This is a genomic window from Leisingera aquaemixtae, assembly GCF_019801145.1.
Taxonomy (GTDB): domain Bacteria; phylum Pseudomonadota; class Alphaproteobacteria; order Rhodobacterales; family Rhodobacteraceae; genus Leisingera; species Leisingera aquaemixtae_A.
In genome coordinates, this window is the sequence record NZ_JAHVJQ010000008.1 from 1 (window position 1) to 57,111 (window position 57,111).

Here is a 57,111-nt window from a genome sequence, read left to right on the forward strand (position 1 = left end):
CCCGCTGGCGACGGTGGTGAAACTTCGGATCCGGCGGATGAACCCGATGGCGATGGAGGCACTTCGGATCCAGAGGACGAGCTAGCTGGTGACGGTGACACCTTGGACCCGGAGGATGAACCCGCTGGCGGTGACGGTGGCACCTCGGACCCGGAAGACGAGCCCGCTGGCGACGGCGGTGAAACTTCGGAGCCGGAGGATGAGCCCGCTGCCGACGGTGACGGTACCTCGGAGCCGGAGAATGAGCCCGCTGGCGATGGAAACAATGGCCATGGCAACGACGCCGACGGCCATGACGACAGCAACCCAGGGAAGGGGGCCGGAAAGGGCGGAAAATCCGGAAAGGATGATACCGGCGACGGCAACAATGGCCATGGCAACAATGCCGACGGCTATGACGACAGCAACCCTGGGAAGGGGGGCGGAAAGGGTGGAAAATCCGGAAAGGATGATACCGGCGACGGCAACAATGGCCATGGCAACGATGCCGACGGCCATGACGGCAGCAATCCCGGGAAAGGGGCCGGAAAGGGTGGAAAGTCCGGAAAGGATGAAGCTGGCGACGGCAACAACGGCCATGGCAACGACGCTGACGGCCATGACGGCAGCAACCCAGGGAAGGGGGAGAAACCGGAAGAAGATCAAAATTCGGCAAGTTTTCAGTCAGCAGATGAAGAAGCGTTCGAATCCAATGAGAATGAAGACTGGATGGATGCTATCGAAGAAAAAAACTCCGAGAATGTGTCTGAAGATGCAGTAAATTTGTCTGAGGATGCAGAAGGAGCAGTAACATTCGATGATGATTTGGACATCGATATGGATAGTTCGGATGTAATAAATTGGTGATTCTGCTCTGAGCCCAAACCGCGGACCGCCAGAAACTGGATTTCTCCGGCTCTGTTACGATGACGGGCTGGTGACGCCATCGGGATAATGCATGGCAATCGGGACGTTGTTTCCGATTGCGCTGTGGGGGCTGTTCTCATTTTAGTGCCGACGCCAATCCTCCGGCTTTTCCGCATCTTTTGTCTCCTCGTTTGGAGAACAGGCTAACTTCAAAACGCGGACTTTTCAGGGGAGCACGTCAATTCCGCCCGGAGCTTCCTGTTAAACGCCTCAATGAAGCCATTGTCCGTGAGTTTTCCGGGCAGTGAGAAGTCGAGGGTAACGTTCTTGGCGTAGGCCCAGAGGTCGAGATATCGCGAGATGAACTCGCTGCCGGTCCTTACCTCTAAGCCCTTCCCTCAATCTTTCCTTTATGTTTCACCGTTAGGAAAAAATACTAATTGGAAGCAGCAACTTAACCCCGCCAGTTCTGCTCGTGATTCGAGTTCTTCAAGTGCCCTGCGGCTTCTGAATGCCAATAACCCTCTGATCTCAGATGGATAAGAAAGACAAGCCATGCTCAAGCAGTTCGAAGAAACAGAATCTCGTTTACGCATGAAAATCCCTTGCACACTGAACTTTCCAAGCTTCTGCAGCCGGGGCATAACTCTGAACATTAGCTACAGTGGCATGGGTGTTGAACTCGTGGAAGAGAGCCTTCAATTTAATCGCAGAGACCTTCAATCGGTGACAGTTGAGGGAGTTGGGACGTTGGAAGTTCACGTTATTTGGAGGCAAGGTTCTCGGATCGGACTGAAATTCGTTTCCAAACGAATTGCCCGCCCCATTCTGGACGCCTTCTTTACGAAGATCGGCGACTTCCCATTCTAAATAACCTGCTTCAGAGGCAGTCTCTGCTGTCGCATTCAGAGGATCTCCAAATTTCGCAATTGCAGAAATCGCCGCGCGTTCTCCGGGCAGCTCATTTTTTGTCCGATAGGCCGACCTCATAAACAGGCGCTTGGCGGGTCGGAGGATCTGCTTGCCGTTACACCGCAAGGCCGCTTTGGGTGCCGCCCGCATCAGGCACTTAACATGCGCCCGCCAGCCCCCGAGACTCTACTTCGAATTGGCACATAGAAATGGGGCTGGACAGGGTTTTGCTCTGAATGATCGAGGCGCGTTCTTTGACCTAACCAGAGACAAACACATCTGCGACCTTCAGTTTCACTAGGTCGCAACCACGCAATTTGCTGTCTATAGCCAGATTGAAGAGAGCCAGCTCGCGATGGTTCTCCGCGATTTCCAATCGTACACGGATGGCCCAAACATGTTTCGGCATCAATGGACGCTTCTGTCCAACAACCCGCCCCTTGTTCCAGACAGGGCGGCAGGCGCGTATGGCTGGTAGGTTTGCGATAGTCATGGCGGCTCCTCCAATCCGCCACGTTCCGCCGCATCGCCAATCCGTCATTGGCAGTCCAGAGTAACACGATGAAGGCTGGTCTTTTAACGGTTGTAGACGAGCCCTTTGCTGCCCTTGGCCGCTCAGTAGCTCCTCGCATTTGCAGCGCGTCGCGAACGGCGCTAATCAGCCGTTCATTTTGAGCTTGAGATACGTCAAAGGCGCGGCACAAACTTATGAATGGTAGTCACTCAAATCCTCGGGTGCATGAAGCAATGTCCCGTTGTACTTTGTGAGATCATCGTTCATCTGAAGCCAAGACAGCTTGCTCTGGTAATTCACGTGAAAGGTTGGCTTGAAGTCCTCTGGATTTTCCAAGGACGCTGCATATAGGTGCATCCCTCCGGCATAGTGGTCAGCTTCAAAACCAATCGGCGATCCGCAGTCTTTGCAAAAATGCCTAAAAACGCCTTTGGAACTTTCAAGCGTCTTTGGCTCCTTACCTGTCCACTTGAAATTCTTGATCGGTACACCAAGCCAGGCGACAACCGGCGCAGCACAATTTCTGCGGCAATCGTCGCAATGACAGTAGCAGGCCCAAGTCACTTCGCCCTCAAATTCCCACCGCGTTTCTTTGCACAAGCAGTAGCCACGTGTTGCCATTTGTTCCTCCAGCTATCGAACCAAGTAGCAGAAACACCTGACCGGAGTATCGGCTTCCCATTGTCAGGATCTATCGCAAGCTCCCCTACTTCTGCCGGGCAGAATTTGGACTGATTGCATTCTGGATGCGACACGGGCCCAATACCCAAGTTGGGCTCATCATTGCCGCACTTTTCTCCAAGCTGGGGCAGTGTTGAGCCCATTGCGGACCTTCCTGGTGGTATCGAACTTCGCCGATGCAGCAAGACGCAACCAGCGAAAAGCAGACGTTTAGTGGCCGGTTGCCGAAACCTAATGGCGCGGTTCTGGAAGCTCAGGGCGCAGCTCAACCCGTATACATTGGTTGGGCACGCCAAGGTGCGCAAGAAAGGTGACGCGATCAGCCTTCTGCGGCCGCCATTCGCCTGCCTAGAGGCTCTCTGCCAGGCGGTGTGCGCTTTTGACAGCTTCATCGCCGTGAAGCGGCCAGCTTTGGGTTAACCCTTCAAAAATGAGCGAGAGGTCCATCTCACACTCCTCAATGCCGGCAGCCTTGGCTGCCCGGGATGCCACTTCGGTCTTGTGACGCTTCAGCAATTCCTGAAGACGCTCATTTTGCGGGGCGGCTGCAACGGCAGCATGAAACAGGCACCCGCGGGGCGCCTCCTGCGCCATCCATTGCGCAATCCGGCCGATGATCTCAGAGCGCACGCTGGGGCCGGTGCCTGGCAGGTCCCTGAAGATGTGCTCCAAATAGCGGTGGTGGCGGTGCTCCAGCGCGCGCAGGACCATCTCTTCGCGCGACGGCGTGTATTTGTAGAGCGTGCGCATGCTGACCCCGGCTGCCTCCCGCAGGGTTTCAACGGCCGGTTCGGCAAATCCGAATTCGACAAAGGCCCGTTCCAGGCCGGCAGCAATTTTGGTGGCGGTATCCGTCATGCTTGACCGTGTAGAATGTTTATTCTACCAAGGCAAGTAGAATGATGATTCTACATGAAGGCGGATGTGTATGCTGAGCAAAAGAATGAGCGGTGTCGTGCTGACCGGCCATGGCGGGCCGGAGATGCTGGAATGGCGGGATGACCTGCCAGTGCCCCGCCCGGGATCGCGGGATGTGCTTGTGCGGGTGCGTGCGGCGGCAGTGAACAACACCGATATCAACACGCGGATCGCCTGGTATTCGAAGGGGGATGGTGAGGCAGACGACGCAAGCTGGTCAGGAAAGCCTTTGGAGTTTCCCCGCATTCAGGGTGCGGACGTCTGCGGGGAGATTACTGCCGTCGGCGCGGAGGTTGATCGCGCCAGGATCGGAGAGCGGGTTCTGATCGAGCCATGCATCCGCGAGGCGGATGGAGGCGTACTGAAAACACCCTGGTACTTCGGTTCGGAGTGCGACGGCGGCTTTGCGCAGTATGCTCGTGTCGCCAGCCACCATGCCCACCGTATCAACAGCAGTCTTACAGATTCTGAGCTTGCCTCCTTCCCCTGCTCCTATTCGACGGCAGAAAACATGCTGACCCGGGCAAATGTCCGGTCCGGCGAAACTGTTCTGGTTACCGGCGCTTCAGGGGGCGTAGGCTCGGCCGCCGTGCAGTTGGCCCGCGCGCGCGGTGCGACCGTTATTGCTGTGACCAGCCCTGCAAAGGCCGAAGCTCTGCGTGAGCTTGGCGCCGCAAGAACGCTCGGCCGGAACGACGATCTGCTTGCGGAACTCGGAGCCGGTAGCGTCGACGTGGTGATTGACCTGGTGGCAGGGCCGCAGTGGCCGGCCTTGCTGGATGTGATGCGCCCGGGCGGGCGCTATTCCGTGGCGGGCGCTATCGGCGGCCACATGGTCGATTTGGATGTGCGTACACTCTATCTGAAGGATCTTAGCTTCTTCGGCTGCACGGTGCTGGAACCCGATGTCTTCAGCAATCTGGTCGGCCGTATCGAACGCGGCGAAATCAAGCCGCTTGTTGCGGAAACCTACGCTCTGCAAGACATTGGCAAGGCGCAGGAAAGTTTTGGCCAAAAGGGCCACACCGGCAAAATCGTCCTTAAGGTGTCATGATGGAGAAAGACATTTCCGCCCCGGGTTTCATCCACGGGCTGCGTGCGGCTTCCGTTCCCGCGGATGTGCTGCAGATGGCCAGGCGGTGCTTTGTGGACACTTTAGCGGTCTGGGCGGCGGGAATGCAGACTGAAGCCAGCCGGATAGCACGCAACCACGCGGCAAAGCGCTATCCGGGCACATTGCCGTTGCCGTTCGACGGCCGCCGGGTGAATCCGGTCGGCCTGGCCTTTTCCGGGGCGGCAAGCATTGACGCACTTGATGCCCATGATGGCCATCAAGTGTGCAAGGGCCATGCCAGTGTTGCTCTGGTGCCTGCGCTGATGGCCGAACTGGGCACCGGCAGCTGCACGCTTGAGGAGTTTCTGTGCCATCTGATCGTGGGCGAGGAAATCGCTTTACGGGCTGCGCTGTCGCTCCATGCAACTGCGCCCGATTATCACTCGTCAGGGGCCTGGAACGCCTTGGGTTGCGCTGCCATCGCCTGCCGTTTGCGGGGGCTGACACGGGAACAAACAGGTGAAGCGCTTGGTATCGCCGAATACTATGGCCCGCGTGCGCCGATGATGCGCTGCATCGACCATCCGGCCATGGTGAAGGACAGCAGCAGCTGGGGGGCGTTGACCGGCATCTCTGCCGCTGATTTGGCTGAAGACGGCTTCACCGGCGCACCTGCCCTGACTGTTGAAGCCCCGGAAGTGGCAGATATCTGGAGCGACCTCGGCAGCCGCTGGCGTATCCTTGAGAACAACTTCAAGGCTTTTCCCGTCTGCCGTTGGGCCCATCCGCCAATTGAAGCTGCCCTGTCACTGGTGCGCGCCAGAGAGATCCCACTGGACGAGATCGCCGGCATCACCGTATCCACTTTTCACGAGGCAACCAGGCTGACCGCAAACCGCCCCGCCGACAGCGACACGGCTCAGTACAGCTTGCCTCTTGCCGTCGCTTTGGCCCTGCGTTTTGGCACGATCCTGCCAGAACATCTATCGCCGGACCTCTACGATAGTCCGGACATCTGGCGCCTTGCAGATCTGGTCAGTTTCGAAGAGTGCGAGGCTTTCAATGAGGCCTTCCCGGCTGAGCGTTATGCCAAGGTGACTTTGGAATTGAAGAATGGCGGGCAGTTCACTTCTGAAACCAAAGCCGCGCGCGGCAACCATGACGCGCCGCTGACGGATCAGGAACTGATCGAAAAACTTGAGCTTTACACCTCACCCGTTTGCAGCCCTGAAACGCGGGCAAGCTTGGCAAGCATCTTGACGGATCCTGCCAACGCGCCTTCTCCTGAAGAAATAGTCGTTCTCTTGCAGACGTCGCAATCAGGCGGGACAAACCTCATCGGGCCATCATTATAGGGCACAACCGGAACCGCGCCGCAAAAAGGGAAAAAATCATGCTGCAGAAAGCCTTGGAAGACCTGGTCCGGCGGATCCGGCGGGCCGCGGCATCCGAGGATCACGTATCGGCCATTCGTGCTGTGCTGCAAGACAGCCAGGCGCAAAGAGAGAAACTGGCTGATGCTATCGCAGCTCTTGAAGACGACGAGGTGATGGTCTTCGAGGATAAGTCCTGCTCGATCTGGACCTGCCGCTAATCTGCGGATGTTGTCTTTGCTCCGCACGAACATCGCATGGGCGTGCATATCGCTGTTTACCGCGGCACAGAAGTCGAAGTGCTCTATAAGCGTGAGCCCGGCAAGATGCGCCACGGCGGCAACTGTCTGGTAAAGGCCGGCGATGTGGTGCGGCTTGGAACGGAAGCCATCCATGCCATCACGGCGGACGGCAGCGGGCAGAGCCATGCTATCCATGTCTACGAAGGTCCGCTGACCCAAATTGATCGTTCGCTGTTTGACTGGACCACTGGTGCAAAAGTCGAATTCAGCATGGAAAACTTCCACGCCATGGCGCGCCGCAAGACCAGCATGACTGAATTCAGCTGATTCAGCGCCGGGAAGAGCCCATTTTACCGATCTAGCAGTTACAGCAATTTGCAGTTGCAGCGGAATTGCGCGAGTTATGCCGACCCAAAGCTGATTTTGAGGGAGGCCAGCAACTGTTGCACGGCGGCCTGCAAAACCCGACCTTGCTCCACTACGGGGCACGATTAAAACTGAGGTCAGGCGACTAGGAATAGACAGCCTATAACCGAATTTCAGCGTGGGACTTCTAAGAAATCGGGCATGTACACAGTTTATGCATCGGCCAGAGGAGTTTCGCTGAGCAAGTCGATGAATGTGGGCAGCACCCTTCAGGCTGGCGCGCCGCCTGTAGGTCCGCAGGCTCAATTCTTCGGAAACCGAGAAAAACATGTCGGCAAGATCAAAGCTAAAGAAGCGTTCTCAGATCCGTGCAGCTAAATCTCGGCACTCAGAATACACAGCCCGCTGGTGAACTGCCTCTCTGTGAAGCGATGCCAGGAGACAAACACAGCGATTTCCAACAGTCGGAAAAATATCTTTCGTAGTTATGAGCGTGCCCCAGCCCGCGGGGGCGCGGCGGTGCTGCAAAAAGCTCCTCTAGTGCGCTCTGCCAGGGTTTAAATCCTGCGCCGTCAACCAGTGCGGCTCCATGGGACAAGTGATCCGTAAGTCCATCGACGTTGCTGACAAGCAGCCTGCGTCCCGCTGCCAGGGTTTCAATCGCAACCAGCCCGTAGGCCTCCCATCGCGAGGGCATCATTACCGCGTCAAGACCAGCCATGGCCGCCACCGGGTTGGAAGAAAAGCCTTTGAAATGTATGCGGGGATCACCGGCGGCAAGGTCGCGGAGCAACCTCTCCTCCGACCCCTGACCATAGATATGAAGGGCAATGCCGGGGTCGCTGAGTTCGCGGAAAGCCTTGATCAGGATATCAAACCCCTTCTGCGGTTCCAGCCGTCCAATGGCACCGATTGTCTTCACCGCGCCCTCTGACGGTGCCAGTTCTCGGAAAGCAGACAGATCAACGCAGGAGGGAATGACATGCATAGCGTCCGGCCGAACGAAACCCTCATCCCTCAGCCACTGCCCCTGTGCGGCACTCACGGCAACGACATTGTGGAACAGGGCATATGAAAGCTTGAGGAGAGCGCTGAACCGCCGTTTCCGTCTTACATTCAGAACTGTAAAGCATTTGGTGTAACTGTGCTCGACATGAATAAGGCGTGCTGCGGGGTTCAAGACACGCAAGGCGGCCAGCAAGGGTAGAAGGCGCCAGCTGATCGCAAGATGCGAAATGATCACATCCGCTTCCAGCCGCCCCACGGAATGCCTGTTCCGTTTCACCTCCAGCAAGCTGTGATCAGCCTCGCGCGTAAGATCAGGCGTTGTCATCATGTGACTGATGACGCGCATCACTCCGCCTGCAGTGGTGTCATCAACCAAGTGGGTTACGCGGATAACGGTCATGACATGGCCTCGGTTCGGTGTGCCCGTGCGGTCAGGTCCATTGTTTTTCGCAGAACCTTCGGCCCGGTCACGGCAAGCAGCGCAGTCGCCGCCAGGGTTGCCCCGGACTTCAACGGCTCCTCCCAAAGCGGCTGAAGGGAACAGGCAAGCCATCCCTTGACAAGATGCACAGCGCGGCGGCTGTCCAGATCGCTGATGGCGCGCCGGTTGAGGTAGCGGAGCTGATATGCCCGCGCCACTCCTGTTTCTTCCGCAAAAAACTTGGGGTTGATCTGTGACAGCTTGCGAACCATCCGCTCCCAGGCGGCAAGCTGGTGGTCTGTCGCCGCCGAAAGCCCGCCTGAATTGATCCGGTAGCGTGTGAGCAGGCCCGGGATCCCTTCGAATGCCCAGTTGGTCGTCAAGGCAATCCGCAGCCAGCATTCGATGTCCTCGGATTGGCGGAAAGTTTCGTCGAAATACCAGTCGCGCTCAGACTCGGACCGGGGCCGGAAGGCGATTTCGTCAAGCACTGCCCGCCGGATCACGGCCGCAGATCCGTTTCCGACCGGGTTGCGCTTGAAAATGTGTTTGGCATCGATGTTTTGCAGCCGCGGCCGCTGCGCCTGGCCCGTAAGGGTGCCATCTTCCGAGATGAACGCAGATCCGGCATAGCTTATGCCTACATGGGGCTTGGCCTCCAGATGGCTGATATGGCGGGCCAGCTTTTCCGGCTCCCACAGGTCATCTGCGTCGCAAAACGCCACAACATCGCTCTGTGCGCCAGCAATACCCGAGTTGCGCGCTCCAGCAAGGCCGCGGTTTTTCTGGTGAACCACGCGAAAGCGCGGGTCGCTGCAGAAGCCCGCAGCAATTGCGGCTGTTGAGTCTGTGGAGCCGTCATTGACCACAATGACCTCAAACTCCGTACAGGTTTGCCTCTGCAAGGAAAGAAGAGTGTCAGCGAGCGTTGTCTCGGCGTTGAAAGCAGGAACGACAATTGATGTGAAGGCCATGGTTGTGAACCTCGAGAAAGTTAACGGGAAAACAGGTTCCGGCGCAGCGGCCGGGGCAGGAACGGTGCCAGCAGTGAGCCGGCCAATGTCAGGCCGCCCCTGCGGAACGGGGAGAAAAATCCGCGCGGGCTTTTGAGAATGCCGGACGCAGCTTGTTTCAGCGCATAAGCCGGAGCCCCATTCAGACGAAGCGCCCGACGGGCAAGGTAGCGGTGGTGAATCGCATGAGAGGCGGCGCTTGGAACCACGCCAAAACCGGCGGCGGTTGCAATTGCCTGTTCACGGCCTGCCCGCATTGCCTCAAGATCCGCCGACAATCCTTCAACGGAAGTGCGGTAGTAGGTATGCAGGCTGTCAATTCCGCTCACCCGCGCGCAACCGCCAACCAGGCGGATCAGCCACTCCAGGTCTTCGTTGTGGACCATTGCCTCGTCAAAGCCGCCGGTCGCCGCAAAGACCCTGCGCCGCACGGCAAAGTTCGACATGGTGCAGACCGGGTTTTCCCCCAGCAGCATGGCGATAGTCAGATCCTGCACGGGAACTGTTGAAAACACGCGTGCATTGGCCGGGTTGGCGCGGAAGAAACCGATCCGTCCATAGGCACCATCGACGGCCCCCTGCCGGAAGCTCGCTCGGAGCTGCGACAGCTTATCCCGGTGCCAGATGTCGTCCGCATCGCAAAACGCAATCACATCACCGCAGGCGTGTTCCATTGCGCCGAAATTGCGGGCCGCACTGGGGCCTTTCCCGGGGTTGCGGACCAGCCGGATCCGGGCATCGGCAGCGGCAGCGGCCCGCACCAGGGTGCGGGTCTCATCCATTGAACCGTCATCAACCACAACCGCCTCCCAATCGGCGCAGGTTTGCGCCTGGAGCCCGGCCAGGGTTTCCCGGATCGTGGCGGCAGCGTTGAAGCTGGGAATGACTGCGGAGAAATACGGCATGTCTCAAACCTCTGCGGTGCGGTGGCGGAAGGCCATGGAAAGGGTTGGCAGCGATGCGCCCGTCATCATCAGCGCTGCGACTGCGGCATAGCCGGCGGCAACGACTGTCAGGCCGTAGGGCGCAAGCAGGCAGGTGTTCAGTATCAGCGCCCCGGTGGTGGCGAGCGTGACCCGGAATTCCTGCCCTGGCCGGCCGTTTGCCCGCAGCCAGCCCGCGGTTGCGGACCACAGCGTGGTCGGGATCGCAACCAGGCACAGGATCGACACAACACCTTCGATGCCTGCCCAGCCCGCCCCGAAAAGGACCGGGACATAGAGCGGGGCCAGCAGCGACTGCGCGATGACAGCCGGTGCGATGATCCCGATTGCCAGCAGCACGCTTTGGCGCAGCGCCTGCAGCTTGTCCGCGCTGGCACAGAGATGCGGGAACAGAACGGTGGAGAAAGCCACGGTGAAGGAGTTGGAAAGGCTGAGACCGGCATTGAAGGCCATGAAATAGAGGCCAAGCGTCTCTGCCCCCATCAGGGCGCCCACGATAACCTTGTCGGCCTGCAGGCGCAGCGCCTTGACCAGTTCGACGCCCAGCACCGCCCATCCATAGGTTAGGAACGGGCGCAGCGGTGCAAAGCCTTGGGACGGGTCGGGGCTCCAGGGATGCAGGCGGCGCATTGCGACCAGCCAGAACGGCGCTGTCAGCAGGCGCGGCAGCACCAGCACGAGAGCGGACGGCCAAAGCAGCGCCAGCACCACCGACATCAGGTTTGACGCCACGATCTGCGTGCCCGAAATGGCGGCAGTCTGGCGCAGCTTTCCTGCCCGCATGGCGAGGCCTGCCTGCACCAGCCCGGCGGGCATGAACAGGTATTCACCCGCCAGAATGAGGATCAGCGCCAGCAGCATACCGCTGCCGCCGCTGGCATAAAGCACAAGCCCCGCCAGCGACTGGAACAGGAACAATCCGATGCACCAGACCCAGAAAATACGTTGCGCGGTGGCACAGGTCTGCTGCAGCTGAGCCTGCGGGGCCGCGATGATCTTTTGAATGACGCCGTTTTCCGTCAGCGATTTGACGATATCGGCCGCCGCCAGGGCTGCCGCTGCAATGCCGATCTGATCCAGGTCGAGCGTGCGCGCCACCGCGACAACCACCAGAAGCCGCGAAACCTTTGCAGCCGCCTCAGACGCACCGTAGGCAAAGAGGTTCTTTGCGAAGGAGGGAATTTGCAAGGTGCGGGGCATCGGGACCTGTCCATAGAGCTGTTGGATCAAGTCATAGCGGGCTGGAGAACCTGCTGTCCCTTGCCCCCAGGGACAGGGCAATGGTGCAACAGAACTGTTCCATATCCGAAAGGATAGCGCTGCGATATCAACGGGCTCTCGACCGCTGTGGCCGAATTCCGTATCACCAGTACAACCCGCAGTGATCCCGCGAGCAGTTCAATGAAGAAACCCCTCAGAAATGGAACGGCAATTCTGGCGATCTTGTCTTTGAGCGGCTGCGCGCAGATCGACCCGCCTGACAACCTGGAGCCGGTTGCCTCTGGTGACGGGTATCAGGCGCAATACCGTGAACCGGAGGTGTCCCGTAGCGAAGCCGGTTTTCTGCAGTCTCAGACAATGAACGAGTCCAGGTGCCGCCCCGCCGCCGGCGGAACCGGCGGCAAGGGCGCTGGAACAGCGCAGGCTGCGTTGGCAGGCGAGCGGTTCACCCGTAATGACCTGGTGAACGTGCGTGTCGGCGATGATGAGACCTTCAATGGCGACTACGTCATCTCGCGGGATGGCACGCTGAAGCTTCCCTTCCTTTCACCGATCCGTGCGCAGGGCCGAACGGCCATCCAGATCGAGGAGGACATTGCCGCGAAACTGATCGCCGAAGACTTCTACTCTGACCGGCCGCGGCTGTCGGTCCGGGCAGCTGATTTTGCCTCGGTCACGGTCGGTGTTTCAGGAGCCGTCTTTGAGCCTAAAGCCGTAGAAATCGGCGGTGTTCCAGGTGACGAAGTGGATTCCCGCAGGCAGGGCGCACTGGGGGCCTCGACCGAAGCGCGCAACCTGTCTGCCGCATTGCGTGCGGCCGGCGGTGTACGCCCGGATGCGGACATTTCGGCAGTCGAGGTGCGGCGCGGCAGCAGCCTCTACCTGCTGGACATGCGCGGAGTGTTCGACGGCCAGAATGCGGTCGATATCATGCTGCTGACAGGCGATCAGGTGCATGTACCCAGCCGCGGGTGCTTCCAGGAAGACCTGATGCGGCCCAGCCCCATCAGTCCGCCGGGGGTGACACTGTTCTTGTCGAACCTCACCCAGCCGGCAGCCGGCAATGCGCTCGCTGCCATTGGCCGCGAGGTGCGCGAGTTTCCCTATGGCACACGGTACCTGCAGGCGGTGGTGGACACCAACTGCGTGGGCGGCGCCCGCGCCACCAGCGCCAACCGCTCTTCCGTCCTGTTCTCCCGCAATCCGGTCACACAGGTGTCTGTCGTCATCGAGCGGAGGATCGAAGATCTGCTGCGGCGCGCTGACAGGGACGACTATGACCCCTTCCTCCTGCCAGGGGATTCCATTGCCTGCTATGACAGCACAATCACCAACCTGGGTGAGGTCGGCAGGCTCATTGGCGCCTTCAACTACTAAAACAGATTGAGCACCGGCTTGGTGGAGGTCCAGGCATTTCTTAACGGGCTCAGCGCGTCTTCTGCCGCTTGACGTTCCTGGCTGAGCGCCGCTTTCTCGAGACGGATCAGCGCACTGCGAAGCTCCGGAAGCCCGAAGGTTGCGGCGCTGCCGGCAATCCAGTGGGCTTCGACTGCGGTTTCGTTCGCAGCCAAATCCTGCCCGTTCTCAAGGCTTTTGAGGAAGGCTTCCATTTCAGCTGCAAAGCGGTTCAGGAGGGGTTTCAACGCCTCGGCACCAACCGTTTCTTCCAGTTCGATTAGCTGCTGCGACCGCAGCGCAGCACCTTCCGGTGCTGGCGGAGCCGGGGAAGGGTGGTCTGCAATCAATTGCAACAGGCCTTCACGCGTCAAAGGTTTGGTCAGCACATCATTCATACCGTCCTTCAGAAAGGCTTCCTGCTCCTCTGCCATTGCGTTTGCGGTCACGGCAATTATCGGCGCGCGCGCTGACGCGCCACCGCCTTTCCGGATCGCCCGCGCGGCGCTGCGCCCGTCCATGACCGGCATGCTGATGTCCATTAGGATCAGGTCAAAACCTGTTTCTTCTGCCATCTCGACCGCTTCCCGGCCGTTGTGCGCTTCGGTCACAAAATGCCCCTGTGCTGTCAGCATCTCCCGGGCGACATGGCGGTTGATCTCGTTGTCTTCCACCAGCAGGACATTTGCCCGCTTCCTGGCGGGCGCAGTAAACTGGGCCTCCCCCTTCGGCTCAGGCGCCGCAATGGCCTGAACAGGGAAGCTGATAGTGAAGACACTACCTTCTCCTGGAGTGCTTTCGACAGTGATGCGTCCACCCAGCGCTTTCACAAACCGCTGGGCAATCCCCAGACCCAGCCCGGTTCCCCCGACTTCCCGGTCATAGGAGCTGTCTCCGGTCGCGAAATCATCGAAGATATGCGGCAGCAGGCCCGGATCGATACCTATACCTGTATCCCGCACCGAAATGCGCAGGATGGTCTTTCCCTCTTCAGCGGCACTGGCCTGAGCGGTGATGGAGATCCGCCCGTCTTTCGTGAACTTGACTGCATTGCCGACGATGTTCATCAGAATATGCTGAATGCGGTCCCGATCCGCGTGAACCCAGTTGAGCGGTGCCCCTGTCCAGCCCCACTCCAAAGTGCTGCCGTTGCCCGCCGCAGCACCGCTTAGACTGTCCACGATGTCCTTCAGCAAAGTGCTGATATTCATGTCTACCGTGTGCAGCCGCAGTTTGCCCGCGTCGAATTTGGTAATGTCCAGAACATCCGAAATATGGCTCATCAGCAGTTTGCCGGACGTCTGCATGTTTCGGATGTAGCGCGATTGCCGCGTGCTGAGCCGTGTTTCCTCCAGCAGTGTCAGATTGCCCAGCAGCCCATTCAGCGGCGTACGGATCTCATGGCTCATGGTGGCCAGGAAATCGGTTTTGGCTTTCTCGCCGGCCATGGCACGGTCGCGGGCCAGAACAAGTTCGGCCTCTGCCTGCACCTGATGGGAGATGTCGCGCAGGAAAGCGATGAAGACCTCCCCGTCTTTGGTGTCCGCTGACTGGATGGCAAGCTCCACGGGGAAAACTTCGCCGTTCGCCCGCTTTGCCTCAAGCTTGAAACGCCCGCTTCCCACGACACGCTTTTCGCCGGTTTTGCGCAGGCGGGCCATGCCGGCCTCATGCGCAGCCCTGTGGTGATCGGGCACAATCAGCTCGCCCAGATCACAACCCACTGCGTCTTTGGCAGAATGACCGAAAATCTGTTCGGCGGCAGCGTTGAAATCCACGATACGCCCCGACGTATCGGCTACGACCACCGCATCAAGGGCCGTACTTGTCACGATGTTCATGCGCTCACTGGCTTCTAGGGCTTGGGTGCGGCGCCGCACGTTCTGCACATTCAAAAATGCAAGATAGCAAGCCAGTATAGCCAAGGCGGCAACCAGCACAGCAATCGCAGCAGCCAGCTGCATCAAGGTTCCAGACAGGGCGTTGCGCCGACTATCGGACTCCTCGGCAAAATAATTGAGACCGGAAACGGAGAGGCTGCGGACATCCGGGCGGATTGCCTCCGATTGCGCCTTGAGGGCGGGCAAGGCTTCCTGCAACGCGCTTGTTCCACTGTCAATGTCAGGCACTACCGCTTCCAGGTAGGCACCTACTGTTGCCAGATTGTCCGCAAACTCCGGCACTTCACGCAAATCGCTGTAAATAGACGCCTGCCGCAGCGTCCGGATGCGGCTGAAGAAAACATCAAACCGCCTCCGGAGGCTGCGAACGTCCGGTGCCTCCTCCAGCTGCGCCTGCGACAGCGCCAGGTCAAACTGAAGAAACTCCACTTCCGTCTGGGACAAAGTCCATTGAATGTTGTCGGAACTGGCGGAATTCAGCCGCGTGATGTCGCGGGAAACGTTGAACGCGAGCAAGGCAATGGCTGCAAAACCCATCATCGCAGGAAAACCAAATGCGGCCAGCCGCAACCAGATCTTGCTCCGTTTTCTGCCGGCCATTGCCATTACCCTCATAAGCGGGCAGCCAGGCGAACGAGTGCTCTTTCGGGCGGTTCGCTACTCGATCACTTCGATGCGGTCGAGCTGCCAGATGCTGCGGGAATAAACCACCTCTGATTGATATTCCGTTTTGCTGTCATAAGGGTAAACAATCCAGAGCGGCCCCTTGTCACGCACCGACATTTCCTCGCCGTTGAGCTTGTAGGCAATGATCGGTCCCCCTTCGACAGCATCTGACAGAGGGATGTCCACTGCATAGTCGTTGATGGCGGTAGCCCGCAACGTGGTTCCGGTGATGTCCAAACGGTCAACCAGCTGATCCAGCGGCACCCCCTCAAAGTGCTGCACGCCCTGCGTCCAGATTGTCGAGGTTTCAAATTCCACGGCACCCAGCCCTTCGAGCATGGCCAAATCGAATTGCGCTGCTCCCCCGGCGTTGTCCGTTTTGGGGGCACCGGACACAGTCAGAACCACCTCTCCGCTTGGCTGGCCCAAGTTTTCCGCTGCCAGCGGCTGTGCTGCAAGCAGGCAAATGGCAATTGTCTTGAGCGCTATATGAAGCATCACGCGGCCTCCGTTGATAATTGATCAAGATATGACACGACGCGGCTCAGGCGCCAAAAGGTTAGACGGATACCGGCCTATCCTTTCGAATAGGTCCCGCAATCACGCCGCCTGCGGAACCGGGGCAACACGCCCGGCAAGAAAGCCGGACAATTCGCGGGCCAGTTCCGGCCGGTCCAGCGCAAAGGCGGCCGTTGCCTGCACAAATCCTTGCACATTGCCGCAGTCAAACCGTTCGCCGTCAAACCGGAACCCGGTCACACCTGTTGTTGGAAGGTCCGCGTTGATGGCGTCCGTCAGTTGCAGCTCTCCGCCTGCGCCTGGGCAAATGGTGCCTAGAGCCCCAAAAATCGAAGGCTCCAGAATATAGCGGCCAACTACGGCATGTGTTGACGCTGCCTGTGCAGGATCCGGCTTTTCAACCATCCCGCGGGCGTGTGCGAGTTTTCCGGCCTCCCGCGCAACATCCAGAATACCATAGGAGGAGGTCTGCTCGCGCGCAACTTTCATGGTTGCCACCATGTGGCCGCGGTTCACGGCATGCGCTTCCACCATCTGGCGCAGCGCCCCGCGCGGCGCGCGGATCACGTCATCCGGCAGCAGCACCGCAAAGGGTTCGTTTCCAACCTGACGTGCGGCCAATCCCACAGCGTGGCCAAGGCCCAGCGGCTTGCTTTGGCGCACAAAAGACAAAGCCCCCTCTGGCATCCGGGTCCGTGCGATGGCCGCCAAAGCCGCTGTTTTGCCACGCATTTCCAATGTGTCTTCCAGCGCGGCGGCAGTGTCGAAGTAGTCCTCCAATGCTCCCTTGCCTGCGGCAGTGACAAAGATGAACTCTTCAATCCCCGCCTCCCGCGCCTCGTCCACCGCGTATTGGATCAGCGGGCGGTCCACCAGCGGCAGCATTTCCTTGGGGATGGATTTGGTGGCAGGCAGAAAACGGGTTCCCATGCCGGCAACCGGGAAAACGGCTTTGCGGATATGTGTCATTGCTTGTCTCCTGGATTGAAGGGTCAATAGGCGCCGCGGCCGGAAACAACCGCGCCAAATGTTCTGAGAATGAGCTGGAGGTTCAGCTTGAGCGAGCGGGCTTTGATGTAGCCGAGATCCATCTCAATCATTTCCTTGAAGCCGACAGAGGCCCGGCCTGACACCTGCCAGACGCCGGTGATGCCCGGTTTGACCTGCAGGCGGCCAAGCGCCCGGGGCGGGTAATCTGCGACCTCGCACGGCAGCGCCGGGCGGGGGCCGACGATAGACATATCCCCGCGCAGCACGTTGAACAATTGCGGCAGCTCGTCGATGGAGGTCCGGCGCAGCCAGCGGCCGACACGGGTGATCCGCGGATCCTGGCGCGACTTGAAGCAGAGTCCGTCCCGGTCTGAGTCGTTCAGGATCTCCGCCCGCCGGGTTTCGGCATCAGCAGTCATCGAGCGGAACTTGTAAATGGTAAAGGTCTTGCCGTTCAGCCCGACCCGCGTCTGTTTGAAAATCGCCGCCCCCTTGCTGTCTGCCCTGACTGCAAGCGCTGCCAGCAGCAGCAAGGGTGACAGCAGCAGCAGCGCCGAAAGTGCAACTGTGATATCAAGCGCGCGCTGCTGGACGTCGGCGAGGCGCTTCCGCCGCAGCGCAGCCAGTCCGGCATGAGCCAGGAAGCTGACGTTACCGGTCAGGTAGCGGCGTGCCATCCGGCGCGGCTCCATAGCCAGCCGCCAGACCCACTCCATCCTTGCCGCCCTGACCGGTTCCGGCGCCCGTGCAACCGAGCCCGACAGAAAGTCGAACAGCGCGCCCACTCCAAGGGTAAGATCGGCCTTCAGGTCATCAGCATGGCGGTGCAGCCACAGCTCCTGCATCGGCACGCCAAGCGCGACCAGCACGACGTCGGCGCCGCTTTCGTTGATGTCCGCGATAACGGCCTGGGTGTCCCGTGCTCCCTGATACCCGTCGCGGGTGCCAGCAATGCGCAGACCGGGGATGTCATAGACCAGCCGCGCCGCGGCTGCATCCGCAACTCCCGGCCGCCCGCCGAACAGGTAGACCGATTTGCCCATGCTGGCCGCACGCTGCAACAGCTGCGGCACAAAGTCGGTGCCGTTCAAATTGGCCGTCAGAGAATGACCGGTGAACTTTGCCGCCAGTTCAACTCCGATACCATCAGGCAGAAGGATATCCGCCCCGGCGACAGCCTCGGCATAGTGCGGGTCGCGGCGGCGGATATTGCAGCAATGCGCGTTCATGAAGAAAGCGCGCCGGCGGCCAGGCGACAGCAGCTTGGCAACAGCCTGATCAGCGCTGCTGTCAACCAGATGGAGGTCCAGAGCAGGCAGGTAAGCCGTGTTCAGGCGGTCGGTTTTGACTGCTGGGGCAGCACCGAAACTGGAAGAGGAATATGCAAGTGTCATCTGCTAAGTCCTTGAGCTGTCATTGGTTGCTCTCAGGCTGTTGTAGGCGGCCGCTCCTCTCAACGGAGCGGGAGGACAGGTCGCGGGTCCGTTGGCATCCCCGGCTTGCCTTGCGGCGTGCGAACCTATCCGCCCGGATCAGAAACTATCCAAATGCTTTCCAAGCTGCGGCGAATACGCACGACTTTTGCCGTGCAAGCGCCGCATTCACGCGGTACGTGTAGAGGAAGGGATCAAGGAGCATGTTATGAGAGTACTGATTGCCGATGACCACGACCTGCTGCGTGACACGCTTGTTCTGTTCCTGGAGGGGCAAGGGGCCATCAAGACCAGTACTGCGGCGGATCTGGATCAGGCATGCAAGCTGATCGAGACCGAAGATCCCTTTGATCTGATCCTGTTGGATCTGAATATGCCCGGCATGAACGGGCTGGCTGGCCTCAAGCGGGCGATGGCCATGAGAAACGGACAGCGGGTTGCTCTGATGTCCGGTGCGGCAACCCGCCAGATCGCTGAACAGGCGCTGGAGGCCGGCGCCGCCGGGTTTGTCCCAAAGACCCTGCCGGCAAAATCAATGATCAATGCAGTCAAGTTCATGGCGATGGGGGAGCAATATGCACCCATTGATTTCATGACCGCCACGGACCCGGAAACGGACCACCCGCTGGCCGAAAAACTTTCACCTCGCGAGCTTCAGGTTCTGAAAGGCCTGACCGAGGGCAAGTCCAACAAGGAAATCGCCCGCGATCTGGACATTACCGAACCGACAGTGAAACTGCACATGAAAACGCTGTACCGAAAGCTGGAAGTGGCAAACCGCACCCAGGCAGCACTGGCCGCACGCGAGGTCGGACTGTTCTGACTGCCTGCGGGGGCGCAGTCCTAAAACCTACTCCAACGGATAGCCGCGAATACGGATGCGCACCGGGATAGCCTTGCGCGCAGGCGCGGCGGGCAAAGCGCCGGGATAGTCTCTGGTTGAAGGAGACTGACATGCTGCAGAAACTTGCCGGAAAATTTGATGCTCCGCGGCGGCTTTGGCACCGGATATCCCTCCGCCGCATCATCGTCGGCGGGCGTTTGGGCGACACCAGCCGCATCCGCCGCTACCTGGCATTCTTGCTGCTTGGGCTGGCACTGGTCTGGGCGCCGATCAACGGCTACCTGCAAACCGCACCGCTTGCCTTCAAATCGCATGCGTCGCTCATCCTGCCAGGGTCCGGGGCGTCGGCCTCAATGAACCTCAATGGTATCGGGCAGGCGTCCTCCTATGCCAATTCCGCATTTGCCAGCAACTCCGTCAGCCCGACCGAAACATACAAGCGCCTGATCGGTGCTGACCGTATCCTCGCCGCGGCTGCTGGCGCGATGGGACTGAGCCGCCGTGAATTCGGCAAACCGCGGATCCGGCTGGTGGACCAGACCAGCCTCATTCACATCGAAATGACGGGGCCCAGTGCAGAAAACGCCCAGCAGCGCGGCAATGCCCTGCTGCAGGCCTTCTTCGAAGAACTGGACGCGCTGCGCAAGGATGAGCAAGCCACCCGCGAGGACAGCGGTCTGGCCGCCATTGGTGATTACCAGAGTTCGGTAGCGGTCACACGCTCTGACATCGGCAAACTTCAGAAATCCTCCGGGCTGCTGTCTGGCGAGGAGTTCGATGCAATGGTCGAAGACACCCGCGAACTGGAAGGCCGGGTTGAGGACATTGCCGGTATTCTTGAGGAAAAGACACAAAGCGTTGCCGCGCTTGAGCAAACCTTGGGCATCCAGGCCTCCGCCGCGGCCGCAACCCTGAAACTCTTTGCCGATGCAGACTTTCTCGCTCTGGAAGACGAAAGCGCCATCCATGCTGCAAAACTGGCCGAAGCCCGTGCGTCTTACGGTGAAGGGCACCCGAAGGTGCAAGCCGCACGTGCAGCCCAGGCTGCGGCGGAACACAGTGCAAGCCAACAGGCAGCGGCAGTGACAGGTATCCAAATTGATGAGCTGAAAAGGCTTGATCTGGCCCCGGACGGAGCGCGGGCAGAGTTGTTGGCTCAGCTTGTGCGGATGGATGCAGAGCGCATGGGCACAACCCGGCAGTATGAAGCTTTGGCTCAGCGTCTGGTTTTCGAGCAGACCCGGCTGCAACAACTGGCGGCTAGCGCAGCACGGCTGAAGGATTTGCAGCGAGATTTCTCTGTGGCTGAAGCAGTGTTTGCTTCTGCCATCGCCCGAACCCAGTCGACGAAATCGGATGTTTATGCCTCATACCCGCTGGTTCAGATACTCGAAAACCCGTCCCTTCCCGAACGCCCCTCTTCGCCTGACCGTAAGCTCGCCTTTGCCGCCGGGGTGGCGGCCACCTTCATGCTGCTGATCGCTCTGTTGCTGGGCTGGATCAGATCCGCGGTCATCGGCCGTCTTTTGGCCGCGCCCAAGGCAGCCGAAGCATGACCCCGCAAAACCCGGCAGAGCGGATGATCTACCGCTCCATGGTTCTGACTTGGCCCTTCTACGCCGTTGGTGCGCTATACGTCGTGGGTCCGGTGCTGGCCTGGGTTCTCGGCGCGTTAGCGGTGCTGGCTCTCTACCTTGGCCCGGCGTTCCGGCCGGATCTGCGTGCAACCGGTCCGGTTCCGGTGCTGATCTGGGCCTGGATCATCGGTATGGCCGTTATGCTGGTTGCGCTGTGGATCGGGCACCTCGACTGGGGCCTCGGCTTTAAAAAGACAATCAAGTCCTCAATCGGCTGGGCCAAGGGCTGGGCGCTGCTGGCCCTGTTCCCGCTGGTTGGCGCGGTGCTGCCGATCCGCCGCGAGGTTCTGATCCGCGGGCAATGCGTGATCGGGGCCTGGACGCTGGCGCTGGCACCGGTTCTGCTGGCAGCGCCCTACCTTGGCCTTCCCGAACGTGTCTTCACCTCACCGCTGAAGGCAGTTGGCGGGCCGGGGCCGGAGTATTTCAGTCTTTACCTGTTCACCTACGATCCGGCCAGCTGGACACCGCGCTGGCAATTCTATGCCCCCTGGTCGCCCTTCGCGGCGCTGCTGGGGGTCATCATGGTGCTGTTTGCGCTGGAGGAGAAAAACCGAAAGTGGATGCTGGCCGGTGTGGCCGCCGGGGTCCTGATGATTTTGGCATCAAAATCGCGGATGGGGCTGGTGGGGCTGATGGCCTGTACCGTTGCACCGCGCATGATGCCCCTGATCCTGCGCGGCTGGGCCTGGCATGTAACGGCTGGGCTGACAGCGTCTCTGGCGGTGACCGGCAGCACATTGGCGGCGCTGGCTGGCGATGCGGTGGCCGCATTCAAGGGGGCGAGGGCCGACAGCACCCGGGTCCGTGAAACACTGCAACGGATCGCCAGCGAGCGCTGGCAGAACGAAGCCTTCTGGTTTGGCCACGGCACAGTTCAACCCGGGTCCCATGCCGTGGAATACATGCCCATCGGCAGCCATCACACTTGGTACGGGCTGCTGTTCGTCAAAGGTGCTGCCGGTTTTGCCGCACTGCTCATTCCGCTGGTTTGGCACATCGGTTTTGTCATGGCGGATGCAGCAAAACACGCGCGCGGCCGCCTGCCGCTGGGAATACTGATGACAATGGTGCTGCTCTCTTTCGGGGAGAATATTGAAATCGAAGCCTATATGCTTTGGCCGGGCCTGATCCTGCTTGGTGTGCATCTTCGCGAAGCCGGGGCGGCTTAGGCCAGTTGCGGTTTCCTGCCGGAAGAATTCGCCCGGCCCGCTGATGTCGCCGCAACTGCAGCACCGATCACGCGTCTGCGGCGAAAGACCGGTTTGTCCCGTCAACGTCAGTTCGTGCCTACCCGCCGTGAAGCCTGAGTAGTTGCAGGTTTGTGTCCAATAAAGGAGGCGCCTCATGCGTCCTGGCTCTCAAAGGCTCTGCAAAAAGGAAAATCAAATTTGAAGCGCGTTGCTGGATATGGTAGCTGCACCTAAAGTTGCACGCTAGGGAATGTGTCTATGCCTCATCCAGTTGACGTTCATGTCGGTAAGCGAATTCGCCATCGGCGCTGGCTTGTTGGGAAAACCCAGCAGGAATTAGCTTCAGAGGTTGGCGTAAAATTCCAGCAAGTCCAGAAGTACGAAACAGGAGCGAACCGTGTCAGTGCTTCGCGTCTATGGGAGATTGCTGCCGCACTTGACGTGGATGTCACGCACTTCTTCGAAGGCTTGAACAGTGCCGAAAGCACGTCGGGTGAAAAGCACCTTTCCGCGGATGTAGTGCAGGCAAAGGAAGCTGTAGATCTTGTCAGGACGTTTTTTAGCATTCCAGAAGAGCAGCGTGCTCAGCTTTCAAGCCTGGCCAAAGTGCTTGCGGTTTAAGTAGAGCGAAGCCCAGTCAAAGAGCCGCGGGCGCCGTTCTAGCGCCCGCGGCAATTGAAAGAGTCCAGTAAGGGAGAAGGGCTGCCCGCTGTACTCGTTACCGGATCAACGATTGACCGCGGGCACCACCCCATCGGGCACTAGGGTATAAGGGTGATGTGCGCCCTTGGTTGAAGGCGACCACCGTGGTTTTGCCTAGGTGTTTGATCCCAGGGTTTGATGGTGCGATCCATTCGATTGAATGGAAGGATGCTTTATGGGACAGATACGTCACGGCTGCGCCACGACAACGCACGCCATCCGAGCAACAATACAGCGATCGCAAGCTTCGAACGCGGAGCTGAGCCGCGAGCTTGGCATCAACGTCAAGACCGTAGCCAAGTGGCGAAAGCGTCAAACGGTCGAGGACAGAAAGACAGGCCCAAAGGAGCCGAACTCGACTGTTCTAAGCAAAGATGAAGAGGCAATGATCGTTGCCTTCCGGCGGCATACTTTCCCTGCCGATGGTGGAGACGTGATTTCCAATGACGGTGAGGTCATTAGAACATATACCTGTGATGACAATGACTACTGTGAGTTCAGCCCGAATGGATCGGAGGTCTCGATAATCTCGGGATACCAAGTCGGGCCATTTTGTAGCGACATTGACGAATGGCACCAAAAGCAAGAGTCCATGCAAGGAGAGCGGGGGGCGTTTGATCGTCGAGCGGCCTGCAGCGGTAATTTAACTAAAAGTGGTGCAGGCCGCTCTGCCCCGTCCTTCCTTCCCCCAAATGAAGATCGGGATGCAAGGCGACATAGCGCAGAAACGGAATGTGTCCAGAAGCGGAGTGTGCAACCCGCAGGACCAATTAGTCCACCAACTGGTTAACTCGTGGGTTGCAGCCCCATGTCTCCATGAGGCTTATTGTAAGTAGCGCTGGCTAAAAGTTGATCAACTAAGGCTGGTTGGAGTTCAGTAAGGGGGAGGAAGGGTGTTCCATTTATTCAGCAACGCCAGTGAAGCTTGGGCCGAGTTCGAGTGTCCTGTGTGCTCTATTGATATGGATTTCGAGCTGAGCGAAGTGCCGGCCGAGGGTGAGGTGTTCGAATGCCCGAACTGCGCGGCCCACCTGGTTGTGCAGCATCTAAAGAGTGAAGCCAGCTAGGGAGAAAAGCTCAATGCAGGACCTGCCCAACTTACAGCAGATGGTTTTTTCCACAGTTTTGGGGGTGGCATTGCTTGTCCTCGTTAACCTCCTGCGGAAATTATTGTTTGAAGGTTTCATCGCCCGCGCAATTCCAGAGACCCCAGAGCAGCGTTGGGAAAGGTTGAAGAAGGCAGCCTGGGCTCGGGGGCGGGAGCTAGTTTATTTTCTCGCCGGGGCAGCTTCTTCAGTGTTTTCGCCTGAGATCCGCGCCATCTTGGGCTTGGAAGGGTAGTCAAATTTGTGTCCAGATAAGGAGAGTTGCAGCCCGCGGCACTCGTTACCAGGTCAATGTTTGACTGCGGGAGCCACCCCATCGGGCGCTGGGGCAAAAGGGTGGTGAGCGCCCCTTTGTTGAAGGCGCCCACCGCGGTATTGCCTAGATACTTAGGGAGAGCGGAAAATCTCCTAATACCCTTATGCGGTAGTTGGGTTAACGAAGCGTTGTCGCTTCGTCGGAGATCCAGAAAAGGAGAATTGACGTGCCGGTATTTACGAGCGAGGCGCGCAAGATCGCTGCCCAGTTTCCAAGCCTGAGTGGCGAAGAACGGCGCCACCTCATGGGAGAGATCGACCGCCTTGTGTCCGACAAGGTTGAGGCTGCCGCCGATATAGTAATGGCAGATGAACGCCTTGGCTGTGGCCGACATGGCTGAGCGCTGCGCATAGCGGACTAGTGGGAGCACCCAGGCTGCACGTGCGGCGAAAGCCCGGTTTGTCCCGCTTCTGCTCTTGAAATGCTGCACTATGCACCAACGGCCGGTTTGGGGAAGCTGCACTGCCGCATGCGGAAGTCCGATGGATGACTGCAAAGGGCCGGTCGTGCCTATTGCCCTGCCCGAGGAGCCACGACTGTGCAAAGGTCGCTGTCTGCGCTTCGCTGCCAACGGTGCAGGAGGCAGCATTAGCCAGGACCGCCGCCGCCTGGCGGATGGCTGCTTTGGTTCAAGCACCTCACCTCGGTCATCGGCGTAGGCGAAACGGCGGCGGCGCATTTTCCTGCAGAGCTGTTCTTACCCGAATGGTTCAACAGACCGGAGGAGGTCACATCCTATCTCGGTCTTGCCCCCGTCGTCAGGTCGAGCGGCAGAAGCCCTACAAGAGCAAAGCCGCGCCCGGTCAGGCAGAAACGCTTGCGCGGCATATTGGTCGAAGCGGCATGACAATGGACCTGGCACGATCCAGAGGCAAAGGCCATCTACAATCACTATTTTGCGAAGCATGGGATCGGGTAAAATGCCATTGTCGCCGTTGCTCGCAAGCTCGCGATCCAGCTCTGGCGCACGGCGATGGAAACACCACCATTTCCAGTCGAGGGCGCCGCGTGCGGGGCTCGGTCGGGATAGCCGACAACAAAAAGGGCGGCACCCTCATCAACCGGTGCGCGCCGAAAACGGTACTTGGTGATCCTGCATCCAGACAGGCACGAAAAAGAAAAGACTTACGCAAGGTCGGTATACAGTATTGGTTTAGCTTACAAACCGGCGATGCAAGACCTTCGTCAGTATAGGTCGGAGTTGACCAAAGCCGACTAAGCATGTCGCGGCCGGTGAAAGTGTTAAGATCCAAATAATGTAGCCTCGTTAGGAAGCAAACATAAGGGGCACAGATGATCAGATACACCGGAAGTTGCCACTGTGGTGCAGTGAAGTTCACGTTCTCTGCACCCGAGATAGAGCAGGCCATGCGATGCGACTGCTCCATCTGCGCCCGTAAAGGCATATCCATGTCGATGACGGCGATAGCGCCGGAAAACATTGAAATCTCAGCGAAGGGGGATGCCCTATCAACATACCAATTTGGCTCGATGACAGCCCGCCATCACTTTTGCAGCCAATGTGGCATTCAGACATTCGTCGAAACTCGCCTAAATCCGGGCCACTACCGAATTAACCTTGGCTGCGTCGATGGTATCAATGCGCTGCGCCTTCCCGAGATCATTTACGATGGACAATCCCTCGACTGAGGACAGTCAAATCTAACTCCTCGGCCATTGACAGAATTTCACATATGAAAGTCCTTCCCAGCCCCCGGCAGCGCGGGTCCAGCAGGCTGTTGGCCGCAGGAAACTTATGAAAGCAAAATCCGATATTGATCTGTTGCGGAGACCGCTCTAATCGCGGCTTTCCCTCCGCGTCGGCTGCAGCCTAAAAGCAGCTTCCAATCCTCCGGCTAGCGTCCGATCACTCGAGCGACGGGCCGCTGTACTCCTCCGGGACTGGGATCCCAAGGGAAGGCGCAAGCAAGGGGGCATAGGACCAGCAGAATTGCTCAGCCTCACCTCCTGGGCCGCGCACGAGAGCCCTGCGGGGTCCGGCGGCGGCAAAGCTGCCATCGCCGAACATGATGCGCAGCGGAAATTCCCCGTCCTGGTGGGCAATCTGCCAAGAACCGCGACCTGCGCCGATGCAGGCGACGACATGCCGCAAGAGGATGCCAAACGTCACTCCAGGGGCAGGTTCAGGATGGTCAGCACGCTGTCGAGCTTTCTTTCGAGGGCGGCCATCTGCTGCTGGTTGGCTTCCTGCTGCTGACGGCCAAGGCGCAGGTCCTCGGAGATCTGGAGAAGCGCTGACAGAAGCCCTTGCGCCAGGGTCTTGGAGTCCCGCTCGGGCGTTTCCAGAAGCGCGAGTAGTGGGTGCAACACTCTGATGTGTTCCTCGTTCCGGATCAATTGGTCGAGAAGCACCTGATGGTCCTGGGGCAGGTGAAGCGTTTTCGGTACGGATGTGGTCATGTATGAACTCCGTGAATTCGGGTCTGTATTGGTTAAGGGCATTGAAAAAACTAGCGGCTTCCAGAAACCTTCGTGCTTCGTCCAATTTGCGGGCGAATTCGAGGCGGCTGCGCAGGTGCCGTGGTTCCCAAGCCGGACCGAGATTTCCGCCTAGCACGCTGCCTGCACCATTCACCCAGAGATCGCTTTTGGTCCTGTGCGTGTTTAGGATCCGGGTGCGCCGAAACTCACCGGGGGCAAGACCCATGGCGGCGTCGAGCTCGGGGAGGGACCGTGGCTGCTGGTGCCGGAACACTGAGCCGAGGTCGGTATGTAACTGGCGGCGGAGGTCGGTGGTCAGGTTGCGCTGCGGCACTGGTGGGGTCAGGTCGGGGATCTTCGGGTCGAAATACACAGGCTTTTCGAGGCCCAGATGCCGTGCCAGCATCCCATGCACCCGGTCGGTGTTTTTTCGGGACACCCGGGGCCTGACCACCCAACCCGAAAAGGTCCGGGATACGATGGCCGAATGGACATGGTCGCAACTCTTGCCGGGGTGACGCGCGGCCAGCCATGGGGTTGCGAATTCCGGGAAACCTGTTTCGCGCAGCGCCGTCAGGAAAATCCGGGTCCATTGGCCGCTGCTTGCGCGCAAGCCTTCGGGCAAGGACAGCGTCATATGGATGATGGCATGACCCGCAGCGAGATGTTCGAGATACTGACTAAGCCGACGCCGGGGCAGCACCGGGATCGTGCCGCCAATAATCTCCGCGCCATCGTCGAAAATATAAGCGACGGCGGCTTGGGCGGTTTTGTGGAAGGTCACGTATGGGCGCATCAGCGTGCCGCCCCGCGCATGGCCAAAGCCTCGGCCAGCCGGCAGACTGCTTCGGCGAGACGGCCGATCCGGGAGGCGGGAACGCGGCCATGCAGCGCGTTGACCGCCAGGCCGAGTTTTCCGATCTCCTCTGCAAGGGCCGCATCACCACCGCCTGTCTCCAGCGCTGCATGGCGCAGATAACCTGCTTTTGTTGCAAAGCCGCTCTGCCTGGCAAGCTGTTCCAGCTGCTGATTCTCAGTCTCGCTTAAGCGGAACTTGACCATGTGGGTCCTGCGTTCGGTCATGACCTATCCTTCTGTTCCTGGGGCAAGCCTTTCCCGTTCGCGCAAACGCGTGTTCAGGCCCTGTCCTGCTGATCTCCGATATCTGGACAAATATAGGCCAGGAAGGCGAAAATCGGGATGGCCGGAGACAACGGGAATGTGGAAAACCCCATTCAAATGTTTCCGCGCCGTGCTCCTTGCCGATGCGGCCAGCTGGCATTCAACGCGGAGAAATAGGGCCCTGATGCTTAGGTCCTAACGCACGGGAGAAATCCTGAGCTCGATAATACGCCTGACGCAACCGGGACAATTATGCGCTTCCGCATCTGGTCACGGCACACCCTCGAAACCGGCTGCGGCCCGAAGTTTGCATCCCAGGCAACCCGGAGCTGGCTCGAGAAGGTCGGTGTGACCCCAATTCGGATCTTTCCGGGATCACCCTAGGACAACGAGTACAGCGAACGTTTCAATGGAACGCTTCGCCGTGAGATGCCCAATGCCGAACGGTTGAAGACCACAAAACAGGCGCAGATCGTCATTGATTGATGCGTCAGGCAATACAACCACACACGTCCGCATCAAGCGCTCAACATGTGCCCGCAGATGGCGCAGCGGCATCGTCCAAGGGGCCGGGAAAACCAGGGCCGACTAGTTGCTGAAATGACCGAGCTGGTCCGGCAAGATGGCAGCTGCCGATATCGGGGGGGCGCCGTGCTGCTGCGAGATCCAGTCTGGCAGGTCAGTTTCAGTTGGATCGAGCGGCTGTGGCGGCGGCGCTTCTTGCCGGGATCACCGATCAGAACTTCGTGGCGGTGTTTGGAAATGTCGATGGCGACCAGTAAGGTCGGCGCAGTAGAAAAGGTGGCGGTCATACCCGGCCTCCTCAGCGGTGTGGTTTACACAAAACCACTGTTGAGACCTGAGACCCGGTTATGGCCACCCGCTGCGCGATTTGAGGGCTGCGCGCGTGGCCATAGCCTCTCAGCGGCTAATCTTCCCGACGTGCTATGGGCCGGAGTTTGTTGCCAATGCGTGCGGACCTGGTGTGCGGCTGTCGGGGCAAAAATCCGCCTTCATCGAGCAGAGAACCTGACAAAGCCCTCCCCAGATTGATTGCAGAAAGAGCGCCCACAACAGGTCATGCGGGCGCTCCGGGAGTATTGTGTGCCGTTACTCGGCTGGCAACGGCTCCTCATCGTCCACTGTCGATGCCACTCCGGCCGCGTTCCGGCGGCTATCGTTGATGATCGCCTTGATCAGGGCAAAGCCCATCAGCACCATTGCAAAGCTGAACGGTAACGCGGCGATGACCATCGCGGTTTGAATGGCTTTCAGGCCGCCGACAACGAGCAGGGCGCCAACGACCAAGGCCAGCGCAATACCCCAAAAGATGATATGGGGGCGCGCCTTGGGGCCATCATCACCGGCGGCGTTGATGGTGTTGATGATCAACACGGCCGAGTCCGCGGATGTCACCAGATAGGTCAGCAGCAAAACGACGACGATGACCGAGAACACCCAGGTCAGCCCGTCGCTGAGCAGGACCGAAAGCGTGGCATAGAGCTGATCGGAAATCCCTGCGCCAAGGATCGCGTTTCCGGCGGCGCCGCTCAGTTCCAGATCAATGGCTGTGCCGCCGATAAAGGCAAACCAGATAAAGCACATGATCGACGGAATGATCATCGCGCCCAGAATGAATTCACGGACGGTTCTGCCGCGTGAAATCCGTGCCAGAAACAGGCCGACAAACGGCGTCACGGCAATCCACCAGGCCCAGTAGAACACGGTCCAGCCGCCTTGCCAGCCAGCCAGGGCCGCACCCTGTTCGGTGCCATCATCGGACCACACGGTAAAGCTGATGCCGGGCAGCGCGCGCAGGTAATCCCAGATGCCGACGAAGAACACTTCGAGAGCGAACATCGTGGATCCAAAGATCAGGAAGAACGCCAGCAGGAAGAAGCTCAGTCCCATGTTCAGGTTCGACAGCCATTTGATCCCGCGCCCGACGCCGGACAGGGCCGACAGCGTAGAAGCGCCGACAATGACCAGAAGGGCGAACAGGATTGCAGCGAAAGAGGCTTTCTGGCCGCCGTTTCCGTCGTCCACCAGCAGCCAGTCACCGACGCCGATACGGGCCAGGCCGGCAACGAATTGCTCCACACCAAACCCAAGCGTCTGCGCAATGCCCAGAACAATGGCGACCACCGACACGATGTCGACCAGATGCCCCAGCGGCCCCGACAGCGACTTGCCAAACAGCGGGATCAGCGCGGTGCGCACCGTCAGCGGCAGGTTGCGGCGGTAGGAGAAATAGGCAAAGGCCAGCCCGGCAATTGCATATGCGCCCCAGGCCGACAGCCCCCAATGCGCGAAGGACCAGATATAGGCCGAGCGCACAGCTTCTGCCGAGGTGCCGGCAACTTCGCCCATGATCACGTTGGGGTTGTTCTGGAAATGGTAAATCGGTTCAGCGGTCGCAAAAGTCAGCATCCCGATCCCGATACCCGCACTGAACATCATGGAAAACCATGAGAAATTCGAGAATTCCGGCTTTTCACCGTCCAGTCCCAACCGCAAGCGGCCGGAGACCGGCAGGAGCGCCAGCACCAGGCAAAGGATGAGGAAGAAGGCTACTGCATAGATGTACCAGTAGTTAAACACTCCGAGAATGAGCGTGTTGAGGGATCCCAGCGCCGATGAAGCGCTCTCGGGAAAGGCTACGGCCCATACGATCAGCGCCGTGACGAGCAGCTTGGCGCCAACGGCCACGTTTTTCGAAAACCCAGCGTAAAAGCCGCTCTCCGAAACTGGAATGTCCAATTCTCCTAAAGGTGGTTTCATACTTTCCTCCCTGGTTTGTGAAAACTGTTCCGCCAGCAGACTGTGTTTGGGGTTTGCTGGCGGGATTTGCGCATTGCAAATTCTGACTGGGTTGCTCAGCCCATCAGGCGCGCGTCGAGCGGATAGGTTGAGATCGTCTCGAACCCGCTGCCGGTCACCACGCCCTGATCCTCCAGCTTGACCATGTGATCCCCGCCGACTTCGCCCACCAGCGCCTCGACACACAGCGTCAGGCCGGGCTCGAGAACGGCGTCGAAGGCACCTTCCACCAGGCGGTCGGGATAGGCGATCAGAGGCCACTCATCGCACATCCCCACCCCGTGCATCGGCGAGGAATATTTGAGCGCCTGATACTTGTCCTGCAGCACATGCAATGAGCGGGTCAGGTCCTCCATGTGGAGGCCAGGCTGCAGGAGCGCCGTGTTGTAGCGGATGTGTTCGACGGCCTCGGCATAGCTCTCGCGCATATGTGCCGGCGCCAGGTCGTCGCCGATCCACCATGTGCGGCTGAGGTCAGCGCAGATGCCGTAAGGTCCGATCAGATCAGTATCGAAAGCGAGGATCTCATTCTCGGAGATGACCCGAGGCCCGCATTCCTGGAACCAGGGGTTTGTGCGCGGCCCCGAGGTGAGCAGCCGTGTTTCGATCCATTCGCCGCCACGTTTGATGTTTTCGGCATGCAGCACGGCCCAGACGTCGTCTTCGGTCACCCCGCCCTTCGGAATCTCGGTGCGCGCGAAGTCTTCCATTGCGGCCATGGCGCGTTCGCAGGAATGGATGGCGCAGCGCATGGCGCGCAGCTCGTGCTCGGTCTTGATGCCCCGCGTGCGTTCGGTGACTTCCTCGCCGTCGCGATACTCCAGCCCCGCGCGGCGGATCGCGTCCAATCCGGCGGGCTGGATCTTGTCGATGCCGATCTGAGTATGGCCCGGTGCGTGGGTGGCAAGCAGGTCCGCCACCTCGGCGGCGAAGGCGTCGGCCGCCGGGCCGATCCGGTCGCCGCGTGCGAAATAGAACATGTCCGCGCCGGACCGGCTCTCGCGGACAAGCGGATTATACTCGGCCAGGAACGGCGCGTTCTTGTAGTCCCAGATAACCATGTAACCGTCGGCGCAGAGCAGGCAGGCCCGGAACGGGTTGTGGGTGTTCCACAATTGCATGTTCGTCGTGTCGGTTGCGTAGCGAATGTTCAAAGGGTCGAACATCAGAAGGCCGCCATAGCCGCGCGCGACGATGGCGTCGGTCAGGCGCTTATGGCGGGCTTTGCGCATCTCGGCCAGGTCGGGCAGTTCCAGACCCGCCTCGCGCCATTCGGCATGGGCGAGCGCCGTTGGTCCGATCTCGACCCGGTTGCCGTCATTTTCCGTCCCGTCGCCAAGGCGTGCGCCCTGGCTTGGGTCGATCTTCCGGTGATCCCTGTAATGCGAGTTCATTCTGTGCATCCCTTTCAGAAGATGGGTGGCATGCGAAAACATGCCCTCGTGCCTGAGGCACGCGGGCAGTGGTTCAAGCCACGTTTGCCGCCTGATCCGCGTATTGGCCGATGGCTGTACTCGGGATGCTCAGGTCGTGATTTTCCGGTGTCTGACCGGCATATTTGCCGATGGCTGCGCGCGGGGTGCGCGGGGTGCGCTTTTCCGCGGTGTAATCGTTGATCAGGTCGCAGGGCGTGTAGTTGCGTTCAATCTCGTGCAGATCTTCTGCGTCGAGTTCTGTCTCAAGCGCCGCAAAGGCGGTGTCGAGCTGGGCAACACTGTCCGCACCGACCAGCATCGACGAAATCTCTGGCTTGCGCAGAACCCAGGCCTGCGCCACCTGCGAGGAAGTGATGCCTTTGGCCTCGGCCACACGCTGTACGGAACAGGCGATCTCATAGGAAGCCTGGTCGTTGTACATCTGTGCGGTAAAGAAGTCGGTCTTGTTACGGGTAGAGTTGGGATCATTGGCCAGGGTGCCCCGGGCCAGCGGGCTGAAAGACGACACACCAATCCCCTGATCCATGCAGTAGGGGATCATTTCGCGCTCTTCTTCACGGTAGGCGCAATTCAGCTGAAGCTGCATGTTGACCGGCTTGGTCCAGCCATTTTTTTCGCAGACATTCAGGATCTTGGCGAATTGCCATGTGTACATGGTCGACACGCCGATATACCGCGCTTTGCCGCTGCGAACGACGTCGTTCAGCGCTTCCATGGTTTCTTCGACCGGGGTTTCGGTATCGAAGTAATGCAGCATGTAGATATCGATGTAATCCATCTTCAAACGCTGCAGCGAGCCATTGATGGCATCGAGGATATGCTTGCGCGACGTCCCGTAAGAGTTCACGTCCTGGCCAATCTGGTAGCCCAGTTTGGTTGTCAGGATCAGCTCATCCCGGCGCGCCAGGCGGCGCAGGATATTGCCCACCACGGCTTCGCCTTCGCCCGCCGAGTAAAAGTCCGCCAGATCGATAAAGTTGATCCCGTTGTCCAGTGCGTGGCCGATCAGCGGCTCGCTTTCGGCTTCGTCAAAGATCCACGGCTTCCAATCCTTGGAACCCATGTTCATTGTTCCAAGGCACAGCCGAGAGACGCGTAGGCCCGAATTGCCAAGGCGTGTGTATTTCATTCTACAGTCTTTCCTAGTGAATGAATTGATGGTGGAGAGGTCGGAGAAGGATCACCCGTAAGCGATCCAGACTCCTTTGGTTTTGGTGTAGGAACTGAGCGAGTGGATGGCCATTTCCTTGCCCCAGCCGCTTTCCTTGAATCCGCCGAACGGGCTGGATAGGCCGTAACAGCCATAGCGGTTCACAAAGATCATGCCCGCATCCAGGCGATCCGCCATTCGATGCGCCACATTGATGTTGCCGGTATAGACCCCGGCGGCCAGGCCATAGGTGGTGTCATTGGCCAGGGTCAGAGCGTCCTCTGCGGTATCAAATGGCGTACAGGACAGAATCGGCCCAAAGATTTCCTCTTGGGCAATGCGTGCGGAACCCGGTACATTCGCAAAAATTGTCGGGCGGATGAACAGGCCGTTGGCGTTGTCACCTCGCTGATCCGCAAGGCCGCCAGCGACCAGTTCGGCTTCACCTTTGCCGATTTCGATGTAATCCATGATGCGCTTGAACTGCGCCGCGTTGCATTGCGGGCCCTGTTGCGCATCTGCGGACAGCGGATCGCCGCAGCGCACCGCCTCGGCCTTCTCGATCAGGCGGCTCATGACATAGTCATAGCTGCCTTTCTGGATCAGGAAGCGGGTCGGCTCGGAGCATTTCTCGCCCTTGTGCGAGAACATGACGGTGAAGGCGCGGTCGATTGCAGCATCCAGATCCGGCGTGTCGTCAAAGAAGATGCACGGCGACTTCCCGCCGAGTTCCAGGGTCACTGCCTTGAGGTTCGACTGACCCGAGTTCTGCACGATCTGACGGCCCACGTTGGTGCTCCCGGTGAAGGAAACCTTGTGGACGTCGCGGCTGACCGTCAGGTGGTTGGCCACCGGCCCGTCACAGACCAGGAGGTTCAGCAGCCCGGCGGGCAGGTCCAGCTCGCGGTCGATCAACTCGAACAGGAATTGCGTGGCCAGCGGCGTGTATTCGGAGGGCTTCATCACCACCGTGTTGCCCATGGCCAGCGCCGGGGCGATCTTCAGGCTGGCCTGATAGAGCGGGAAGTTCCACGGCGCGATCAGGGCGCAGACGCCCACGGGTTCCTTGTTGGTGAAGTTCACAAACCCGTCTTCAACCGGCGAGACCTCACCGTAGAACTTGTCGGTCCAGCCGGCGTAGTATTCGAAGATCTCGGCGCAGGTCGGGATGTCGTCCGCCATGGCCTCGGACAGCAGCTTGCCGTTCGGCAGGCTTTCCAGAATAGCCAGCTTTTGCGTGTTCTCCCGGATCAGCCGGGCGATGGCATTGAGCACATCGGCGCGTTGTTTGCGGGTGGTCTTGCGGCTCCAGACATCGCTTTGGTGGCAGCGGTGGGCGGCAACTGCGGCGGCATCCGCCTGACCCGCATCGGCCAGCGCGATGGTGCTGAGGGTTTCGCCTGTGGCGGGGTTCTTCACATCCCAGGCCTGACCTGCACCGGCCACCCACTGGCCGTTGATATACTGCTTCTTTTCCGCCTTCAGCCAGGTTTTGGCCCAGCTCAGATCTGCATCGAGTGTCATTGTACTTCCTCTATTCCGGAAAGTGCTGCGCGCACGATGGACACATCGCCCGCGGCCTGTTTCGCCACAGCCGAGGCACGGCTGTAGCCATATTTGCGTTTGACCTGCATGAGGCTCGGGCCCAGCCCTTGCGCATTTTCGGTGTTGCGCTGGGAGTTCAGTTCCAGCCCCTGCACACAGTTGCGGCGCAGCGAGGACACCCCGCTCTGCAACAGGGCAATCATGTCAAGCAGGGCGATCACGACCAGCATCTGCCACGGGTTGTAATCCAGTTCCCCGTGATCCTGGGTCATGCACACCGTCGCCGCGCGGCCACAGGCCATCATGGCGCATTGCATAGTGAATTCGGGGATCGTCGGATTGATCTTGCCCGGAATGGCCGATGAGCCGGGCTGCTTTACCGGCAGGCGGATTTCGCCAAAGCCTGCATTCGGCCCTGACGCCATCAGCCGCAGATCCCCGCCAAACCGGATAAGTGTCCGGGCGATCTGTTCCAGCGACGACGCCAGGTTTTGCAGCGGATCATGAGCTTGCGACGCGGCAAACAGATTGTCGGTGCGGCGCAGATCATGGGCCAGGCCTGCCTGTTCCAAAACCGTGTTCAACTGATGGATGACCTGATTGAAAAAATCCGGGTCACAATCATCAGACCGCCCGATGATATTGCCGCCCAGGTTCACGGCTGCCAGATCGCTGGCGTCTGCGCCGGCGCGCGCTGTCAGCTTGCGCAGATTATGCGCAACCCCGCCGAAATAGTCCCCGGCGCGAATATCCACCGCATCCTGCAGGCAGGTGCGCGCCATTTTGGGCTGGTCCCCCATCTGTTTAGCGCACTGTTCGAGGTCATCCACTAGTCCCAGCAGCTCGGTTTCCAGCCCCGCCCAGGCGGCACGGGCCGCGATGTGGCAGGCGGTTGACAGGCAGTCGCTGGTGGAATGATTGAGGTTAAGGTGATCATTCGGATGCAGCGGTGCGTTGCTGCCAAAAGACGTGCCAAATCGCTGATGGTTGGCGAGATTGGCCAGCACTTCGTTGACGTTCATGTTGATGCCGATCCCGCCACCCCCATGAAATGAATGTATGGGGAAATCCGTCTCCAGAGGCTGTGTCAACAAATGGTCTATGGCCGCGCTGATCGCTTCTCCCACGTCCTCCGGCATGGCTCCGATGGACACGTTGGTCTGCGCAGCCGCGCGTTTGACATGCAGCATCGCCTCGATCAACTGCGGATAAGCAGATAACTTTTGCGCGCCAAATAAGGGGAAAAGTTCTGCGGAGCGCTGTGTTTGAGCGCCATAGCGGGCATTCGCAGGCACAGATACCGAGCCAAGGGTATCATGCTCCGTCCTGAAGTGATCCACGGACACCACGCCTCCCTCGTGTCGAGCTGTCGTGGCGTGTCTTTGGTGAAATTCAGGGATTCAGGCAAATTACAAAAAGGAATAAGCATTCCTTTTTGTAATGACGTTGGCGCGAGAACTGACTAAGTTGCATGGCACTATCCCACAGTGGCTTGCGCATCGCACCAATGAATAATTCCCCAAGTCTCACCTCGCTCCGGGCCTTTTCGGTTGTTGGCAACTGTCTGAGCGTTACCGGCGCGGCCAAGCAGCTTGGCGTCACCCAGAGCGCTGTTAGCAGGCAGATAAGAGCGCTGGAGGATGCATTGGATCTCAAGCTGTTTGATAGGGTCGGCAACAGCATTTCGTTGACGGAAGAGGGCCGGGTCTTCCATCAGCGGATTTTCGAGACATTTGGCCTTCTGGAAAATGCCGTGGGCGAAGCCACCGGATCCCTTCAACGGCATAAAATCAACCTGCTGGCGCCACCCACCTTGGCGTCCCGTTGGCTGACACGGCGCCTGCCATCCTATCCACAACGGTTTCCGGGTGTTGAATTGGCCGTCCACACCGAGCCATGGCCTGATATCCGCATGGATTGCGTCGTTCAATTTGGCGCACATCCCACCGCAGGATCCGAACATGTGCAGCTGCTGGTGGAACAGCACATTGCCGTCTGTTCGCCGGCACTTTTTGAGGACCGTGAGGCCATGCGCGCCAGCTGCCTTTTGCATGTCTTTGACAAAGGTGTGCGCTTTCCTTTGTGGGAGGACTGGCTGGCACTTGAGCCGGACAACCCGGATATTCCCAGCGGGACATCCATGGAATTTGCAACGCTTGAGCTTGCCATTCAGGCAGCCAAAAATTCGGTCGGCGTCGCCGTGGTCGACCGCAATATGATTGAATATGAACTCAACGCAGGCAGCCTTGTCCAGATTTCTCCAACAACTGTGGTTGGGCCAAACGGATACTGGCTTGAGATTTCAGAAGAGCAACAAGCCAAAACCCGCTCGGTGCAGTTCTTTCGGTGGCTCAGAGGCGTGGCAGGCCTAACGGCGGGCGCGTTCTAGAAACTGCAGTTACCTCGCATTAAGTCGTGTGCTTTTGCAGGAACAAGGCCAGCAGCGGATAGATGCCGCTGGAGGTGCGCAGGTAAAGGCATCCGGAAAAGGGGAGAGCACGGCTCGTCAGGGCTGCAGCCCTTAGGCGTATCGCAAATTTGCGGCGGGAATAGATATGTCACTGTGCTTAGCCAGGTCCGCAAACTTGTCCCGCCTGACAGAAACCAACTTCTTATACGACCAGAGCGCAAACTTCCTCGGATCGACATTCCTGTCCTGGTTTCCAACCGCAGCCGAAAACTCACCCCAGTATTCAGAAAGCAGGTCAGGCGGATAGTAAATCGGTTTCGGATTCTCAACATATCTCGCAATCAGATTGTTGACGAGTTCGTCGTTCTCCCTCAGCGACACCACAAGGAACCTGTCTTTCAAAGCAGCAAATGTGGGGTCACCGGCAGTGAACAATTCGCAGAACGATCCGCTGGAATCAGCCAGAATTGGCTGATCGGCACCTAGCCGAAGAAGGTCCTCGACCGCCGTGCGTTCAGCCAACCGATGCAAGTTTTGCCGTTTCACATATTCGTTGAATTCGATCCCGCCTTTGTCCGGGTTGCCGGGCATCCCCAAATAGGACGTCAAAGGCGCAAGCGTGTCCTTGCACAATTCATTGTCCAGGCTGAGAATGCCCAGTTCTTTCAGCTTGGACAGCATTGCACCCTTGCTGACCTCGGCATTGAAGGCATCAAGAATCTGCTCGCGCAAATACCGCTCTTGGATTTGGGTGTCTATCGACACATAGTGCCACGCCCCGGATTGGTTCAAATAGCTCGAAAGGAGCGTTTTTCCGATTCCCGACATCCCGATCAAGAGGATGTCACGCGGTTCATTCAGAAGAGATTGAACCTCCGGGGGCAAGCACGTCAGTTTCATGGCGTTCCGAATTTTCCGTCGATCACGCTTTGCACCGCTTCAACCGTCGGATCGACGGTTGCGAACTCCTCTTCACGGGCAAACAGGTCCATCAGCCGCGCAGGCGTATCCGGAAGTGTGCCGAGCGCTTCTTTGACAGCCGTCGGGAATTTTGCCGGATGGGCTGTTTCAGCGACAACAATGGGACCGTCAAGCGTTGCCTTCAGCTGATCTGCCGCGAAATATCCGGTTGCTGAATGCGGGCAAATGATCTTGCCGAACTGCTTGTGGAGCTGGCGCATGGTGTCCAAGGCGTCGCCCTTGCCGCATTTCATCGCTCCGAAGTTCTCGGTCAGTGCGGAACGCTCGGCTTGGGTGAGTTCGTAGTAAGACTGTTCAGCCAGCTGTTTTTGCATATCGCGCGTTGCGTTCCCGTCGCGTCCTTTCAAAAGCCACAGCATGCGTTCAAAGTTGCTTGAAACCTGAATGTCCATGCTAGGTGAGATTGTTGGAATGGTCTCGGCTTTCGACATCCGTCCAGTGTCGAACAGCCGGGGAAGGACGTCATTCTCGTTTGAGGTGACGATCAGCTTTCCGATGGGAGCACCCATTTGCTTCGCGATATAGCCCGCAAAGATATTGCCAAAATTTCCGCTCGGCACAGCAAAGTTCACAGGCTGGCCGCAATCGTTGTGGATCTTCACCGAGGCGTAAATGTAATAGGACGTCTGAAGGAGGATCCGGGCCAGGTTGATCGAATTAACAGCCGTGTAGCTATATTCTTTGGAAGCTTCGCTCTGATACAGGCTTTTGACTATGCTTTGACAGTCATCGAAGTCTCCCCGGACGCTGATGGCCTGGACATTTTCCGCTCCCAGGCAGGTCATCTGCTTGCGCTGCACGTCAGATACGCGGCCCTCCGGAAACAGAATTACTGCATTGGCGCGCGAACGCCCCGCAAAGGCGTTAGCCGTAGCTGCGCCGGTATCTCCGGACGTTGCGCAGAGTACTGTAGCCCGTTTCCCGGTGAGTGCGAGTTCCCGGTCGATCGCTTCCGCCAGAGGAGCGAGGGCGTAATCCTTGAAGGCGAGTGTGGGACCATGGAATAGCTCCATGCTCCATAGCTGGTCATTCAGGCGGGTCAGGGGCGGGCCATCATTGCGTTCAAAACCGGCCAGTGCATGTCTTATGCCTGCGGTGAAATCGCCCTTCTGCCACTCGGCTCCGCCAAACAGCGCCAGAACATCCGATGCAATCTGGTCGTAGGGCTGCCCGCCCAGCGTAGTCAGTTCGCCGGGTGTGAGTTCGGGCCAGGTCCCGGGCACGTAAAGACCGCCATCCTCAGCAGTGCCACGGCTTAGCAATTCCCGGAGGGATCGAGCGGGTGCGTTCCCGCGAGTGCTGGAGTAGAGCATAGCATTCCCCTGGATTTCCAATATTGTGGACTTAGCAAGGCTTCAGCAGTCAGTAAAGAGAAATCTAATATATTGGATATTGAGAATGAACACACACGCAGCCACTCCAGATATCGGAAAAATCATGAAGGAGGCCAGAAAGTCGCTTGGCCTGACTTTGGAGCGGCTCTCTGAGCGCACCGGGGTGTCCCGGTCAATGCTGTCTGCCATTGAGCGGGGCGCCACAAACCCGACCTTCTCCATCGTCTGGGCTCTTTCTCAAGCGCTTGGGATCGATCTCAGCTTGCTGGAAAGCGGGCCTGGTAAAGAGGAGCCAATTGAGCATCTTCATCACTATTCCACGCCAATGCGGCGCAGCGCGGATGGGAAATGTGAGTTGTATATGCTCAGTCCGCGGCGAACGGTTCTTCCTGTTGAATGGCACAGGCTGCACATGAAGCCTGGAGCAGAGCTAGATTCAAAGCCTCATGCCCCTGGCACCTTTGAACACCTGACCTGCTTGTCTGGGTCACTGTCGGTAACGGTTGGTGATCGTACTGTCCGGGCTGAGGCTGGTGACACACTGCGGTACCGCAGTGACTGCAACCATCGCATTAGCAACGAGGCGGACGGGGAAACGGAGGCGATCCTTCTCGTGGCCCAGCCGACTCAGTATCAGGAGCCGACCGCGTCAGTTTGAGGGGAGGGCCGCAGAAGGGCTTGACCGAATCTTTGCATTATTCCTATATATCGGATTCAATGCGGTATATTGGAAAACATAAAAAGAACCTTCGTCTGGTGCCTCCGGGCTCTGGCGGGCCGGCAAGCCCGCCAGCCTCCGCAAGTTTGAGCGGCGGCCTGCGGCTTGGTTCTTCATCCAGCTTCCACCCGCAGAAACGGACTTGAGGGCTTGAACCCAAGCCTCTCGTTCTCAAGCTCAATTCCGGCCATGAAGGTGCTATTGGATGTCTACTGATCAACTGTCCCAAGGAGCGCGCGGACGCCGCGGACGCCGCCGTGATGGCGGGGCGCCGGCCCCAGCAATCGTGCAGCGGCCCTTCACCCAGCTTAAGCGTCCTTATCCGGCCGTTGAGCTCATTTCGGATGATCAGGTCGAACATATTCACCAGGCATCCCTGAAACTGCTTTCAGAAACCGGCTTGGACGTTTTGCACGATGACGCGCGCGCCGTGATGAAAAAGGCGGGTGCAGATGTCAGGGATGGCGAAGTGCGCGTGCGCTTCGATCCGGATCTGATTAACCAAGCCGTTGCAAGTGCTCCGTCGGAGTTCACGCTGCACGCGCGCAACCCCCAGCACAACGTTGTTATGGGTGGGAACAATATTGTTTTCAACATGATGGCAAGTGCGCCGAATTGCTCTGATACGGACCGGGGACGGCGTGCTGGCAATCAGGAAGACTATCGCAATTTCCTGCGATTGGCCCAGATGCACAATGTGCTGAACGTGACCGGCGGGTATCCTGTCGAACCTGTCGATATTCACGCCTCTGTCCGCCATCTTGATTGCATCCAGGATTACATCACGCTGACCGACAAGGCGTATTGTATCTACTCGCTAGGCGAGGAGCGTGTGTCCGATGCGATCGAGATGACACGGATTGCCCATGGTCTGACACACGAGCAGATGCGTGATCAGGCGTGTATGTTCTCGATCATCAACACGAACTCTCCTCTGCAGCTCGATATTCCGATGATGCAGGGGGTGATGGCTTTGTCCGAGATGGGCCAGCCTGTCGTGATCACACCCTTCACGCTGGCCGGGGCAATGGCGCCGGTTACGATTGCCGGGGCCGTGACATTGCAGAATGCCGAGGCATTGGCGGGGGTGGCCTTTACCCAGATGGTGCGCCCGGGCGCGCCGGTGATGTATGGCGGTTTCACGTCCAATGTGGACATGAAGACCGGCTCACCGGCGTTTGGCACGCCGGAATACATGAAGGCGCAGCATATCGGCGGCCAGCTGGCGCGGCGCTATGGCATTCCTTATCGCTCATCGAATGTATGCGCGGCCAATACGGTCGACTCGCAGGCTGCATATGAGGCGGTTTTCTCGCTTTGGGGCGCCATCAATGGCGGCGCAAACATGCTCATGCATGGGGCCGGCTGGCTCGAAGGGGGCCTGTGCTGCTCGTATGAGAAGGTGATCCTCGATATCGACCTGCTGCAGATGATTTCAGAATTCCTGCAACCGGTTTCGACCAGCATTGACGATCTGGCGCTGGAAGCCATTAATGAGGTCGGGCCGGCGGGCCACTTCTTTGGCACTGAACACACCCAGGCGCGTTACCGCGATGCCTTCTATTCACCAATCCTGAGCGATTGGCGTAACTTTGAAACCTGGCAAGAGGCTGGATCGCCGATTGCGATCGAGCGTGCAAACGCGGAGTGGAAGAAGCGGCTTGCCTCATACGAGGCTCCGGTCCTGGATCCGGCGATCCGAGACGAGTTGGACGCTTTTGTCGCCAAGCGCAAGGCCGAGGGTGGCGCAGCGACGGACTTCTAACGCTTACGGGATCGGTTCGCGGGTCGCAAAGGACGTGATCGCGCTGCCGACCCGCAATTCATTAACAATCAGAAACCCCGCTTTCATTCAGAGATGGCCTGGAATCCAAACGGGGTGCGCGCACCCTATTCCCTGGCGCTATGAGAGCTGAATCCCTGAGGATGAACGAAACATGCCTACTATTCAGACCGAAGAGACCACAGGCGGCAAGAAACTTCCGTCCCACGCCAAAGTCGTTGTTATTGGCGGCGGCGTTGTTGGCTGCTCAATCCTGTTCCACCTTGCAAAATTTGGCTGGAAAGATGCGGTGCTGCTTGAGCGTGACGAGCTGACATCCGGTTCCTCCTGGCACGCGGCCGGGGGCATCCATACCATCAGCTCTGACCCTAACATCTCGCGCCTGCAGTCATATACGATCAACCTTTATAAAGAAATCGAGGAACTGTCTGGCCAATCCGTCGGTTTGCATCAGACCGGTGGTTTCTACGCTGCTTCCACCAAGGAATGGTATGACTACCTAAAGGGCGAGCGTTCGAAGGCGCGTTACATGGGCCTGGATCAGGAATTCATCTCGCCCAAAGAACTGGCCGAGCGTCACCCGCTGATCGATCCGGACCACTATCACGCGGTTCTGTGGGATGCGCAGGACGGCCATCTGGACCCGTCAGGCACGACATATGCTTTTGCCAAGGCGGCCAAGGCGCATGGCGCACAGTATTTCACCCACTGCGGCGCAACCGGTATGACGCAGCGCCCGGACGGCAGCTGGGACATCGTCACCCCCAAGGGCACGATCAACGCAGAGCATGTCGTGAACTGCGGCGGTCTGTGGGCGCGTGAGGTGGGTCATATGGCGGGCATTCAATTGCCGGTTCAGCCGATGGAGCACCATTACCTGATCACTGAGCGCATGGATGAAGTTGTGAACTTCGGTCAGCAACTGCCGCACGGGATCGACTTCGAGGCCAACGTCTATTGCCGCCAGGAAGGGCAGGGCATGCTGCTGGGCACCTACGAGGCCCAGGCGACCCCGTGGAAAGTCGGCGGGACGCCCTGGGACTTCGGCCATGAACTGCTGCCGCCGGATCTGGACCGAGTGGCAGACCGCCTGGAAACCGCATTCGAACGTCTCCCGGCGATGGCCAATGCCGGCATCAAGGATGTGATCAACGGCCCGTTCACGTTTGGTCCAGACGGCAACCCGCTGATTGGTCCTGTTCCGGGCATGAAGAACTACTGGGTGGCTGTTGGTGTCATGGCGGGCTTCTGCCAGGGCGGCGGCGTGGGCCTGACCTTGGCGGAGTGGATGATCGACGGCGAACCCTCCATCGATGTCTGGGCGATGGACGTAGCACGGTTTGGCGAGTTCGCGACACCTGACTGGGGCACCATCAAGTCGTCGGAGAACTACGAACGCCGCTTCGTGATGACCTTCCCGAACGAAACCCTGCCCAAGGGCCGCAAGCAAAAGACAACTGCGCTCTATGACCGCATGATCGCCAAGGGGGCGGTGATGGACCAGGGGTTCGGCTTGGAACATGTGCTGTGGTTTGCCGACGGTCCCGAGGATGCGCATGAGGTTCCATCCTTCGAGCGCAACCGGTCGCACGACTATGTCGCGCGGGAAATCAAGGCCGTGCGCGAAGCTGTCGGCGGCATCGAGATTGCCAACTTTGCCAAGCATGAGTTCAAGGGCGAGGGCGTTCGCGAATACCTGAACCATATCCTGGCCGGTTTTGTCCCCAAACCCGGACGCCTGGCGCTGACACCGATGCTAACACCGAAGGGCAAGCTTTACGGAGACCTGACCGTGGCTTGTCTGGCCGAGGATCACTTTATGCTGTTCGGTTCTGGCGCGATGCAGGAGGCGCACCGCCGCTGGTTCGAAAAAGACCTGCCCGCAGGCATTTCCTATGCCAATGTTTCGGACGACTGGCACGGCATCGCCCTGTCAGGCCCGAAATCGCGGGAACTGCTTGCCCGGATCACGCGCGACGATGTTTCAGCCGAAGCCTTCAAGTTCCGCGACCTGCGCCAGACTTTTGTCGGCGGCGTGCCGGTGATTATCAACCGGATCAGTTTCTCCGGTGAACTGGGTTATGAGATCTACTGCAAGCCGCAGTACCTGATGCGCCTGGCAGACGCCATCGAAGAGGCCGGCGCGGATCTGGGCTATCGCTGGTACGGCGCACGCGCACTGCTATCGATGCGGCTCGAAAAGGGCTGGGGTGTCTGGACGATGGAATACCGTCCCGACTTTGACGCGGTCGAATCCGGGATGGATGTCTTCATCAACTGGCAAAAGGAGTTTGTCGGCAAGGAGGCAACGCTGAAGGCCCGCGAAGGCGGCGTTTCCCAGAAACTGGTGACGATGACGATCGACGTTGAGGGGATCGACGTGGCCCATGATGAGGCGATCTTCAAAGATGGTGAGCCGGTCGGTTACGTCAGTTCGGGCGGCTATGCACATCATGTCGGAAAGTCGATGGCCATGGGCTACGTTGCGGCCGAGTTCGCGGCTCACGGAACGAAGCTTCAGGTGGAGATCCTTGGCAACCTTTACGATGCGCTGGTCTTGGCAGGGCCGGCCTACGACGCCAACGGCGCAAATATGCGTTCCTAATTCGGGGTTAGGACTATGGGGCGGCCAGAGAAAAAAATAGGCTCGGACCGATGTGAGCCGGTTGAATTGAACCGTTTCGTTTTCTTGCTGATGCCCGGGTTCTCAGCTTTGGACTTGGGATCCGGAATCGACTCTTTGGCCGCCGCAAACGAAACATCTGGAAAGACGCTTTTTCAGTGGAAAATTGTCAGCGAAACGGGTGACAGTGTCATTTCTTCTTCGGGACTGAATGCAGCAGTTGACAGTGCTTTGCCTGATGTGCGCCGCGAAGATTGCATCGTTATTTGTTGCGCCTTCAATTCCCAAAATTACCCCAAGTCTGGCAGAACCGCGGCTTGGTTGCGGCAAGCGGCAAGAATTGGGGCGCAACTTTGCGGACTGGGAGGCGGAGCACTGTTTCTCGCTCGAATTGGCATCGCAAAAGAGGGGCGCATCAGCTCGCACTGGAGAATGAAACCCATTTTTCAAGAGAGCTTTCTTGAACTGGATCCTGTCTGCACGATTTTTGAAGAAACTGCCAACGTCGTCTCATGTGGTGGCGGCGTTGCCACTCTGGATCTCTTTTCCGCGCTGATCTGTCAGAAGGCCGGCCCGGAAGCCTCCACTCAAGTCGCTGATCAACTCCTCAGCGCATCTGTTCGGGATGGGAGCAGTCGCCAGGTTGTGGCCAGTCTCCGGCGCGTCGAATTCAGGAATGAAAAACTGTCAAAGGCAATAGGCTATATGCAGGAATGCTTGGAGGATCCTGTTTCGCCGTCAATCATCGCTGAACAGGTTGGTATTTCGACGCGGCAGCTCGAAAGGCTTTTCAGCCAGCATTTGGGAAACAGCCCAAAGAGTTATATGACGGTTCTCAGGCTCGAGAGAGCGCGCGCGCTTTTGCAGCAAACGCAGATGCGCGTGATCGATGTCGCGACTGCCTGCGGTTTCTCATCGGTCAGCCACTTCTCGAAACACTACAAGAGGCAATTTGGCATCACTCCCCGTTTCGAAAAGGCCGTGCTCGCACACTAAATTCAGACTGCGGCAATGGGACCAAATCAGGCCAAGCTGGTCACAGCGCAGCTGTGTGGTACCATCGCGATTAAACGCGGAAGGTGCCTTACTCCAATGAGCCCAGCCATAGACCTCGCTGCCTGCTCAACAACTCCAAGGTCAGAAACGGCCTCCGCGGACCGCTCGTTCTACGGCCAGTAGTTGTTACGCAGCCAAGTCTAAAGCGGCGAAACCAATGGTGCAGGATTAATGGGTCCTAACCTAAGTCCTGGCCGCTTCAAACGCTTGCCATGCTTCCTCGAATGCGTCGAAGTCGAACCCAGGCTTGCGCGCAGGCTTCAGGATCAGTTTCTCTGTTTCGAGCAGATTGAGGATGGCCTGTTCGAGATCACCCAACACCTTTGGGGGGATCACCAGTGCGCCGTGACGGTCCGCATGCACCAGATCGCCGTCATTGATTTCCAGGCCGAAGATGTTGACGGGTGTTCCGACTTCCTTGACGTGTACGAACCCGTGGCTGGGGCCAATGGAGCCAGCAACAACCGGGAAGCCCTCGGGCAGATCGCCCAGATCCCGCATCACGCCGTTGGTCAGCGCGCCGTTGATGCCGAAGCCTTTATGCACGGTGGTGTTGATCTCGCCCCAGTAGGCGCCGATGCAATGGGGGAAGTCCAGATCCTCGACCACGGTGATCGAAGGCCCGGTGCCGAGAGCCATGTGCCGGTAGTAGTCCATGCGGCGCTTGCGGATCACTTCGGGCGGTTCTTCCGGCGGGTTCACCGCGGCAATCTTGGCGGTGCGGGCATAGCCCACCATGGCGCCGGCATCCGGGTCCGAACACAGCATGGTGCCGCGGGTGAAGGCGTTGAAACCGCGCTTTCCCTCAGCCACTTCGATGGCGTTGCAGACGGTGGGCGTGTCGACCTTATTCAGCAGGTTTAGCAGCGATGGTTTCATATCGTCTCCAGCCAGCGGTTCAGTGCCGCCGTGGTTTGTTCAGGTTGTTCCAGAACCGGCAGATGGCCGGCGTTTCCGATGATTTCCAGCCGGCTTTGCGGCATCAATTCGTGCATCAGCTCATGCCGGGTGACGGGGCAGGGGATGTCGTCGCGACCGCACAGCACCAGCGCCGGGCCGGTGAAGGCGCGCAGCGTTTCGCATTGGTCGATGCGGTCGCGCAAGGCTGTGGACTGATTGATGAAAACGTCCGGACCCAGATCCAAGGCCATGTCCATGCACAGATCAAGGATCGCGGCCCGGTTGGGCCCTTCCGTCAAGTAGTTCGGCTTCATCTCCTCGGCCATCACCCGGCGCAGCCCGCCTTGGCGGACGGCTTCGATCTGCGGCGCGCGGCGGGCCTTGACCTCATCCCTTTCGGCTAGCGGGTTGGTGTCCATCAGCGCCAAGCCTGCGATCCGCTCTGGCGCCTGGCGGAGGATTTCCATCGCCAGGATGCCGCCCATCGACAGGCCCGCCAGTGCAAAGCGCGGCGGCGCGTAAGAGAGCAGCTCCGCTGCCAGCGCCACCATTGTGCCATGACCGCCGATTGGCGCGGTCACGATCGGAACGCTGCCGGACAGCGCCGCAATCTGCGGGTTGAACAGCCGCGCATCGCACATCATACCGGGGATCAGGACAAGCGGTGTCATTTGACGCGCCGTGCCCCCTCCGACAGTGCGGCGAGCTTGGCATAGGCGATGTCCGGGTCCACTGCGCCAAAGCCTGCAAAGGTACCAAAGCCGCAGTCCGAGCCCGCGATCACCCGGTCAGAGCCGACGATTTCGGTAAATCTTTCAATGCGCTGCGCGACCAGTTCCGGGTGTTCTACAAAATTGGTGGTAGTATCTACCACGCCGGGCACCAGCACCTTGTCCTCCGGGATCTCTGCCTTGCGGTCGTGGAACACGGTCCATTCATGGGCGTGGCGCGGATTGGAGGTTTCAAACAGAACATAGCGCGATTTGGTGTTCATCAGAGTGGTGAACACTGTGTCCATCGGAATGTCACAGCAATGCGGGCCTTCGTAGTTGCCCCAGCAGATATGCACCCGGACGCGCTCCTGCGGCACGTTTTGCAGCGCGTGGTTCAACGCCTCCACATGCATGTCTGCGATCTTGATGAACTCCGCGTCGGACAAGTCATTGAACAGCATGTGCCGCGACAGTGCCAGGTCGGGGCAGTCCAGCTGCAGATCCAGCCCGGCGGCCACGATGGTCTCATATTCAGCCTTCATCGCATCGGCCAGCGCGGCCAGGTACGCCTCGCGTGTGGGATAGAAATCGTTCTGCAAAAACAGCGAGATGACCCCGGGCGACGCCGCGTTTATGAAGCCGCGTTCCATGCCGTGCTCTGCCATGGCAGTCTTGAGGTTGGCGATGTCCTTTTCCAGCTCAGCCTGGCCCTTGGAGCGCACGTCGCTGGTACACATGGGGCGGGCATATTGCGGCGTGCCGCCGTCGTCTGCCAGCCGTTGCAGGAAGCCCGGAAACATCTTCAGATCGGCAGGCGCATTGCGCGGGCTGTCGCCGGAAAAGCCGGTGTAGCGGTCCTTGACGTAGGTGGCATAGGAGATCTTGGAGCTCTCGCCGTCGCTGACGATATCTACCCCCGCGGCAACCTGTTTGCGGACAGTTTCAGAAACGGCAGCCGACATGCAGGCGTCGAATTCCGCTTGGTCAAAAGGCTCCTTCCGCTCGCGGGCGAAGATGAAATCCACGACTTCCCGGGTCCGGGGCAGCGAGCCTACATGGGTTGTCTTGACCATCATCCAATCTCCCTAATTTCAGGGCGGTGCCATGCGTACACTCCCTGTACACCCCCTGTGCAGCGGACGGCGCCGCACAGGAGGAATTTCGGTCATCAGCCCTGCCAGGTGGCGCCGGCAGGATCGTCGGTTGCGGTGATGCGGTAGAGGCCCGCGTTCCCGGTCATCGACGGTTCGGCGCTGTAGCTTTCGCCAGGCAGCACCAGCGCGGTGTCGCCGTTGGACAGGGTGGTCTCGACCTCGTCGATGGTGATCCGCCAATGGCCGCTGGCGGGCATCAGAACCACCGGCTTTTCCGCCTTGACCTGATCCGCCACGGCAGAGCCGCGGGCCAGGAAATCGACCTCAAAGCCCGGCTTGTCCTTGATCAGGCCGTTCTCGCCGATAACCACAGCAGGTTTGTCCGCCGCCAGCGCCATCAGGTCCCAGTAGCGGGCGACGTATTTGCCAACGACGTCCTCGACCGGGACCTCGGGGTAGGCCTTCAGCTGCTCTTCGGTCAGCACCGGCATCGGTTGCACGTTGTGCGGCAGTTCCTGGCCCTTCTTGCTGTCATACAGCACGCCATTGTTACCCAGCATCAGGCCGTGGGCCTGCGCGTCCTGGATCACCTGCGGCGCCCAGGTGACGCCGCCGCCGGCATCGTCACCGCCAAGGATCGACATGATCATGCCGTAGTCCTGGCCGACGTTTTCAAAGCCGCGGAAGATGCCGGTGGGGATGTTGAAGATATCGCCTTCCTCGGCGATGAACTCACCCGCAGTTCCGTAGCGGCCCCAGAAGAAGCGCCAGCGGCCCTTGGCGACAAAGAACACTTCGGCGGTGGTGTGGCTGTGCAGCGAGTTGCGGCATTTCGGCGGCTGGCCCGCGGCGCCGATGTTGAAGCCGATCTTGTCGGTGATGTGGACATGCTGGTCCGGGCTTTCACTGACGCCACCGCCGATGATGGTGAAGTTTTCCTTCTGGTCGGAGCCCGGGGTGTGGGCGTCGATGAAGGCGGTCTTACAGGGTTTCAATTCGCCGTAGCGGACGATGCGTTCTTGGATGGTGCTCATATCTCGTATCCTCTTGAAATCTGGTTTGAAACGGCTGAGTCAGCGCCCGCAACCGGGCGGGTGGTTGTTCAGCCGCCGTGCGCGCAGGCTGGCGCGGTGGGCGTGATACCGCCGGGCCGCCTGACTGGCGTTCAGAGGAGAGGCACCGGGCCGCATTCAGAGATCGCCGGTCTGCAGCAGGATCTGTTTCCAGACCGAGGTTTCGTCAAACAGTGCGTATTCGCGGCGCAGTCCCCAGGGGCCGAATTCGGCGTGGCTGGCGCCCAGCACGAAGACCTCGGCGCCGGTCGGTTTGCCGAAGACGCCCCAGCCGTCGTGCTTGCCATGCAGCGTCCAGCGCAACGCAGCGCGGGGCGGCATCATTGGATCGTCGCGGCCGATCTGGTGGTGGATCTTGAACTCGGCGTTCGGGAAGGAGGCGCGCAGCCCCATCCAGAAGCGGTCCACCGGACCCCAGCTGTGGCCGGTGATACCACCGGGATATTCCGACTGCACTGCACGGTCGTATTCGGATTCAATCGCGCGCATGTCGGCATTCATGATCCGCGTCAGGATATCGGCGTATTTCTGGCCCCATTCATTGTCGTTGCCGTTGCCTTTGTAAGGGCCGGGTTGCTCGTTGGCGGGGGTATAGGGCTGCACGCAAGCCTCGGGGCCGCCCTCGCGCGCGATCAGATCGCGGGCGTATTCCTTGGGGTCCCAGCCCATCTGGCGCACGATGGCACCCTGGTCGCGGATCAGCCATTCATCATTGATCTGGTTGTTGATCGCGTGACAGTCGGCCAGGATGCGGTAGGTGAGCTTCTTGCCGGTTGCCTTGCCGTAGACCCCGTCGCCCAGGTGCGTCGCGGTTGAGAGCAGCCGGTGCGAGGACAGCATGCCCTCCTCGGGCGTACCGGACCAGATCACGTCCTCGCCCAGAAGGGTGCGGTCGGGGAATTCGGCCAGGGTTGCCATGGTGGCGGCGATCACGCCCTGATTGCCGACAACAACCGAAGCCGGCGAACGCACGACGATATCGGGCGCGTAGTAATCATGCAGCGTGGAGATGCCGCGATCTTCCCAGATTTCCTTGGTAATGCCAATGATGTAATCGGGGAAATCCTTGAATTTAGGGTCAAATCCCTTCATGTCTTCCATCCTTCAGGTATGCGGGCCGAGCCGCGAACGATAAGAGGGCCGTCGATCTCGACCCGGCGCGGCCCGGCGTCGGGGCCTTCGATCTTGGCGAGGAGAATATCGACGGTTTCCGCCACCATGCGGTTGGCAGGCTGCCGCACGGTTGTGAGGTTGTAAGTGGGCCAGGAGGCAACGGTGACATCGTCGTAGCCAATGACGGAAACGTCGTCCGGCACACTGAGGCCGAGCTCGAAGCGCAGGGTGTCCATCACGGCGATGGCCATGTGGTCATTGGCCACAAAGACCGCATCCGGCGGGTCGTTTGCAAACATGCGGCGGGTGGCGGCCTGGGCTTCTTCGGTGACGAAATTGCCGACCTCGCGGGCATGCAGCGTCTTGCCGGCGGCGCCCAGTTCGGCGGTAAAGCCGGCCTCCCGGTCGCGCTGGGTCGAGGCGCCCTCCCAGCCGGCGATATAGCCGATTTTCTCGTGGCCGCCTGCCAGCAGGAACTCCGCCGCCTTGCGCCCGCCGGCGATATTGTCGGAGGTCACGGCCGACATCGACGGGTCGTCCTGCGCGCGGTTGAACAGCACCATCGGCACGCCGGCTGTCTGGCAGCGGGCGGAGAGGTCGGAGGAGAGCGCAACCGAGGCCGCGATGATGCCGTCGACCTGGAAATCCAGGATCTCCTCGACCACGCGGTCGATGTTGCCCGCAGCGTGCGACGCCAGGAAGACCAGAACGTGGTAGCCGCGGTCTTGCAGCGCGTTGGTCAGTTTTTCGAGTGCCTCGGGGTAATACTGGTTGTTCAGATAGGCAACGACCAGCCCGATGATGCCGCTTTTTCCGGACACCATTGCGCGGGCGAGCACGTTCGGCCGGTAGCCGAGCTCCTCGGCCGCTTTGCGGACTTTCTCGATCGTTTTCTTAGAGGCGGACGCGCCAGGGGTGAACACCCGGCTGACCGCAGATTGGCTGACACCCGCCAGGCGGGCGACGTCCATTGAGGTGACCTTGCTTGCTCCCATCAGTCTGCCGTCCAACCTCCATCAACCATCATCGCGGTTCCGGTCACCAGGGCAGAGGCGTCTGAGGCCAGGTAGACAGCGGCCCCCATGATGTCTTCGATCTCTCCCGGGCGGCCGAGCTTGATTTTATCCAGTATCCAGGCCCGTTTTTCCGGGTCGTCAAAGGTCGGCCGGGTCAGATCGGTGAGGATAAAAGTCGGACAGATCGTGTTGACGCGGATCTTGTCCGGGCCGAACTCCAGCGCCATCGCCTTGGTGAAGCCTTCGACCGCGAATTTGGAGGCACAGTAGACTGCGCGCTCGCGGCCGCCGACGTGGCCCATCTGGCTGGAGATGTTGATGAGAGAGCCGGGGCGGCCGGCTGCCAGCAATCCCTTGGCCACCGCTTGGGTCAGAAAGTAGGCGCCGCGGACATTGACTTGCATTACCGCGTCGAAATCCTCTGGCGAGGTGTCGGTGGCCTTGCCGTGGCGGGCAAGGCCTGCCGAGTTGACCAGGATGTCGAAGGGGCCGTTTGCGGCCACCGCCTCCGCCGTTGCCGCAACATCGGCGACATCCAGTTTCAGCACCCTGGCTTTCCAGCCGCGGGCGGTCATTTCCGCTGCGATGTCCTGCAGCGCGTCAGTGCGGCGCGCTGCAAGAGTGACCTCAGCACCCCGTTCCGCCAGGGCCACGGCACAGGCCGTGCCGATGCCGGAAGACGCGCCGGCAATCAGGGCGCGCTTGCCCTCTAGGCTGAAACTGGGGGTGCTGGGGAAGGTGGGCATGTCAAACCTCGCTGACAGGGAAGGGGATTTCGCCAGCCACGCGGGCCTTGTTGAACTCGCGCAGGCGGGCAAAGACATCTACGCCCAACTGCCGGTAGGCGTCCAGAATGTCCACCGTGACCCAGTTTTCCCGGATCTTGCCGTTCTCCAGCCTCCAGAAATCGAGGCTTCGCATGGTGATGCGCTGGCCCGAGGGGGCGATGCCCATCCAGCCGTCATGGGTGATGGTCTGGATCATGTTCGGCCAGCCAGTCACCGCGGCGTATTCACCGTCGCCGAAGAAGTGATAGGTGATCTCGCCCAGATACTGGCCGCGGTCGGGCATGCCGTTCAGGAACGGGATCTGGTGCCAGTTGCGGAAGCCTGCGATGCCGCGGCCGGTGCCGATGCCGGCAGGGCCGTACCAGTTCATCCGCTCATGCCAGAATTTCGGCATCTCCATCACTTCCGGGCCGCCCTGGCTCGGGTGCTTCTTCAAGTGGGTCAGCATGTCGACGATGTGGCTGCAGGAGGCCTGCGACTTCTCCTCGTCCCAGGGGCCTGGGACGATGCCGTCATGCGTTGCCGGGCCAGGGATGCAGAATTCCAGACCGAGCGAGGGCGCCATCGGCCAGGCCTTCGCCTGCATCATCACCTCGGGGATGTCCCAGATGGTCTGGATCTCCACCACGCGGCCTTCCTCGAAGCGGTAGAACTCGTGGAAGCGCATGTGGGTGAGGTGGCCGGTCGGCGGGATGTCCAGCCAGGGCCGCACGAAGGTGCCAAAGTAGTGGCCGCCGCAGCCGATCCAGTCGCCGCCGTGCTCGGTACGGCCACCCATGACGATCCAGTCGCGGCGCTCCAGGTCCGGCATGGCGTGCAACAACGGGGCGTAGCAGGTTTCATAGAGTTCTGCGGAGCCGGTCAGGTCGCCGAACGGGTGGCACATATGCACCACCGCGTCCGGCGCGATCAGTTCCTCCAGCGCGGCGCGCACGCCTTTTTCGGTGAAGTCGCGCATCGCGTCCCGCATCGGGGCGATCAGCGCCTTGTTCCGGGTGTGAATATCGGTGGTCATTCTGCAGCGGTCCCGTAAGGCACATTCTTGCCGCCGTAGCGGCGGACGCGGATGTTGCACTGCTCGGCGTGGCCGACGAAGCCTTCGAGCATGCACAGGCGCGAGCCGTATTCGCCGATCATGGTGGCGGCCTCGTCGGTGGTGACCTTCTGATAGCTGTGGGTTTTCAGGAACTTGCCCACCCAGAGACCGCCGGTGTAGCGCCCCGCCTTCTTGGTCGGCAGGGTGTGGTTGGTGCCGATGACCTTGTCGCCGTTGGAGACATTGGTACGCGGGCCGAGGAACAGCGCGCCGTAGCAGGTCATGTTTTCCAGAAACCATTCGTCGCGGTCCGTCATAACCTGCACATGCTCGGAGGCAATGTCATCGGCGACCTGGAGCATCTCCTCATAGGTGTCGCAGACGATCACCTCGCCGTATTCCTCCCACGACACCTTGGCGGTGCCGGCGGTCGGCAGGATGTCCAGCAGCCGGTCGATCTCGCTCAGCGTCTCCTCGGCCAGCTTGCGCGAGTTGGTCAGCAGCACGCAGGGGGAGTTGTAACCGTGCTCGGCCTGGCCCAAGAGGTCGGTGGCGCAGAGCTCGGCGTCTGCGGCGGTCTCGTCCGCGATCACCATGGTCTCGGTCGGGCCGGCAAAGAGGTCGATGCCGACGCGGCCGAACAGCTGGCGCTTGGCCTCCGCCACAAAGGCGTTGCCGGGGCCGACGAGCATGTGGACAGGATCGATCGTTTCGGTGCCGATCGCCATTGCGCCAATCGCCTGGATGCCGCCCATCACGTAGATCTCATGGGCACCGCCCAAGTGCATCGCGGCAATCACAGCGGCGTTGGGCTTGCCGTTGAAAGGCGGGGTGCAGGCGATGATGCGCGGCACGCCCGCGACCTTGGCGGTGGCGACGGACATATGCGCCGAAGCCACCATCGGGAACTTGCCGCCGGGCACGTAGCAGCCGACCGATTGGACGGGGATGTTCTTGTGGCCGAGGATGACACCGGGCAGTGTCTCCACCTCGATGTCCAGCATGGAATCGCGCTGCGCCTGGGCGAAATTCATCACCTGCTTCTGCGCGAATTTGATATCCTCCAGCTCGCGCTCGCTCAGCGAGGCGATCAGCGCGTCGATTTCCGGCTGGCTGAGGCGGAAGCTTTCGGGGCTGTAGTTGTCGAATTTCTCGGACAGCTCCCGCACGGCGGCATCGCCGCGGGTTTCGATATCCTTCAGCGTCGCTTCGACCACGGCGCGGGTCTTGGCGTCGTCCTCGGCACGGTCCGCTTCAGGCTTGCCGCGTTTCAGGTATTCGATGGTCATGGTCAGGTCCTCAGTTTTCGGGGCGCGGCGGCACTTTCTCGCCGCGGTCAAATGCTTCCCAGCCTTCGCCGTTGAACAGGTCAACGCCGAGCTGAGCGGCTACATGGGCAAAATCGACGTTCACCCAGTTGTCGACGATCTTGCCGTCGACGACTTTCCAGAAGTCCATGTAGCGGATCTCGACTCGCTTGCCGGTGGGTTCGATGCCTAGGAACGTGCCGGAGTGAGTGGCCTCCTGGCGGCCGAAGGCGGCGGCCCATTCGCCCATATAGAGGCGGGCTTCGTCGATGCAGACCTTGTCAGAGAAGGCAGCCTGGAACGGGCGCTGCCAGTTGTCCTGGAATTCCTTCAGCCCGGTCTTGGTGCCGCAGCCCTGGTTGCCCATCCAGCGGAAGCCTTCGGAGAAGAATTCGCCGATGTCGCTGATCCGGTGGTCGTTCAGCCCGTCCACCATGTTTTCGATCACGCGGCGGGTTTCTTCAGTCTTGCTCATGTCCGTGTCTTTGGTCAGCACGGCTTGTTCGGGGCGGGAGCCTTTCATGCTCTGTTCCTTAATTTGTTGCCAAGGGATGATGTGATCAGACGAGGAGGAGACGGCCGTCTGTCAGAAAATCCCTTGGCATCCGGTTGAGCGCCGGGTGGCGCGCAACGGCATTATGTCTTGCGGCGCTGCTCATCAGCCCTTCACCGCGCCTGCGGTCAGCCCGCTGACGATCTGTCGCTGGAAGAACAGGATCAACACGAACAGCGGGGCAGTGGCAGAGACCACGGCAGCGACCGCATACATCACCTTGCCCTCGACCTGAGTGGTCCCGAGGAAGCTGTTGATCGCGGGGATGATGGTCTCGTTTTCCGAGCTGAGCAGCATCGCGGTCACCGCGAAGTCGTTGTAGGCGAGCAGGAAGCTGAACAGGCCGGTGGTGATGACGCCGGGCCACATCACCGGAATAATCACGTGGCGGAAGGCCTGGAAGCGGGTGCAGCCGTCGACCATGGCGCTTTCGTCCATGTCCTTGGGGATGTTGAGGAAGAAGGAGTGCAGCATCCACAGGGTGAAAGGCTGGTTGATTGCCACCAGCACGATGATTGTGGTCGGCAGGATGCCCCAGATGTTCCACTCGAAGAACGGCAGCAGGTAGCCCGAAACCAGGGTGATATGCGGCATGGCGCGGAACACCAGCGCGGCCATCAGGAGCCAGAAGGCATAGCGGCGGCCGGAGCGGGCGAGGGCGTAGCCTCCCAGAGTGCCGAAGGTGAGTGAAATCACCACGGTGAAGAACACCACGATCCCGGAGTTGATGACGTTGCGCCAGAATTCCTCGTCCACCCAGGCGCCCTGGTAGCCTTCGAGCGTGAAGGCGCTGCCGGTCTGCCGGATCGTGTTGACCCCGTAGATGGCGTTCTGCCAGTCGGTCTTGGAGAAGAAGTCCGACTGCACCTTGAAGCTGCCCCAGAAGGTCCAGAAGAAGGGGAAAGCCGCGATGATCAGCCAGAGCGCCACGAGCGCCAGCGAAACCACCGTGAGCAGAGGGACGCGGGAGCGGGATTTCGGGTTCACTGCCGGGACTGCGATTGAGGATTGTGCATTGGTTGCCATGATCGTGCCCTCAGTGTGCTTTGCGGGAAAAGTCGCGCCAGGTGCGGATCAGCACCGGGGTCAGCAGGATGACCACGCCGATGATGGTCATCATCGAGGTCGCCCCGGCCGAGCCGTAGAGCGGATTGCCGCTTTCGCGCAGGTCGTTGTAGATGATCCAGCTGAGCGAGGTGGCGTGGGCCTCGGCCTTGAAGCTGACGATCGGCTCGAAGACGCGGAAGTTGTCCATCAAAAGCATCAGCGTCACGAAGGACATCAGCGGTGCCAGATGCGGCACGACCACATGGATCATGCGCTGCCACTTCGACGCGCCGTCAATCATCGCCGCCTCCATGGTGTCCTCGGGCACAGTCTGGAGGCCTGCGTAAAAGGTGATGAAGCTGAACGGCAGGGTGTGCCAGACGCCATAGACAATCAGCATGGTCCAGGTGAGCGCGGTGGAAGCCTTCAGGCTCAGCGAGGGATCGTTGAAGATGCGCTGGATGGTGGCGCCGATGACGCCGTCGCTGTCGACCATCCAGAACAGGATCAGGGAGCCAACAAGCGGTGTGACAAGGAACGGCAGCAGCGAGATGAAGATCGACGGGCCCTTGAGGATGCGGGGCAGGTTGTTGACGCCCACTGCAATTGCCAGGCCAAGCGCGATAACGACCGGAGTGACCACCGCCGTGTAAGTCAGCGTGAAAATTAGCGCGCGGTAGAAGGGCAGGTTGATGATCTGTTTCCAGAACGCGCCGAAAGTTTCCGTACTGCGCCAGGCCTCGCCGACCTCGACGAAGGCCAGGTGCGAGCGGTTGATGTAAGTGTTGAGCCCGTTGTACCGGCCCAGGGGCTGCTCTTCCTGCAGTGCGGCTGTG

Annotated in this window: 50 protein-coding genes and 4 pseudogenes (1 of these 54 only partly in view); 21 read left to right on the forward strand and 33 right to left on the reverse strand. The window is 59.6% G+C overall.

Features of this window, described 5'->3' with window-relative positions; genetic code table 11:
* A pseudogene (locus KUW17_RS16740) lies at nt 1-846 on the forward strand (hypothetical protein); the annotation flags it as partial.
* Nucleotides 847-900: 54 nt separating this feature from the next.
* Here the strand turns inward: KUW17_RS16740 and KUW17_RS23365 are convergent.
* Nucleotides 901-1,241 (reverse strand): annotated as a pseudogene (locus KUW17_RS23365) (integrase core domain-containing protein); the annotation flags it as partial.
* Nucleotides 1,242-1,440: 199 nt separating this feature from the next.
* Here KUW17_RS23365 and KUW17_RS23525 point away from each other — a divergent pair.
* Nucleotides 1,441-1,716: a PilZ domain-containing protein gene (locus tag KUW17_RS23525; RefSeq protein WP_409996782.1), complete on the forward strand. Its 276-nt coding sequence runs from the start codon at nt 1,441-1,443 to the stop codon at nt 1,714-1,716.
* A gap of 304 nt (nt 1,717-2,020) precedes the next feature.
* Here KUW17_RS23525 and KUW17_RS16750 read toward each other — a convergent pair.
* The 3 genes and pseudogenes from KUW17_RS16750 to KUW17_RS16760 form a co-directional block, all read right to left on the reverse strand.
* Nucleotides 2,021-2,251, reverse strand: a pseudogene (locus KUW17_RS16750) (integrase); the annotation flags it as partial.
* Between the two features lie 213 nt (nt 2,252-2,464).
* Nucleotides 2,465-2,893 carry a GFA family protein gene (locus KUW17_RS16755; RefSeq protein WP_222481202.1) on the reverse strand — a complete coding sequence of 143 codons (429 nt, stop codon included), beginning with the start codon at nt 2,891-2,893 and terminating at the stop codon, nt 2,465-2,467.
* 408 nt (nt 2,894-3,301) lie between these two features.
* Nucleotides 3,302-3,811: a TetR/AcrR family transcriptional regulator gene (locus KUW17_RS16760; protein ID WP_222481203.1), complete on the reverse strand. Its 510-nt coding sequence runs from the start codon at nt 3,809-3,811 to the stop codon at nt 3,302-3,304.
* 85 nt (nt 3,812-3,896) lie between these two features.
* Between KUW17_RS16760 and KUW17_RS16765 the strand changes: the two genes are divergently transcribed.
* The 5 genes from KUW17_RS16765 (at nt 3,897) to KUW17_RS16785 (ending at nt 7,284) form a co-directional block, all read left to right on the forward strand.
* On the forward strand, nt 3,897-4,925 hold the full coding sequence (locus tag KUW17_RS16765) for an alcohol dehydrogenase family protein (RefSeq protein ID WP_222481206.1): 1,029 nt from the start codon (nt 3,897-3,899) through the stop codon (nt 4,923-4,925).
* The gene (locus tag KUW17_RS16770; protein ID WP_222481207.1) at nt 4,922-6,280 is read left to right on the forward strand and encodes an MmgE/PrpD family protein; all 1,359 of its coding nucleotides are present in this window, start codon (nt 4,922-4,924) and stop codon (nt 6,278-6,280) included. The genes KUW17_RS16765 and KUW17_RS16770 overlap by 4 nt, the downstream gene beginning before the upstream one ends.
* A 38-nt stretch (nt 6,281-6,318) precedes the next feature.
* The gene (locus KUW17_RS16775) at nt 6,319-6,519 is read left to right on the forward strand and encodes a hypothetical protein (protein ID WP_222481208.1); all 201 of its coding nucleotides are present in this window, start codon (nt 6,319-6,321) and stop codon (nt 6,517-6,519) included.
* 36 nt (nt 6,520-6,555) lie between these two features.
* Nucleotides 6,556-6,867 carry a hypothetical protein gene (locus KUW17_RS16780; protein ID WP_222481209.1) on the forward strand — a complete coding sequence of 104 codons (312 nt, stop codon included), beginning with the start codon at nt 6,556-6,558 and terminating at the stop codon, nt 6,865-6,867.
* 240 nt (nt 6,868-7,107) lie between these two features.
* Nucleotides 7,108-7,284, forward strand: coding sequence for a hypothetical protein (locus tag KUW17_RS16785; RefSeq protein WP_222481210.1), 177 nt, complete (start codon nt 7,108-7,110; stop codon nt 7,282-7,284).
* Nucleotides 7,285-7,294: 10 nt separating this feature from the next.
* Here the strand turns inward: KUW17_RS16785 and KUW17_RS16790 are convergent, their stop codons facing one another.
* Genes KUW17_RS16790 through KUW17_RS16805 form a run of 4 tightly spaced genes read right to left on the reverse strand, consistent with a single transcriptional unit; the run spans nt 7,295 to nt 11,492 of the window.
* Nucleotides 7,295-8,314 carry a glycosyltransferase gene (locus KUW17_RS16790; RefSeq protein ID WP_222481212.1) on the reverse strand — a complete coding sequence of 340 codons (1,020 nt, stop codon included), beginning with the start codon at nt 8,312-8,314 and terminating at the stop codon, nt 7,295-7,297.
* Nucleotides 8,311-9,309: a glycosyltransferase family 2 protein gene (locus tag KUW17_RS16795; RefSeq protein ID WP_222481214.1), complete on the reverse strand. Its 999-nt coding sequence runs from the start codon at nt 9,307-9,309 to the stop codon at nt 8,311-8,313. The genes KUW17_RS16790 and KUW17_RS16795 overlap by 4 nt, the downstream gene beginning before the upstream one ends.
* A gap of 20 nt (nt 9,310-9,329) precedes the next feature.
* Nucleotides 9,330-10,253, reverse strand: coding sequence for a glycosyltransferase family 2 protein (locus KUW17_RS16800; protein WP_222481216.1), 924 nt, complete (start codon nt 10,251-10,253; stop codon nt 9,330-9,332).
* A gap of 3 nt (nt 10,254-10,256) precedes the next feature.
* On the reverse strand, nt 10,257-11,492 hold the full coding sequence (locus KUW17_RS16805) for an oligosaccharide flippase family protein (protein WP_222481218.1): 1,236 nt from the start codon (nt 11,490-11,492) through the stop codon (nt 10,257-10,259).
* Nucleotides 11,493-11,693: 201 nt separating this feature from the next.
* Between KUW17_RS16805 and KUW17_RS16810 the strand changes: the two genes are divergently transcribed.
* Nucleotides 11,694-12,890, forward strand: coding sequence for a polysaccharide biosynthesis/export family protein (locus tag KUW17_RS16810; protein ID WP_222481220.1), 1,197 nt, complete (start codon nt 11,694-11,696; stop codon nt 12,888-12,890).
* Here KUW17_RS16810 and KUW17_RS16815 read toward each other — a convergent pair.
* From KUW17_RS16815 to KUW17_RS16830, 4 genes are all read right to left on the reverse strand, one after another.
* Entirely contained in the window at nt 12,887-15,409 is a 2,523-nt protein-coding gene (locus KUW17_RS16815; protein ID WP_222481222.1) for an ATP-binding protein, read from the reverse strand. The two genes, KUW17_RS16810 and KUW17_RS16815, sit on opposite strands and share 4 nt — an antisense overlap.
* Before the next feature lie 57 nt (nt 15,410-15,466).
* The gene (locus KUW17_RS16820; RefSeq protein ID WP_222481224.1) at nt 15,467-15,973 is read right to left on the reverse strand and encodes a molybdopterin-dependent oxidoreductase; all 507 of its coding nucleotides are present in this window, start codon (nt 15,971-15,973) and stop codon (nt 15,467-15,469) included.
* Nucleotides 15,974-16,075: 102 nt separating this feature from the next.
* Complete coding sequence (locus tag KUW17_RS16825) at nt 16,076-16,963, reverse strand: UTP--glucose-1-phosphate uridylyltransferase (RefSeq protein ID WP_222481226.1); 888 nt, start codon at nt 16,961-16,963, stop codon at nt 16,076-16,078.
* Nucleotides 16,964-16,986: 23 nt separating this feature from the next.
* On the reverse strand, nt 16,987-18,378 hold the full coding sequence (locus KUW17_RS16830) for a WecB/TagA/CpsF family glycosyltransferase (protein ID WP_222481228.1): 1,392 nt from the start codon (nt 18,376-18,378) through the stop codon (nt 16,987-16,989).
* Nucleotides 18,379-18,625: 247 nt separating this feature from the next.
* Here KUW17_RS16830 and KUW17_RS16835 point away from each other — a divergent pair, with 247 nt between their 5' ends.
* From KUW17_RS16835 to KUW17_RS16865, 8 genes and pseudogenes are all read left to right on the forward strand, one after another.
* Complete coding sequence (locus KUW17_RS16835; protein WP_222481230.1) at nt 18,626-19,240, forward strand: response regulator; 615 nt, start codon at nt 18,626-18,628, stop codon at nt 19,238-19,240.
* 131 nt (nt 19,241-19,371) lie between these two features.
* Nucleotides 19,372-20,817, forward strand: coding sequence for a hypothetical protein (locus tag KUW17_RS16840; RefSeq protein ID WP_222481232.1), 1,446 nt, complete (start codon nt 19,372-19,374; stop codon nt 20,815-20,817).
* Entirely contained in the window at nt 20,814-22,070 is a 1,257-nt protein-coding gene (locus KUW17_RS16845) for an O-antigen ligase domain-containing protein (protein WP_222481234.1), read from the forward strand. Before KUW17_RS16840 ends, KUW17_RS16845 begins: the two co-directional genes overlap by 4 nt.
* Before the next feature lie 279 nt (nt 22,071-22,349).
* Complete coding sequence (locus KUW17_RS16850) at nt 22,350-22,712, forward strand: helix-turn-helix domain-containing protein (RefSeq protein WP_222481235.1); 363 nt, start codon at nt 22,350-22,352, stop codon at nt 22,710-22,712.
* A gap of 256 nt (nt 22,713-22,968) precedes the next feature.
* Nucleotides 22,969-23,205, forward strand: a pseudogene (locus KUW17_RS23375) (IS481 family transposase); the annotation flags it as partial.
* Between the two features lie 668 nt (nt 23,206-23,873).
* Nucleotides 23,874-24,134, forward strand: a complete 261-nt coding sequence (locus KUW17_RS16855; protein WP_222481237.1) for a hypothetical protein — start codon at nt 23,874-23,876, stop codon at nt 24,132-24,134.
* A gap of 700 nt (nt 24,135-24,834) precedes the next feature.
* Complete coding sequence (locus tag KUW17_RS23530; RefSeq protein ID WP_222481629.1) at nt 24,835-25,062, forward strand: transposase; 228 nt, start codon at nt 24,835-24,837, stop codon at nt 25,060-25,062.
* A gap of 446 nt (nt 25,063-25,508) precedes the next feature.
* Nucleotides 25,509-25,865: a GFA family protein gene (locus tag KUW17_RS16865; protein ID WP_222481239.1), complete on the forward strand. Its 357-nt coding sequence runs from the start codon at nt 25,509-25,511 to the stop codon at nt 25,863-25,865.
* A gap of 477 nt (nt 25,866-26,342) precedes the next feature.
* Here KUW17_RS16865 and KUW17_RS16870 read toward each other — a convergent pair whose 3' ends face one another.
* The 7 genes from KUW17_RS16870 to KUW17_RS16900 form a co-directional block, all read right to left on the reverse strand.
* The gene (locus KUW17_RS16870) at nt 26,343-26,636 is read right to left on the reverse strand and encodes a hypothetical protein (RefSeq protein WP_222481241.1); all 294 of its coding nucleotides are present in this window, start codon (nt 26,634-26,636) and stop codon (nt 26,343-26,345) included.
* Between the two features lie 816 nt (nt 26,637-27,452).
* Nucleotides 27,453-27,740, reverse strand: a complete 288-nt coding sequence (locus KUW17_RS16875) for a plasmid mobilization protein (RefSeq protein WP_222481243.1) — start codon at nt 27,738-27,740, stop codon at nt 27,453-27,455.
* A 1,149-nt stretch (nt 27,741-28,889) separates the two neighbouring features.
* Nucleotides 28,890-30,560 carry a BCCT family transporter gene (locus KUW17_RS16880; protein ID WP_222481246.1) on the reverse strand — a complete coding sequence of 557 codons (1,671 nt, stop codon included), beginning with the start codon at nt 30,558-30,560 and terminating at the stop codon, nt 28,890-28,892.
* 95 nt (nt 30,561-30,655) lie between these two features.
* A complete protein-coding gene (gene dddP, locus KUW17_RS16885; RefSeq protein WP_222481631.1) occupies nt 30,656-31,993 on the reverse strand; it encodes a dimethylsulfonioproprionate lyase DddP in 1,338 nt (445 codons plus the stop codon).
* Nucleotides 31,994-32,066: 73 nt separating this feature from the next.
* Entirely contained in the window at nt 32,067-33,164 is a 1,098-nt protein-coding gene (locus KUW17_RS16890; RefSeq protein WP_222481248.1) for an aldo/keto reductase, read from the reverse strand.
* Nucleotides 33,165-33,215: 51 nt separating this feature from the next.
* On the reverse strand, nt 33,216-34,709 hold the full coding sequence (locus tag KUW17_RS16895; protein WP_222481250.1) for an aldehyde dehydrogenase family protein: 1,494 nt from the start codon (nt 34,707-34,709) through the stop codon (nt 33,216-33,218).
* A complete protein-coding gene (locus KUW17_RS16900; protein WP_222481252.1) occupies nt 34,706-36,076 on the reverse strand; it encodes a lyase family protein in 1,371 nt (456 codons plus the stop codon). Before KUW17_RS16900 ends, KUW17_RS16895 begins: the two co-directional genes overlap by 4 nt.
* A gap of 125 nt (nt 36,077-36,201) precedes the next feature.
* On the opposite strand from KUW17_RS16900, the gene KUW17_RS16905 reads away from it, so the two are divergent.
* Nucleotides 36,202-37,119, forward strand: a complete 918-nt coding sequence (locus tag KUW17_RS16905) for a LysR family transcriptional regulator (protein ID WP_222481254.1) — start codon at nt 36,202-36,204, stop codon at nt 37,117-37,119.
* A 132-nt stretch (nt 37,120-37,251) separates the two neighbouring features.
* Here KUW17_RS16905 and KUW17_RS16910 read toward each other — a convergent pair whose 3' ends face one another.
* Both KUW17_RS16910 and thrC read right to left on the reverse strand, forming a co-directional pair.
* Nucleotides 37,252-38,040, reverse strand: a complete 789-nt coding sequence (locus KUW17_RS16910) for a hypothetical protein (RefSeq protein ID WP_222481256.1) — start codon at nt 38,038-38,040, stop codon at nt 37,252-37,254.
* Nucleotides 38,037-39,434, reverse strand: a complete 1,398-nt coding sequence (gene thrC, locus KUW17_RS16915) for a threonine synthase (protein ID WP_222481258.1) — start codon at nt 39,432-39,434, stop codon at nt 38,037-38,039. Before thrC ends, KUW17_RS16910 begins: the two co-directional genes overlap by 4 nt.
* An 85-nt stretch (nt 39,435-39,519) precedes the next feature.
* Here thrC and KUW17_RS16920 point away from each other — a divergent pair, with 85 nt between their 5' ends.
* The 4 genes from KUW17_RS16920 to KUW17_RS16935 all read left to right on the forward strand — a co-directional run bounded on the left by KUW17_RS16920 (nt 39,520) and on the right by KUW17_RS16935 (nt 45,575).
* Complete coding sequence (locus tag KUW17_RS16920) at nt 39,520-40,113, forward strand: helix-turn-helix domain-containing protein (protein ID WP_222481260.1); 594 nt, start codon at nt 39,520-39,522, stop codon at nt 40,111-40,113.
* A 265-nt stretch (nt 40,114-40,378) separates the two neighbouring features.
* Nucleotides 40,379-41,938 (forward strand): trimethylamine methyltransferase family protein, encoded by a 1,560-nt coding sequence (locus KUW17_RS16925; RefSeq protein ID WP_222481262.1) that lies wholly within the window; start codon nt 40,379-40,381, stop codon nt 41,936-41,938.
* Nucleotides 41,939-42,110: 172 nt separating this feature from the next.
* Complete coding sequence (locus KUW17_RS16930; RefSeq protein ID WP_222481264.1) at nt 42,111-44,561, forward strand: FAD-dependent oxidoreductase; 2,451 nt, start codon at nt 42,111-42,113, stop codon at nt 44,559-44,561.
* 66 nt (nt 44,562-44,627) lie between these two features.
* Nucleotides 44,628-45,575, forward strand: a complete 948-nt coding sequence (locus tag KUW17_RS16935; protein WP_222481266.1) for a GlxA family transcriptional regulator — start codon at nt 44,628-44,630, stop codon at nt 45,573-45,575.
* Between the two features lie 243 nt (nt 45,576-45,818).
* Here KUW17_RS16935 and KUW17_RS16940 read toward each other — a convergent pair whose 3' ends face one another.
* From KUW17_RS16940 to KUW17_RS16995, 12 genes are all read right to left on the reverse strand, one after another.
* Nucleotides 45,819-46,514, reverse strand: coding sequence for an RraA family protein (locus KUW17_RS16940; RefSeq protein WP_222481268.1), 696 nt, complete (start codon nt 46,512-46,514; stop codon nt 45,819-45,821).
* On the reverse strand, nt 46,511-47,206 hold the full coding sequence (locus KUW17_RS16945) for an alpha/beta fold hydrolase (protein WP_222481270.1): 696 nt from the start codon (nt 47,204-47,206) through the stop codon (nt 46,511-46,513). The genes KUW17_RS16940 and KUW17_RS16945 overlap by 4 nt, the downstream gene beginning before the upstream one ends.
* A complete protein-coding gene (locus KUW17_RS16950) occupies nt 47,203-48,321 on the reverse strand; it encodes a cobalamin-independent methionine synthase II family protein (RefSeq protein ID WP_222481633.1) in 1,119 nt (372 codons plus the stop codon). Before KUW17_RS16950 ends, KUW17_RS16945 begins: the two co-directional genes overlap by 4 nt.
* Before the next feature lie 95 nt (nt 48,322-48,416).
* On the reverse strand, nt 48,417-49,376 hold the full coding sequence (locus KUW17_RS16955) for a cupin (RefSeq protein ID WP_222481272.1): 960 nt from the start codon (nt 49,374-49,376) through the stop codon (nt 48,417-48,419).
* A gap of 156 nt (nt 49,377-49,532) precedes the next feature.
* A complete protein-coding gene (locus KUW17_RS16960; RefSeq protein WP_222481274.1) occupies nt 49,533-50,507 on the reverse strand; it encodes an ester cyclase in 975 nt (324 codons plus the stop codon).
* On the reverse strand, nt 50,504-51,523 hold the full coding sequence (locus KUW17_RS16965) for a LacI family DNA-binding transcriptional regulator (protein WP_222481276.1): 1,020 nt from the start codon (nt 51,521-51,523) through the stop codon (nt 50,504-50,506). Before KUW17_RS16965 ends, KUW17_RS16960 begins: the two co-directional genes overlap by 4 nt.
* Entirely contained in the window at nt 51,523-52,290 is a 768-nt protein-coding gene (locus KUW17_RS16970; protein ID WP_222481278.1) for an SDR family NAD(P)-dependent oxidoreductase, read from the reverse strand. The genes KUW17_RS16965 and KUW17_RS16970 overlap by 1 nt, the downstream gene beginning before the upstream one ends.
* A 1-nt stretch (nt 52,291) precedes the next feature.
* Entirely contained in the window at nt 52,292-53,347 is a 1,056-nt protein-coding gene (locus tag KUW17_RS16975) for an ester cyclase (protein WP_222481280.1), read from the reverse strand.
* Entirely contained in the window at nt 53,344-54,657 is a 1,314-nt protein-coding gene (gene hisD / locus KUW17_RS16980) for a histidinol dehydrogenase (protein ID WP_222481282.1), read from the reverse strand. The genes KUW17_RS16975 and hisD overlap by 4 nt, the downstream gene beginning before the upstream one ends.
* A 10-nt stretch (nt 54,658-54,667) precedes the next feature.
* The gene (locus tag KUW17_RS16985; RefSeq protein WP_222481283.1) at nt 54,668-55,198 is read right to left on the reverse strand and encodes an ester cyclase; all 531 of its coding nucleotides are present in this window, start codon (nt 55,196-55,198) and stop codon (nt 54,668-54,670) included.
* Between the two features lie 135 nt (nt 55,199-55,333).
* Nucleotides 55,334-56,254, reverse strand: a complete 921-nt coding sequence (locus tag KUW17_RS16990; protein WP_174148626.1) for a carbohydrate ABC transporter permease — start codon at nt 56,252-56,254, stop codon at nt 55,334-55,336.
* 10 nt (nt 56,255-56,264) lie between these two features.
* Nucleotides 56,265-57,111, reverse strand: partial view of a carbohydrate ABC transporter permease gene (locus tag KUW17_RS16995; protein ID WP_222481286.1) — the 3' portion only. 185 nt of this gene lie beyond the right edge of the window; only the last 847 of its 1,032 coding nucleotides appear in the window; its start codon lies beyond the right edge, outside the window; the stop codon is at nt 56,265-56,267.

Coding starts and splice junctions, on each gene's coding strand:
- KUW17_RS23525 (WP_409996782.1), top strand. CDS start 1,441: ATGAAAATCCCTTGCACACTGAACTTTCCAAGCTTCTGCAGCCGGGGC.
- KUW17_RS16755 (WP_222481202.1), bottom strand. CDS start 2,893: ATGGCAACACGTGGCTACTGCTTGTGCAAAGAAACGCGGTGGGAATTT.
- KUW17_RS16760 (WP_222481203.1), bottom strand. CDS start 3,811: ATGACGGATACCGCCACCAAAATTGCTGCCGGCCTGGAACGGGCCTTT.
- KUW17_RS16765 (WP_222481206.1), top strand. CDS start 3,897: ATGAGCGGTGTCGTGCTGACCGGCCATGGCGGGCCGGAGATGCTGGAA.
- KUW17_RS16770 (WP_222481207.1), top strand. CDS start 4,922: ATGATGGAGAAAGACATTTCCGCCCCGGGTTTCATCCACGGGCTGCGT.
- KUW17_RS16775 (WP_222481208.1), top strand. CDS start 6,319: ATGCTGCAGAAAGCCTTGGAAGACCTGGTCCGGCGGATCCGGCGGGCC.
- KUW17_RS16780 (WP_222481209.1), top strand. CDS start 6,556: ATGGGCGTGCATATCGCTGTTTACCGCGGCACAGAAGTCGAAGTGCTC.
- KUW17_RS16785 (WP_222481210.1), top strand. CDS start 7,108: ATGTACACAGTTTATGCATCGGCCAGAGGAGTTTCGCTGAGCAAGTCG.
- KUW17_RS16790 (WP_222481212.1), bottom strand. CDS start 8,314: ATGACCGTTATCCGCGTAACCCACTTGGTTGATGACACCACTGCAGGC.
- KUW17_RS16795 (WP_222481214.1), bottom strand. CDS start 9,309: ATGGCCTTCACATCAATTGTCGTTCCTGCTTTCAACGCCGAGACAACG.
- KUW17_RS16800 (WP_222481216.1), bottom strand. CDS start 10,253: ATGCCGTATTTCTCCGCAGTCATTCCCAGCTTCAACGCTGCCGCCACG.
- KUW17_RS16805 (WP_222481218.1), bottom strand. CDS start 11,492: ATGCCCCGCACCTTGCAAATTCCCTCCTTCGCAAAGAACCTCTTTGCC.
- KUW17_RS16810 (WP_222481220.1), top strand. CDS start 11,694: ATGAAGAAACCCCTCAGAAATGGAACGGCAATTCTGGCGATCTTGTCT.
- KUW17_RS16815 (WP_222481222.1), bottom strand. CDS start 15,409: ATGGCCGGCAGAAAACGGAGCAAGATCTGGTTGCGGCTGGCCGCATTT.
- KUW17_RS16820 (WP_222481224.1), bottom strand. CDS start 15,973: ATGCTTCATATAGCGCTCAAGACAATTGCCATTTGCCTGCTTGCAGCA.
- KUW17_RS16825 (WP_222481226.1), bottom strand. CDS start 16,963: ATGACACATATCCGCAAAGCCGTTTTCCCGGTTGCCGGCATGGGAACC.
- KUW17_RS16830 (WP_222481228.1), bottom strand. CDS start 18,378: ATGACACTTGCATATTCCTCTTCCAGTTTCGGTGCTGCCCCAGCAGTC.
- KUW17_RS16835 (WP_222481230.1), top strand. CDS start 18,626: ATGAGAGTACTGATTGCCGATGACCACGACCTGCTGCGTGACACGCTT.
- KUW17_RS16840 (WP_222481232.1), top strand. CDS start 19,372: ATGCTGCAGAAACTTGCCGGAAAATTTGATGCTCCGCGGCGGCTTTGG.
- KUW17_RS16845 (WP_222481234.1), top strand. CDS start 20,814: ATGACCCCGCAAAACCCGGCAGAGCGGATGATCTACCGCTCCATGGTT.
- KUW17_RS16850 (WP_222481235.1), top strand. CDS start 22,350: ATGCCTCATCCAGTTGACGTTCATGTCGGTAAGCGAATTCGCCATCGG.
- KUW17_RS16855 (WP_222481237.1), top strand. CDS start 23,874: ATGCAGGACCTGCCCAACTTACAGCAGATGGTTTTTTCCACAGTTTTG.
- KUW17_RS16865 (WP_222481239.1), top strand. CDS start 25,509: ATGATCAGATACACCGGAAGTTGCCACTGTGGTGCAGTGAAGTTCACG.
- KUW17_RS16870 (WP_222481241.1), bottom strand. CDS start 26,636: ATGACCACATCCGTACCGAAAACGCTTCACCTGCCCCAGGACCATCAG.
- KUW17_RS16875 (WP_222481243.1), bottom strand. CDS start 27,740: ATGACCGAACGCAGGACCCACATGGTCAAGTTCCGCTTAAGCGAGACT.
- KUW17_RS16880 (WP_222481246.1), bottom strand. CDS start 30,560: ATGAAACCACCTTTAGGAGAATTGGACATTCCAGTTTCGGAGAGCGGC.
- dddP (WP_222481631.1), bottom strand. CDS start 31,993: ATGAACTCGCATTACAGGGATCACCGGAAGATCGACCCAAGCCAGGGC.
- KUW17_RS16890 (WP_222481248.1), bottom strand. CDS start 33,164: ATGAAATACACACGCCTTGGCAATTCGGGCCTACGCGTCTCTCGGCTG.
- KUW17_RS16895 (WP_222481250.1), bottom strand. CDS start 34,709: ATGACACTCGATGCAGATCTGAGCTGGGCCAAAACCTGGCTGAAGGCG.
- KUW17_RS16905 (WP_222481254.1), top strand. CDS start 36,202: ATGGCACTATCCCACAGTGGCTTGCGCATCGCACCAATGAATAATTCC.
- KUW17_RS16910 (WP_222481256.1), bottom strand. CDS start 38,040: ATGAAACTGACGTGCTTGCCCCCGGAGGTTCAATCTCTTCTGAATGAA.
- thrC (WP_222481258.1), bottom strand. CDS start 39,434: ATGCTCTACTCCAGCACTCGCGGGAACGCACCCGCTCGATCCCTCCGG.
- KUW17_RS16920 (WP_222481260.1), top strand. CDS start 39,520: ATGAACACACACGCAGCCACTCCAGATATCGGAAAAATCATGAAGGAG.
- KUW17_RS16925 (WP_222481262.1), top strand. CDS start 40,379: ATGTCTACTGATCAACTGTCCCAAGGAGCGCGCGGACGCCGCGGACGC.
- KUW17_RS16930 (WP_222481264.1), top strand. CDS start 42,111: ATGCCTACTATTCAGACCGAAGAGACCACAGGCGGCAAGAAACTTCCG.
- KUW17_RS16940 (WP_222481268.1), bottom strand. CDS start 46,514: ATGAAACCATCGCTGCTAAACCTGCTGAATAAGGTCGACACGCCCACC.
- KUW17_RS16945 (WP_222481270.1), bottom strand. CDS start 47,206: ATGACACCGCTTGTCCTGATCCCCGGTATGATGTGCGATGCGCGGCTG.
- KUW17_RS16950 (WP_222481633.1), bottom strand. CDS start 48,321: ATGGTCAAGACAACCCATGTAGGCTCGCTGCCCCGGACCCGGGAAGTC.
- KUW17_RS16955 (WP_222481272.1), bottom strand. CDS start 49,376: ATGAGCACCATCCAAGAACGCATCGTCCGCTACGGCGAATTGAAACCC.
- KUW17_RS16960 (WP_222481274.1), bottom strand. CDS start 50,507: ATGAAGGGATTTGACCCTAAATTCAAGGATTTCCCCGATTACATCATT.
- KUW17_RS16965 (WP_222481276.1), bottom strand. CDS start 51,523: ATGGGAGCAAGCAAGGTCACCTCAATGGACGTCGCCCGCCTGGCGGGT.
- KUW17_RS16970 (WP_222481278.1), bottom strand. CDS start 52,290: ATGCCCACCTTCCCCAGCACCCCCAGTTTCAGCCTAGAGGGCAAGCGC.
- KUW17_RS16975 (WP_222481280.1), bottom strand. CDS start 53,347: ATGACCACCGATATTCACACCCGGAACAAGGCGCTGATCGCCCCGATG.
- hisD (WP_222481282.1), bottom strand. CDS start 54,657: ATGACCATCGAATACCTGAAACGCGGCAAGCCTGAAGCGGACCGTGCC.
- KUW17_RS16985 (WP_222481283.1), bottom strand. CDS start 55,198: ATGAAAGGCTCCCGCCCCGAACAAGCCGTGCTGACCAAAGACACGGAC.
- KUW17_RS16990 (WP_174148626.1), bottom strand. CDS start 56,254: ATGGCAACCAATGCACAATCCTCAATCGCAGTCCCGGCAGTGAACCCG.